The organism is Streptomyces sp. NPDC002513, from assembly GCF_053595355.1.
The window spans coordinates 1-57,671 of record NZ_JBSFXK010000025.1; the positions used below are offsets into that span (position 1 = coordinate 1).

Below are 57,671 nucleotides of genomic sequence, written 5' to 3' on the forward strand. Positions count from 1 at the left end.
CAGTTCTACCGGGGCTCCGCTCCTCATGTCCGGCGAAACCACAGCTCGCGGCTACCTTGACAAACCCCACCCACCCACAAACTGAACGGCCTTGGGTCTAGCCCGTCGGTCGCCGCACGCAGCCCGGCCCGCATCCGTCCCGCCCACCGTTGTGCTCCGGACGGGCCGCTCACGACCCGGGGCGGTGCGTCCCGTACGCGCACCACGGCGGCGATCCCATCGCTTCCGGTCAGCGTGGGTGCCAGCGAGGCGGTGACCCGCACCCACGTGGAGGGCAGCAGAGCCAGCCACGGGGACCGCTCGGCTCCCTCGGCGACATCCGTCGAACCGGGCGAGGCCGCACGGGTGTTCAGGTCGACGACCATCAGCACCGGTGTCCGGGTCTGCACCACGGTTCCGTCCGCCTTCGTCAGCCGCCGGACCTCCCCGTCGAGCAGCACGGCGGTCGGCGTCGGGTGGTCTCCAGTGATCCTGGGCCTGGTGAGCCGTGGATCGGAGGCGACCTCGATGTCCGCGGTCACCTCGGCGTGCCGACGCGCGAGGGCGGGAACCGGTCCCCTCCGCAGATCCGCCGCCTGCAGCCCGGCGGAAGCCCCTGCGGCGGCGACGCAGAGCAGCGCCGCCGCGACGGACACCGCCGACCATGAGCCCCGGGCCCGGCGACCGCCCCCGGCCTCACCCCTGCGCGCCGCCAGCAGTCCTCCGGCCACGGCGAGGGCGACGACCACCACACCGGTGGCCCATCCACCCGGGGCGCCCAGGGCCCAGGCGGCCGCCGCCCAGGCTCCCGCCGCGGGAACCGCCAACCGTAGATCCGCCGGCCCCTCCTGGCGCGGGTGTGCCTCCCCGAGCCCGCTGGGGGCCGCCTCGGACACGGCCGGCGGAGCGGGGCCGCGCGGCTCGCTCAGGGGTGCCGTCGGCCTGTGTGCGCGGTGGTCCTCCGGCGGCCTCATGGCCGGACGAGCTTCCGCAGGTCGGCGAAACGGCGCTGGCCGATGCCGTTGACGTCGCGGAGTTCGTCGACCGAACGGAATCCGCCGTGCTGGGAGCGGTAGTCGATGATGTGCTGGGCCAGCACGGGGCCCACCCCGGGCAGTGTGTCGAGCTGGTCCACGGTCGCCGTGCTGAGCGAGACCGGACCGGCGGGTGCCGTGCCGCCCGTCGAGCGGCCGGTGGCCCCGGCCGCCGAGTCCGGGCCCGGCGCGGGTGCGGGGCCGCCCACCACGATCTGCTCGCCGTCCGCCAGAAGGCGGGCACGGTTGAGGCCGTCGGTGTCCGTGCCGGGGCGCGCTCCGCCCGCCGCGCGCAGGGCGTCCGCGACCCGGGACCCGGCCGGGAGCCTCAGCAGCCCCGGTGTGCGCACCTTGCCGGCGACGTCCACGACGACCGTCGCACCCGCCGGCCCGATGCCGCCCGCGGGCCGGGCGCCGGGCGACGCCGTGGGCTCCGCCGGCCGCCTGGCTCCGGGTGCGTCGGGCGCTCCGTTCGCCGCCGCCCGTACCACCTCCGGGGCCCGTACCTGCTGCGGGCGGCCGGACCAGAAGTGCTGCGCGGCGAAGACCACGGCCACCACGAGCAACACCCCGAGCGCGGCCACGCTCCTGCGCTCCAGGCCGCACCTCGACTGCAGCCACAGCGGCATCCGCTCGCGCAGGGCCGGACCGAACCGCTCCCGCCACACCGTGCCTGTCGCCGGGCGCGCAGGACCGTCGCCCGCGGGGGCGTCCCCGCCCCGGACCATCGGGGCGTCGAGGTCACCGGCCGCCGGGGAGCTGAGACCACCGGCTTCCGGTCGCTCCGCCGGGTGCACCCTCGGTGGCCCGTTCCCCCCTGTCCGCCCGTCCGTCGGTGCCGGGGCGAAGAGCGCCTCCGCGCGCAGGCGCAGTGCGTCGGCCGAAAGGGTCTTGCGGTGCCCCCTCGGACGTCCCCGCGCGGGGTGCGGGCGGTGACGTGTCCGACCGTCGGAGCCGGGGCCGCGGCCCGGACCGCTGGTGGGGACGACCGTGCGTGAACGTGATCGAAGTGCCATACGCCGAGGATCGGGCAGACCGCCGCCCTCGCGTTGATCTTGGTCAATTCCCGGGGATTACTCGCCCGTTGTGGATAACTCCGTCACCCACACGATGGACAGACAGCGCCCCACACACACGATCCACGGACCCACAGGACCGACAGGACCGACAGGACCGACAGGACCGACAGGACCGACAGGACCCACAGGACCGACAGGACGGTCAGGACGGTCAGAACGCGGGCAGTCAGCGCGGCGACACCACGGCCCCGACCAGGCCGGGCCCGGTGTGCGCCCCAATCACCGCGCCGACCTCGCTCACATGCAGATCGACCAGACCGGGCACCCGTGCGGTCAGACGGTCCGCGAGGGCCGACGCCCGTTCGGGGGCGGCGAGATGGTGGACCGCGATGTCGACCTGTCCGCTGCCCGCGCGCTCCGCCACGATCTCCTCCAGGCGGGCGATCGCCTTGGACGCCGTGCGCACCTTCTCCAGCAGTTCGATGCGTCCGCCGGTCAGCTGCAGCAGCGGCTTCACCGCGAGCGCCGAGCCCAGCAGCGCCTGTGCGGCCCCGATCCGGCCGCCCCGCCGCAGATAGTCCAGCGTGTCGACGTAGAAGTAGGCGGAGGTGTCCGCGGCCCGCTTCCGGGCGGCGGTGACCGCCTCGTCGGCCGTCCCCCCCGCCTCCGCGGCCTCCGCGGCGGCCAACGCGCAAAAACCGAGGGCCATCGCGACCATCCCGGTGTCCACCACCCGTACCGGCACCGGGGCGTTGCGCCCGGCCAGCACGGCGGCGTCGTACGTTCCGGAGAACTCGGAGGACAGGTGCAGCGAGACGATGTCGCTCGCGCCTGCCTCGGCGGCCTTGCGGTAGGTCTCGGCGAACAGTTCGGGGCTCGGCCGTGACGTGGTGACGGACTGTCGCTTCTGCAGGGCCTCGGCGAGGGAGCGGGCCGAGATCTCGGTCCCCTCCTCGAGCGCCCGGTCCCCCAGGACCACCGTGAGCGGCACCGCGGTGATGCCGTGGCGCTCCATCGTCCGCGGCGGCAGATAGGCCGTTGAATCGGTGATGACAGCGACATGGCGGGACATGAGCTGGAGGTTACCTGCCGGAACCCGCGGGGGGCAGTCCGGCCCATCCGACCTGGTCGTACCTTGGCGGAATCATGTGGTGCTCTCGGGTCGGGGCTTCCTCTGCCAGGGGTACGCGGGCCGCTGCCCGGGCGGGGTGAGAGAGGGCCGGGAGGGCCTGGCCGACTCGTGCGCCGCACGGGACTCGGGGGTCTCCGGCCAGGTCTGGCCGCCCGAGGCCGCGGCCTCGGGCTCCGGTGCCTCCGGCCAGGGCGTGGCGGACGGTGCCGGCCGCTCCTCGGTCCAGTGGCGCAACGCGCCCGCCTCCACGTCGATCTGCGCGCGCAGCGTGTCGAGGTCGTCGTCGGCGAACCGGCGTGCCCGGTCGTGTGCCGCCCAGCGCAGCGCGTCCGCGGACCGTGTGATCCGCTCGGTGCGCTCGGTCAGGTCGGGCAGCCGGGAGGCGAGCGTGCCCCGGTCCGGTTCGGTCTCCAGGCGTCGCAGCTCGGCGTCCAGTTGGCGTCCGTGCGCGCTGAGGCGCTCGAAGAGGCCCAGCGACTCCTTCAGCGACTCGTCCTCGGCGACCCCCGCGTGCAGCGCGTCCTGCGTGGCCCGCATCGACGTGCGCAGCGTCAGTCGGAGCTGGGCGAGTTCACCGGCCGGACCCGGTTGGGCGAGGGTTCTGGCCCGCAGGGTGGTGTCCTCGACCGTGCGCCGGGCCTGCGCGATCGTACGGTCCACGCCGCGTTTGGCCGCGCCGACCGCTTTCACCGTCGCATACACCCCGAGCACGACGCACAGCACGAACAGGAGCGCGATGACGGTCAAAACGACTTCCACGACGCTCCTCCTCCGGCCGGCCATGACGGTGGCAGCACTGTTCTTCCACGGTAAACGCAGCGGGCAGGTCCAGGGTTCCGTCTGAACCCCGAACCTGCCCTTAGGGAACTACCCCGACATCAGCGACACCGCCGCCGGGACCGGTGTCCGGGCCGTCCCGGTGACCGTCGTGAGCCGCCCGGGACGCCGACCGCCGACCCGCGACCGGGCCGCGACAACCCGCCCGGCCGGCAGCCGTACCAGCCGGCCACGCGACCGACCGGCAGCCACGCCCACCAGCAGCCCCACGCCGACCGCCGACCCGACCGACCGGCAACGCGACGGACCGCCGCCGCTACGCCGTGACGATGTTCACCAGCTTCGGCGCACGCACGATCACCTTGCGGATCCCGGCACCGCCCAGCGCGGCGACCACCTTCTCGTCGGCCAGCGCCGCCTTCTCCAACTCCTCGTCGGAGATCGAGGGGGGAACCTCCAGGCGCGCCTTGACCTTGCCCTTGATCTGGACCACGCAGGTCACGGTCTCGTCCACGACGTACGCCGGGTCGGCGACCGGGAAGTCCCGGTGGACGACCGTGTCTCTGTGGCCCAGCCGGCGCCACAGCTCCTCGGCGATGTGCGGGGCCAGCGGCGCGATCAGCAGCACCAGGGACTCGGCGACCGAACGCGGCACCGCCCCGCCCGCCTTGGTCAGGTGGTTGTTCAGCTCGGTGATCTTGGCGATGGCGGTGTTGAACCGCAGCCCCTCCAGGTCCTGGCGCACGCCGTCGATCGCCTTGTGCAGCGCGCGCAGGATGTCCTCGTCGGGCTCGGCGTCGACGACGGTGGCCTCGCCGGTCGTCTCGTCGACGACGTTGCGCCACAGCCGCTGCAGCAGCCGGAACTGGCCCACCACCGCGCGCGTGTCCCACGGCCGCGACACGTCCAGCGGGCCCATCGCCATCTCGTACAGGCGCAGCGTGTCGGCGCCGTACTCGGCGGCGATCTCGTCCGGGGTGACCGCGTTCTTCAGGGACTTGCCCATCTTGCCCAGCAGGCGGGTGACCTGCTCGCCCTGGTAGTAGTACGCGCCGTCGCGCTCCTCCACCTCGGCGGCCGGCACCGCGATGCCGCGGCTGTCGCGGTAGACGTAGGCCTGGATCATGCCCTGGTTGAACAGCTTGTGGAACGGCTCGGGCGACGAGATGTAGCCCAGGTCGAACAGGACCTTTGACCAGAACCGCGCGTACAGCAGGTGCAGCACGGCGTGCTCGGCGCCGCCGACGTACAGGTCGACACCGCCGTGCGGCATGCCCTCGCGCGGCCCCATCCAGTAGCGCTCGATCTCCGGGTCGACCAGCTTCTCGCTGTTGTGCGGGTCCAGGTAGCGCAGCTCGTACCAGCAGGAACCGGCCCAGTTGGGCATGGTGTTGGTCTCGCGGCGGTACTTCTTCGGTCCGTCGCCCAGGTCCAGGGTGACGTTGACCCACTCCTCGTTGCGCGACAGCGGGGTCTCGGGCTGGGTGTCGGCGTCGTCCGGGTCGAAGGTGCGCGGCGAGTAGTCCTCGACCTCGGGCAGCTCCAGCGGCAGCATCGACTCGGGCAGCGCGTGGGCGACGCCGTCCTCGTCGTAGACGATCGGGAAGGGCTCGCCCCAGTAGCGCTGGCGGCTGAACAGCCAGTCACGCAGACGGAAGTTGACGGTGCCCTGGCCGATGCCCTTGCGCTCCAGCCATTCGGTGATGCGCGCCTTGGCGTCGACGACGTTCAGGCCGTCCAGCGACACCGCCTCGCCGGAGGAGTTCACGATCTTCGCGTCGTACGCGACGAAGGCGTCGTCCCAGGCGGAGGGGTCGGTGCCGCGGCCGTCGGTGGGTTCGACGACACAGCGCATCGGCAGCTCGAAGGCGCGCGCGAAGGCGAAGTCGCGGCTGTCGTGCGCCGGGACGGCCATGATCGCGCCGGTGCCGTAGCCCATCAGCACGTAGTCCGCGATGAAGACGGGGATCTTCTCGCCGCTGACCGGGTTGACGGCGTACGCGCCCGTGAAGATGCCGGTCTTGTCCTTGGCCTCGGCCTGCCGCTCGACGTCGGACTTCGAGGCGGCCTGGGCGCGGTAGGCGGCGACGGCGTCGGCGGGCGTGGCGTGGCCGCCGGTCCACACCTCGTGCGTGCCCTCGGGCCACGCGCCGGGGGTGAACTTCTCGACCAGCGGGTGTTCCGGCGCCAGCACCATGTAGGTGGCGCCGAACAGGGTGTCCTGGCGCGTGGTGAAGATCGTGACGGCTTCGCCGTCGATCGGGAAGTCGACGCGGGCGCCTTCGGAGCGGCCGATCCAGTTGCGCTGCTGCAGTTTGATGGCCTCGGGCCAGTCCAGCTCGTCCAGGTCCTCCAGCAGCCGGTCGGCGTAGGCCGTGATGCGCATGTTCCACTGGCGCAGCTTGGCCTTGAAGACGGGGAAGTTGCCGCGCTCGGAGCGGCCGTCGGCGGTGACCTCCTCGTTGGCCAGGACGGTGCCCAGGCCGGGGGACCAGTTGACGGGGGCGTCGGAGGCGTAGGCCAGGCGGTACTCGCTCAGGACGTCGGCGCGCTCGGCGGCGCTCAGCTCGTTCCACGCGCGCGTGGTGCCCGGGATCGCGCGCTCACCCGACTCGAACTGGGCGATCAGCGCGGAGATCGGGCGGGCCTTGCGGGCCTCCTCGTCGTACCAGGAGTTGAAGATCTGCAGGAAGATCCACTGGGTCCACTTGTAGTAGTCCGGGTCGATCGTGGCGAACGACCGGCGCTTGTCGTGGCCCAGGCCCAGCCGGCGCAGCTGCGCCTTCATGTTCGCGATGTTGGCCTCGGTGGACACGCGCGGGTGCGTGCCGGTCTGCACGGCGTACTGCTCGGCGGGCAGGCCGAAGGCGTCGAAGCCCAGGGTGTGCAGGACGTTGTGGCCGGTCATGCGCTGGAACCGGGCGAAGACATCGGTGGCGATGTAGCCCAGGGGGTGGCCCACGTGCAGGCCCGCACCGGAGGGGTACGGGAACATGTCCATGATGAACTTCTTGGGCCGGGCGACCAGCTCCGGGTCGCCGGCCAGGTCACCCTTGGGGTTCGGCGCCTCATAGGTGCCCTCGGCGTCCCAGAAGTCCTGCCAGCGTGCCTCGATGTCGGCCGCCATGGCGGCCGTGTAGCGGTGCGGCGCGGCCTCGGCCGACGCGGCGGCGGTGGCAGCGGGGTTCGTCTCGCTCATGATCCTTAAAGCTCCATCGATCGTCTCTGCCGGCGGCTGTGACATTGCAGGAAACGAAAAATCCCCTCGCACAGGAGGGGACGCCGCGCCGATGCCGACCATCCGGTGCACCGGTGGTCGGGACTGATCAGCGCGGCCCGCTAAGCAGAAGGCGCACGGCACGCATGGCGCCAGGGTACCCCAGCGTCCGTGCGTGTCGCGACGGACCCGAGGCGGCGCACCCGGGCGCGAAGGCGGCTGAACCCAACGCGGGACAGAACCGTACTCAGTCACCGACGGTCAAGTGGTGAAGGTCCCGAGAAGCTGAACAAAGCTCAACCGTTACGTCGCGTAACAGCAGCTAATCGGACATCACTACCGCCCTGTTGCCCCTGGATGACAACGCAATGACTCAAACCTCGTACCGACCGGTATGGAGCCCCCTAGAGTGCGGCAGCGGGACCGCCTTCCCGAAACTGTTCGGAGTTGCCCCCATGAACCCTCCACGTAGCAACAGCTCGCTCCCCCGGACGGGCCGCTCGGCCTACGGCGTGGCGTCGGCTGTGGTACTCCTCCTCATACCCGTCATCGTGCTGGCCGGCGGAAACGCAGTCCGGGACTTCCTCAATTTCGGAGCGGGCGTCCTCTCGCTCGTCTCCCTGAGCTGCTCGGTGATCTGGGGGCTCGTCGCCCAGGACCGGATCTTCCTCAACATCCGTCAGCGGATCGTGGCGCAGGCCGTGCACCGGACGACCGCGGTGGCCTCGGTCGCGTTCCTCCTGGTGCACATCACGGTCAAGCTGGCACTCGACCACACCGTGCTGATCGCCGCACTGATCCCCTTCAGCCTGGGCGTCAGCGGCTCGGCCGGGCTCATCGGCCTCGGCTCCCTGGCCGGACTGCTCATGATCTTCGTCGGGGTCACCGGCGCCCTGCGCAGCAACTTCGCCTCCCCGGCGCCGGTCGCCGCGCGCTGGCGGGCGATGCACATGCTGGCCTACCCGTCCTGGTGCGCCGCACTGATCCACGGCCTGTACGCGGGACGCGCGGCGAAACCGTTCTTCATGGTGTCGTACGAACTGTGCCTGCTCGGGGTCATGGCGGCACTGGGCCTGCGCGCGGCCCCGCGCCCGTTCAAGCGCAAGGTGGCCGACCGGATCTTCGCGGTCATCGGGACCGCCGACCGGCCGGGACGCGACGAGCTGGACGCCAGCCGCGCCCGCAACGCGGAGGCCGCCGCGGCCCTGGGGGGCTTCGGAGCGCGCCCTGCGGGCCGTGCCGGCACCGGCCTGATCCCTCCGCAGCCCTCCGCGCCCCGCTACGAGGCCCCTCCGGCCCGCGCCATGACCCCGGAGCCGGGCGGCGGCTTCGCGGCCGCCTACCGGGCCGTGTCGGGCACCCCGGCCGCACCGGGCCCGATGACGCCCGCCGCACCCCTGGGCATGGACCTGCCCCTGGGCACGCAGGCCACGGAGTCGATGCCCCGCGTCGGCGGAGCGGGCAGCACCTCCGGGAGCTGGCCGGTCCCCTCGCCGCCGCCCGTCGGCGAGGCGCCGCGCTCCGCGTACGACCCGCTCCAGGACACCGGCTACACCGTCCCGTCCTATGGCAATGCGGGATACGACGGGTACGGCGCGAGTGAAATGTTCAACACGGGTGAGACGAACGCCGCCTATGGCACGTACAACTCGAACAACACGTACAACACCGGTTCCGAGACGGAAACGTTTCCCGGCGCCTATGACGCGCCGGGGGCCGGCGAACCCTGGAACGCGCCTTCCGGAGGTTTTTAAGTGAATGAGGCCCTGCCCGACGTCCCAGAAGTGCGCGTGGTCGGACTTCCGCAGCTCACGTCGGGCTTCGACCTTGTCGAGCGACTCGACCTGGCGATGCACCTCAAGGTGCACGGCCCGCTCGAACCGATGGGCGGCGAGCAGCTCGCACAGCTCGCCGAACAGATCTCCCTGAAAGGGCGCGGTGGCGCAGGCTTCCCCTTCCACAAGAAGCTGCGGTCGGTCGCCGAGTCGGCGATCCGCAGGGGCGTCCGGCCGGTGGTGGTCGTCAACGGAAGCGAGGACGAACCGGCCTGCCGCAAGGACACGGTGCTGATCAACCGTGCCCCGCACCTCATCCTGGACGGCGCGCTGCTGGCCGCCGAGGCCCTCGGCGCCCGGCAGCTCGTGGTCGGCGTGACCCGGGCCTCCACCGAACGCTCGATGGAGCAGGCGCTGGCCGAGCGCGGCCTCAGCGACCGGCGCGGCGCGCCCCTGCGCGCGCGCGTGCAGCGCAATCCGGTGCGCATGGTCACCGGCGCCGCCGCCTCGCTGATCCGCTCCATCGACGGCGGGCCGGCCATCCCGCCCGGACGCAAGACCAGCGCCTCGCAGAGCGGCGTGGGCGGCGCACCCACCCTGCTGTCGAACGCGGAGACGTTCGCCCAGCTCGCGGTCGCCGCGCGGATCGGCGCGGAGCGCTACTGCAACACCGGTCTGTACGACGAGCCCGGCACCGTCATGCTCACCGTCTCCGGTGCGGTCCACCGCCCGATGGTGATCGAGGTCCCCACGGGCGTGCCGCTGCGGTACGTGCTCCAGCTCGCCGGCGCCCCGCCGGTCCCGCAGGGCGTGCTGACCGGCGGCTACCACGGCAAGTGGATCGACGCGGCGACGGTCGACGAGGCGATCGTCTCGCGCAACTCCCTGGACGCCGTCGGCGGCTCGCTCGGCGCCGGCGCGATCCTGCCCCTCGGCCAGGAGACCTGCCCGCTCGGCGAGTCCCTGCAGGTGGCCAAGTGGCTGGCGGAGGAGAGCGCGGGCCAGTGCGGCCCCTGCTACCTCGGGCTGCCCGCCGCGGCGCGCGGCTTGGAGGACATCCTGAGCGGCGGCGGTCCGGCCGCCCTGGAGGCCCTCAAGCAGGTCGCCAAGGCCGTGAAGAGGCGTGGTGCCTGCTCGCACCCGGACGGCTCGGCGATGTTCCTGGAATCGACCATCAAGGCCTTCACGGACGACCTGGCGGCGCACGTCCTCGGCAACGGCTGCGGCCGGCCCGTGGAGGGCGTACTGCCGCTCTTCGAGGGCGGCCGGGCCCCCACGGGGATCTCGGGCGGCGGCCAGGCCGCACCCGAGGCGGGCGCCAGCCGGCAGAAGATCTACGTCGACTGGACGCTGTGCCGAGGTCACGGACTGTGCGCGGACATCCTCCCGGAGGTCTTCGAACTGGGGGCCGACGGCTTTCCGACGGTCGCCCAGGCGCCGGTGCCGCGGTATGCGGAGGCCAAGGCGCTGCGGGCGGTGCGCCGCTGCCCCGCGCTCGCGCTGCGGATCGAGGAGGACACCCGCTCGGCGCCGCCCCGCAGCAACCTGCCGGTGCTGTCGCAGGGCCGCGGACGCCGCGCCCTCGGCCGCTGAGACGCCGGCACCGACCGCGCCGACACCGACGGCGGGCCGCCCACCTCGGGGCAGCCCGCCGTCGGCGTTCCACAGGCCCAGCCGGCCTACCCGTTCTGCCGGCGGCGTTCTCTGGGCCCACACGACGAAAGCGGCCCATCCGACCGGATGGACCGCTTTCAACTCCTGTGGAGCTAAGGAGAATTGAACTCCTGACCTCCTGCATGCCATGCAGGCGCTCTACCAACTGAGCTATAGCCCCTCGTGGCCATGCGGCGGAGCCGCATGTTCCCCGTGTCGCCCGGTTTCCCCGGCGGCGACGCCAACATTACACGGTCCACCGGGTGAAACACCAAATCGTTTCCGTGGTGCACGGGGACGCGGGCCGGCCCCCATTCCGCGGCCGTCCCCGCCCGCCGTGGGTCACGCGCGGCGGGCCCCGGTCAGGCCGTGGCGAACGAGTAGAAGCGTTTGAGTGTGCAGTGCTCGTCGAGGAGGCGGCCGTAGATCGGCTCGCCCTCCAGCTCCCGGTACGTCTCGATCGGGTCGCCTTTTATGATCAGCGCCCGCGCGCATTCCTCGCACCAGTACTGGTAGTCCGGGTTGACCGGCTCCATGTCCCGGACGATCGGCGTGCCGCTGCCGCACCAGTCGCACTTCCGCCTGTGTGCTCCCATGGATCAGCTCCAGATGTGGCCGCAGGCCGTGCACACGTAGGAGATGCCGCCGTTGTCGCCGAGGACCTGGGCGACATGGGACGAGCCGCAGGAAGGGCAGTCGAGGGGGGTGGCATTCCGAGGTGTCACCGTCAGTGCGGGAAGATCGTGGACCTCCCCGCGGATGCTCGCAGGCATCGCTACTCCCTCCCGTCGGGCCGCTCCCCCTGCCGGCCGTTTGATTCTGCCACGGCCGGACCAATACGGTCAGCGACGCCTTCGTACCAGTCCGGACACGGCCCCGGCATGACCGTCGCGGCCGGCGCGTACGTGCCTATGAGGAGCGCGTCCGAAGAGGTATACGCCCCGGGGCCCCAAGTGACTCAAGCCGGTTCGACAACAGTGTGCCGGGGGCCGCGCCCCGATCGGCCGTCCGAGCCGGGTGACCGCCGCGTCCCTCCCTGTCTCATCGGTGAAGTGACGCCGGATCAGGCCGGGCCTGCGGAGTCGCTGCCGGTATGAGCTGTGGCGCAGCCCTTACCGGGAAATCCAGCAACGAAAAATCCCGCCCCTCGTGGGACGGGATCTTCTGTACCGATCTTCGACAACTCAAGAGTGCCGGTCTGTGGAGCTAAGGAGAATTGAACTCCTGACCTCCTGCATGCCATGCAGGCGCTCTACCAACTGAGCTATAGCCCCTCGCGTCCATGCGGCGGAGCCGCATGGTGTTTCGCCCCGCTCGGCGGGGCGAACAAGAAGAACTTTAGCCTGCGACCTGCCGGAAAGTGAAATCCGGGTCCCGCGCCGGGTGAGGCGGTGTCAGACGTCGTCGCCGAGGACCGGTTCCGGCAGGGTGCCCGCGTTGTGCTCCAGGAGACGCCAGCCGCGCGCGCCTTCGCCGAGGCACGACCAGGAGCAGTTGGAGAGACCGCCGAGGCTCTCCCAGTGGCGGGCCTCCAGGCCGAGCAGACGGCCGATGGTGGTGCGGATCGTCCCGCCGTGGCTGACCACCACGAGGGTGCCGTCCTCGGGGAGTTTCTCGGCGTGCCGCAGCACCACGGGGGCGGCGCGGTCGGCGACCTCGGTCTCCAGTTCGCCGCCGCCCCGGCGGACGGGCTCACCGTGCTTCCAGGCCGCGTACTCGTCGCCGAACCGGGCGATGATCTCCTCGTGGGTCAGCCCCTGCCAGACGCCCGCGTACGTCTCGCGCAGGCCCTCGTCGAGGGTGATCTCCAGGCCCGTGAGCGCGGCCAGCTCGGCGGCGGTGCCGACGGCACGCCGCAGGTCGGAGGCGACGATGGCGTCCGGCTTCAGGGAGGCGAGCAGGCGGGCGGAGCGGCGGGCCTGGCCGACGCCGGTCTCGGTCAGCTCGACGTCCGTGGAGCCCTGGAAGCGGCGCTCCACGTTCCACGCCGTCTGGCCGTGGCGCCACAGGATGAGGCGGCGGCCACGGCCCTTTCTGCCGGTCTCGGCGCCCGGGGCGGTCACCGCAGTTCCCCGCCCAGCTCGGCGTTGAGCGCGGCTTCCCCGGCGGCCTGCAGCCGGGTGTGCTCCTCGGCCTTGCCGCGGGTGGCCTGGGCGTCGGCGGGCAGCTCCAGCTCGGGGCAGTCCTTCCACAGCCGCTCCAGGGCGTAGAAGACGCGCTCCTCGCTGTGCTGCACGTGCACGACGATGTCGACGTAGTCCAGCAGGATCCAGCGGGCGTCGCGGTCGCCCTCGCGGCGCACCGGCTTGGCGCCGAGTTCCTTGAGCAGCCGCTCCTCGATCTCGTCGACGATCGACTTGACCTGGCGGTCGTTGGGCGCGGAGGCCAGCAGGAAGGCGTCCGTGATCGACAGCACATCGCTGACGTCGTAGGCGATGACGTCGTGCGCGAGCTTGTCGGCGGCCGCCTGAGCGGCGGTGTTGATGAGCTCCAGAGAGCGGTCCGTGGCGGTCACTACAAGGCTTTCGGTCGGCGGTCAGTGATACCTCAAGGGTCTCACGGACCGCCGACAGCACCCCAGGTGATTACCGCAGCGCACCCCGCGCCCGGGGTGTGGCCCGCGTCACGAGGTCGCCTTGTAGTTCTGGCCGAGGACGACGGAGACGTCGGCGTTCGTGGTGACCTTGCCCTTCTGCACGGCGCTGGTGGGCAGGCCCAGGGTCTTGGCGACCTCGATCGCGTTCTGCTTGTCGCCGTCGTCGGCGTAGGTGATCCGGGACACGGCCTGGGCGGCCTGGGTGCCGCCGTCGACGACGGTGTAGCCGCCGTTGTCGAGGACGACGCGAGCCTGCTCCGCGGTGGCCTTGGTGCCGGTGGCGTTCTGGATGCCGACCCGTACGGCGTCGCCGGTCCGGGGGGTCTTCACGGTGCCGCCGAGCAGGGTCTTGACCACGCTGTCGGTGGCGTTCTGGCTGATGGTGCCGTCGGACTGGACCGGTAGCAGCACGGTCTTGTACGCGCCCTCCTTGGCGCGGTCGGCGAGCTTGGCGAGGAAGCTGCCGAGGTCCTTGTCGGTCAGGGGCGGGTCGAGGATCTGGGCGAGCGTCTGCACAGAGGTCGTGGCGGCCTGCGGGTCCGAGGACAGCTTGCGCAGCACGCCCTGCATCACCTGGCCGAACCGCTCCAACTGGGCGTCCTGGGACTCGCCGGCGGCGCGGTAGGTGGCGTAGGCGACGGCCATCTTCCCGCTGAGGGTCTGATCCTGCCCCTTGTGGACGAGGAGGGAGCCGCTCTTCTTCTTGGTGTCGGGGTCGGGAACGTCGGCGTTGGTGGTGACCTCGATGTTGCCGACGAGTTCGACGAGGTTGTCGAGGTACGGGGTGTCAAGGCGCCAGGAGCCCTCGATGTTGGTGCCCAGGGCGGTGTCGATGGCGTCGCTGGTGCCGGAGGAGCCGTCGTCGGCGACCGACTTGGCGAGGGTGGTCGTGGAGCCGTCGTCGGAGGTCAGCGCAAGGGAGTTGGGCAGCAGGACGGTGACGCCCTGCTTGAGGGTGGTGTTGTCCACGAGCAGCGCGGTGGAGGTGCCGCCGCCCTTGGTGTTGTGCAGGTGGACGACGAGCACGTCGCGGTTCTGGGCGCCGGTGGCCGTGGCCGTGGCGGGCTTGCCGCCGGAGGAGGTGCCGGGCAGCAGGCCCGCGAACCAGAGGTAGCCGACGCCGCCGACGGCGGCCAGGGCGAGGACCACGACGAGGGCGACGATCCGGCTGCGCGCGCGGCGCTTGGCCTCCTCGCGGCGCTCGGTGCGGTTCTCGGTGAACTTCAGCCAGTCGATGACGTCTTCGGAGTCGCCGTCGGGCTCCTCGGCGAAGGCGAACTGACCGGAGCCCGCGTCGCGGTCGCCGTGCGGCTCCTCGGGGGCGGCCCCGGACCGTTGCGCCGTGCCGCCGTCGGTGAAGCCGGCCGGGTCGTCGTGCCTGCGGTCGCTGTCGGCCGGACCCGCCTGCTGGGGGATGTAGGCGGTCGGCTCGGCAACACGCGGCTGGTGTCCGCTGGTTGAGGCCGGGCCGTACGGGTCGTAGCCGCCGGCCGTGGTGGTGCCGTAGGGGGCGTAGGAGTCGTACGAGGCGGTGGGCTGCTGTGTGCCGGTGTCGTGGGGGGACACGGGCTGCTGCTGGCCGTGGGTGTACGGCGGCACGGGCTGCTGGGAGCCGCTCGCGTAGGGGTCGTAGCCGTAGCCCTGGGGCTGCTGGTGGCCCTGGGGCTGCTGGTGCTGCTGGTACTGCTGCGTGCCGTGGGGGTCGTAGCCCTGCGGGGTGCGCTGCGTCGGCACCTGCTGGTACACAGGCTGCCCGAACTCGTCGTAGCCGACGAGTTCGTACTGGTCGCCCACGTACCCGTCGTATCGGTCGTTCACCGGTGCCCCTCTCGGCTCACTCGCCGCGGTACAGCTGCCGTTTGTCGATGTAGCGCACCACGCCGTCCGGCACCAGATACCAGACGGGTTCGCCTTTGGCGACTCTCGCACGGCAGTCTGTGGACGAGATGGCGAGCGCGGGCACCTCGACCAGCGAGACGCCGCCCTCGGGCAGGCCGGGGTCGGCCAGGGTGTGGCCGGGGCGGGTGACGCCGATGAAGTGCGCGAGAGAGAACAACTCGTCCGTGTAGCGCCAGGTGAGGATCTGGCTCAGCGCGTCGGCACCGGTGATGAAGAAGAGGTCGGTGTCGGGGTTCAGCGCCTTCAGATCACGCAGGGTGTCCGTGGTGTAGGTGGGGCCGCCGCGGTCGATGTCGATGCGGCTGACCGAGAACTGGGGGTTCTCTGCGGTCGCGATGACCGTCATCAGATAGCGGTCCTCGGCCGCGGAGACCTTGCGGTCGGTCTTCTGCCACGGCTGGCCGGTGGGCACGAACACCACCTCGTCGAGATGGAACTGCGCGACGACCTCACTGGCCGCGACGAGGTGCCCGTGGTGGATCGGGTCAAACGTTCCGCCCATGACGCCGAGTCGGCGCTTGCCGGGGTTCGACGGGCCGTTGCCGGGTCCGGGTCGCGTGCCCTTCGCCAAACCGGTGGGCATGTGCTGCTCTCCCATGCGTGCAGACCCTACCGGCCCGGCCGGTACCGGCGGACGGCCCCCGGCGGGCGGCCGGGGCCGGGGCCGGTGCCGGACTCAGCGGTCGCGGTTGAAACGGGTGGTGATCCACAGCAGCAACAGCAGGATGACGAGGGCGGCGCCGCCCGTCATGAAGGGGCTGAGGCTCGCGTGGCGCTCGGTCTCGCCCTCGGCGAGGGTGGCCAACTGGGCAGCGGTGCTGTGGAAGCTCATCATCGGCTGAACCTATCCGGTGTGGGCGGGATAAAGACGTCGGTTCATCGTATGCGGGTGCCGTCGCGCCGCTCACGCCGACTCCGCCGTTTCGGGCCGGCTGCGGCGCCGGTACGGGGCCTGCCCCACCGGGGGCCGTCCGCCGGCGGGGCGCGGCACGCGGGTGGCCGTGCGCCCGCCGGCCGTCACTTGCGCTTGTAGCCGCGCAGCAGGAACCACGCGGTCAGGACGCAGCCGAGGATCATGACGATCAGCACGACACGGAGCAGGTTGCCCGGGCCCTGTCGATCGGCGGCCTGAGCGGCCTCGGTGAGCCAGGCGGCGGAGATGTGCTCCATGGGATCGCTCCTTAGGGTGTGCTGCCCTGCCACGGTATCTCCGCCTAGGCTGGACTCCGTCTCGGGGGCACATAGGGTCGCGCGGTGCGTCGTCGGACACAGGGCGGTGCACCATCAGACACATGGGGGAACACATGTCCGACGAAGGTTTTGAGCAGAACGCGTCCGGCCACGAGCACGGCACCGTGCCGAGCAGGCGGCGCAGGCGTTTTCCGGGGATCTCCTCGCGCGCGTACGAACACCCGGCGGACCGTTCGGCCCTGGTGGCCCTGCGCAAGCTCAGCGGCTTCGACACGGTCTTCAAGGTGCTCAGCGGTCTGCTGCCCGAGCGGAGCCTGCGGCTGCTGTTCCTCTCCGACTCGGTACGGGTCTCGGACGCGCAGTTCACCCACCTCAACGACATGCTGCGGGACGCCTGTTACATCCTGGACGTGGACAAGGTCCCGCCGATGTACGTCACGCAGGATCCGCAGCCGAACGCGATGTGCATCGGCCTGGACGAGCCGATCATCGTCGTGACCACCGGGCTCGTGGAGCTTCTGGACGAGGAGGAGATGCGGGCGGTCGTCGGCCACGAGGTCGGGCACGCGCTCTCCGGTCACGCCGTCTACCGGACCGTCCTGCTGTTCCTGACCAGTCTCGCGGTCCGGGTCGCGTGGATCCCGCTGGGCAACCTCGCGATCATGGCGATCGTGACCGCGCTGCGGGAGTGGTTCCGCAAGTCGGAGCTGTCGGCCGACCGGGCCGGGCTCCTGGTCGGGCAGGACCTCAAGGCCTCGATGCGCGGGCTGATGAAGATCGCGGGCGGGAACCATCTGCACGAGATGAACGTGGACGCGTTCCTGGAGCAGGCCGAGGAGTACGAGGCCGGGGGCGATCTGCGCGACTCCGTGCTCAAGATCCTGAACGTCCTGCCGCGTACGCATCCCTTCACCGCGGTCCGCGCGGCCGAGCTGAAGAAGTGGGCCGGCTCCCGTGACCACCAGCGGATCATGGACGGTCACTACGCGCGGCGCAGCGAGGACGGAGACACCTCGGTGTCGGACTCCTTCCGGCAGTCGGCGGCCCACTACGCGAGCGAGGTGAAGCAGTCCAAGGACCCGCTGATGAAGCTGGTCACCGATCTGGCGGGCGGCGCGGGCGACCTCGGGGGCCGCGTACGGCGCGGCTTCTCGGGCTTCGCGAGCGGCGCCGCCAAGGACACGCCGCGCGACCGCGGCGAGAGCCGTGACGGCGACGGCGAGGGCCGTGACCACAGCGGCGAGCCCGGCGGCACCCGCCCGAACGACGACCACCCGGACGACGACGCCGGGAACGGCAAGGGCTGAGCCGAAGGCGCGGGCGCGGCTCCGGCGTCCGCCGGTGCCCTGGCCGCCCGGCCCCCGCGCGGGCTCCCGCCGGGGACCCGGCGCGGCTCCTGGCCGCCCGCGCGGGTCTCCCCCGGCGTCAGACCTTCGGCTCCGCGTCCGAGGACAGGGTGCCGCACAGAGCCGTGGCGCTGTTGGTCTCGTACGGGTTCGTCCCGGCCGGTGCGCCCGCCTTGGCGGTCTGGCCCGCGAGGAGCGGACGGAGGCGGTCCGCGGTGTTCTCCGCGCACGCGAGCGGGCCCGCCTGGACGGAGGAGGTGAGCAGCTCGGCCTGGTGCGTCCGCAGGTCGTCGCGGTCGAAGCGGAAGGTCAGCTCGCGCCGCACGGTGACCAGCGAGGCCTTCGCCTTCGGGGCCGCGCCGGTCGGCTTCACCGCGTAGACGAGGATGTGGTCGGCGGTGACCTCCAGCGCGTCGGAGGTGGGCTCCACCGCCTCCAGCGTGCCCTCGACGCGGATCCGGTGGTCGGCGAGCTGCACGCGCGCAGGGTCGAATCGGACGAGCCAGCCGGTGGGCGAGTGCCGCCCGTCCGCGACCGGGCGGTGGAAGCTCTGGTCGAACTGTTCGAGCTGCTCGGGGGCGACCAGCACGCGTACCGCACGCACGGCGTCGCCGGTGAGGACGTCCGGGTCGAGCGAGGACTCGACGAGGTAGTCCTTCGCGATGGTGACGGCGGCGACGACCTGGCTCTCGGAGAAGTGCGCGGTGCGCCGGACGGCGGGCAGGGTGAAGCCCTCGGCGCCGATACGGAACCGGGCGGCGGGGCTGTGGTCGTACAGGGTCTCGGGGTCCGTGGCGCCGGGCACGGCGGACTGGGGGGCGAGCGGTGTCACCGTCATCCGCAGCGGCTCGACGAGCTGGGCCTTGGGCGCCTGGTAGGGGTGGCGCACTCCCATGTAGAGGGCGGTGCCGAAGGCGAGCGCGATCAGCAGGACGAGGACCAGCGCCTGCCGGGGCAGTCCGCGGCGCAGCGCCGGGCGGCGGCGTACGGCCGGGGCGTGGTCGGCGATCCGCTCCCGTGCGGAGTACTCCTGGAGACGGGCAGCACGGACGAACGACTCGTCGAACACGACGGATCGGTACTCGTCCTCGCCACCACCGGGAGCACCCTCGGGCGTCCCCTCAGGTGGGTCTCCAGGCCCGCCCATACCTTCAGAGTAGGTCTCCCGGAGGCCGGGTAAACGCCCTGGTACAGGACAACTTCTGACAGGTTCTCACCAAGTTTTCAAACGGGTGCCGCATGGATGCCGGACCTCGGTGAGCGGGGCACCGGACGGTTCGCCGGCGGGGTGCGGGGCCGGTCGCCGGCAGGGCGTGCGACGCCTGCGCGGGGCGCCTGCGGGCCCTTCGCCACCGTACGCCGTAGCGCTCGCTCAGGGTGTCCGTGGTGCGGCCGAGAAAGCCGGCGGCGAGGAGTTCGCGGAGGCCGGGGGGCTCGTGCCCGCGCCTGTCTCCTGGCCCTGTTCCAGACCCGTCGTGGCGGGCGGCGGGACCTCCTGGCGGCCTGCGGACCCGCCCCGGTAGACCGCGGTGAAGGCCAGCGCGACCATGCCTATGCCCATCACGAGGGCGAGCATCCAGGCCACCGGACGGTGCCAGCGGGCGCCCTTGCCGTAGGGCCTGCCCCAGCCCCCCCATGGGCCGTAGCGGCCTTCCAGGACCTCCGTGTCGTCGTCCAGGTCCCGGTGGTGACCGAAGGAGGCGCCCTCGGGGCCGAATCCGTCCTCGTAGCGGTCGTCGTCGCCGCGTGCGCCCCGGCCGCGCGCCCGGCGCGCGGCCTCCTGAGCGTCCGCGCGGCCCTGTGCGGCGGCGAGGAGTCTCTCCACGGCCGTCGGCTCGTGGACCACGGCCGCCCGTACGAAGGCCTCGTCGAAGACCACGGAGGCGAACTCTTCGTCCATACCTCCGCGGTCGCGGTCGTCGTCGGGCTCCCGGCCGTCAGCGAACGGCGTGCCCCCCACGTCCTCCGGCACGGATCCAGAGTAGACCTGGGGGGTCAATTTGGGCAGACGGCAAGGACATTCATCCGCCTGGCGAGACGCGACGCACAGATGGTTGCCGGAAACAGCGGACGGCCGTGACTGAGCGCTCGCTCAGCGCCGTACATGCCCGTCGCCGGTGACGATGTACTTGGTGCTGGTCAGCTCCGGCAGCCCCATCGGACCCCTCGCGTGCAGCTTCTGCGTGGAGATGCCGATCTCCGCTCCGAAGCCGAACTGGCCGCCGTCGGTGAAGCGCGTCGAGGCGTTCACGGCGACCGTGGTCGAGTCGACCAGTCGGGTGAACCGGCGGGCGGCCTGCTGCGAGGTGGTGACGATGGCCTCGGTGTGACCGGAGCTCCACAGCCGGATGTGCTGCACGGCCCCGTCCAGGGAGTCCACGACCGCGGCGGCGATGTCGTACGAGAGGTACTCGGTGTCCCAGTCCTCCGGCGTGGCCTCCACCACCGTGGCCCGGGAGTCCTTGGCGTACGCCAGCACCCGGTCGTCGGCGTGGACCGTGACCCCGGCGTCCGCGAGGGCGTCCAGGGCGCGCGGCAGGAACGCGGGGGCGATGTCCTGGTGGACGAGGAGCGTCTCGGCGGCGTTGCAGACGCTCGGCCGCTGCGCCTTGGAGTTGATCAGGATGTCGACCGCCATGTCGATGTCGGCCTCGGCGTCGACGTAGACGTGGCAGTTGCCGGTGCCGGTCTCGATCACCGGGACCGTGGACTCCTCCACCACCGTGCGGATCAGGGAGGCGCCACCGCGCGGGATGAGCACGTCGACCAGGCCGCGGGCGCGCATCAGCTCGCGCACCGACTCACGGCTCTCACCGGGGACGAGCTGGACGGCGTCGGCGGGCAGCCCCGCGCCGCCCACCGCGTCACGCAGGACCCGCACCAGGGCGGCGTTCGACTCGTACGCGGAGGACGAGCCGCGCAGCAGCACCGCGTTCCCGGACTTCAGGCACAGCGCGGCGGCGTCGACCGTCACGTTCGGCCGGGCCTCGTAGATGATGCCGACGACACCGAGCGGAACCCGGACCTGGCGCAGGTCGATGCCGTTGGGGAGGGTGGAGCCGCGGACCACCTCGCCGACCGGGTCGGGCAGCGCGGCGACGTCCCGCACGTCGGAGGCGATGGCGCGGATCCGCTCGGGCGTGAGGGTCAGCCGGTCGACGATCGCCTCGCTGGTGCCCGCCTCGCGGGCCTTGGCGATGTCCCTGGCGTTCGCCTCGACGATCTCACTCGTACGGACCTCCAGCGCGTCCGCGATGGCGAGCAGCGCGTCGTCCTTCTCGGCCCGGGGCAGCGGCGCGAGCTCGGCGGCAGCCCCCTGGGCGCGGTAGGCGGCCTGGCCGACCGGGGACATGGAGTCGTACGGCGAGAGCGTGGTCATGAGGGAAGGGTAGTGCGCCGGGCACGGCCGGCCGGCGTATGTCCCACACCCCGAGACGCGCTCAGAACGGGTGGACTCCCACCGGTGTCACCCGCGCCGGCCCGTGCCCCTCGGCGACCCGCTGGTGGTAGGTGTCGCGGTCGATGACCTCCAGGCCGACGATCTCCCAGGGCGGGAGTCCCGCGGTCCGTCGGTGCTCGCCCCACAGGCGCAGCGCGACCGCGGCGGCGTCGTGCAGGTCACGGGCCTCCTCCCAGTAGCGGATCTCCGCGTGGTCGCCCGCGTAGCGGCTGGTCAGCAGGAAGGGATGGTCGTGGGCGAGCTGTTCGAGGGCGCGCCGCACCTCGGCCGGCGGCGCCTCGTCCCCGGCGAGACTGAGCGTGACATGCCACAGACGGGGGACGTCACCGGGCCCGTCGCGGGTGTCGCCGGCCGTGACGCTGGTCAGTGCGCGCTCCTCGCCCGCCGCACAGGAAGAGCCGTCGCGAACGGTGCCGGAGGTGCCACGGCCGCGGGACGCCGCCGCCCCAGGGCGCACTCGTCTCACGACGGCCTCCTTCGCGGTGCTCGTGTGCCGCGCTCGTGCGGAATGGGTACCCGAGACACAGTTGAGCAGGCCGCACGGGTCCGCGGGGCGGTTTTACGGAACGTCCCCCGCTGGACGGGGCCGCGGGACGGGCCGTTCGAGCCGTTACGGGTGCAGGAGGGCCAGGTCGTCGCGGTGGACGACCTCGCGTTCGTAGGCCGGGCCCAGTTCGCGTGCCAGTTCCCGGGTCGAGCGGCCGATCAGCCGGGGGATCTCCTTGGCGTCGAAGTTCACGAGCCCGCGCGCCACCGCCCGTCCCCGGCTGTCGCGCAGTTCCACGGGGTCACCGGCGGTGAACTCGCCCTCGACCGCCGCGATGCCGGCGGGCAGCAGCGATGTGCGGCGCTCGACGACCGCGCGCACGGCCCCGTCGTCGAGCGTGAGCGCGCCCCGCGGGGTGGAGGCGTGCTGCAGCCACAGCAGCCGGCCGGCGGAGCGTTTGCCGGTCGCGTGGAAGTACGTGCCGGTGTCGTGGCCCGCGAGGGCGTCGGCGGCGTGCACGGCGGAGGTGAGCACCACGGGGATTCCGGCCGCCGCCGCGATCCGGGCCGCCTCGACCTTGGTGACCATGCCTCCGGTGCCGACGCCCGCCTTGCCCGTGCTGCCGATCTCCACGTGCGCGAGGTCCTGAGGTCCTCGTACCTCCGCTATCCGCGAGGTGCCGGGCTTGCTGGGGTCCCCGTCGTAGACGCCGTCCACGTCGGACAGCAGGACCAGCAGGTCGGCGTGGACGAGGTGGGCGACGAGCGCGGCGAGCCGGTCGTTGTCGCCGAAGCGGATCTCGTCCGTGGCCACCGTGTCGTTCTCGTTGACGACCGGGAGCGCGCCCATCGCAAGGAGCTTGTCGAGGGTGCGGGAGGCGTTGCGGTGGTGGGCGCGGCGGCTGGTGTCGTCGGAGGTGAGCAGCACCTGGCCGACGCGGATGCCGTGACGGGCGCAGGAAGCCGCGTAGCGGGCCACCAGCAGGCCCTGGCCGACGCTGGCGGCGGCTTGCTGCCGGGCCAGGTCGCGGGGGCGGCGGCGCAGGCCGAGGGGGGCGAGGCCGGCGGCGATGGCGCCGGAGGAGACGAGGACGATCTCCTTGTCTCCCCCGCCCGCCCGTCTCCCGCCGGCACCTCCGGCCGAGGCCCTTCGGGCCGCCCCCTGCATGCGGTGTCTGGCGAGGACGTCCACGAGGGCGTCGACGCGGTCGGCGTCGAGCCCGCCCGCGGCCGTGGTCAGCGAGGACGAGCCCACCTTGACGACGATCCGGTGGGCCTCGCTCACGGCCCGCCTTGCCCCTGCCACCTTGGTCTCTGTCCCCTCGCGTCGCTGCGGCTGCCCCGCACCGCAATCTACGCGAAGGGGGCCGGGCGCCGCGCATCGGTCCAGTGGGCGGACCACCGGGGAGTGACCGGGGGTTCACGCCGGGTCAGGCCGCGCGGCGCGCCTTCAGCACCTTTCGGGCGGCCTTGCGCAGCCGCGGGAAGCGGACCCGCGTCATCGGCTTGAACGCCTCGATCGTGACCGTCTCGCGGGTCGTCGGTACGAACCAGTCGTCCGGGAGTCCCGCCGCGCGGTCACGGAAGTGCGGGTAGGCGAGATACACCGCGCGGGCGCGCGGGTCCAGGTGGGCGGTGGGGGCCTTCTTCGCCTTGAGGAACCGCACGACGTCGACGAGCAGGTCGGCCCGGCCCCGCGCCACCAGGTGCAGGCGCAGCCGCTCGTTGACCTTCAGCCGCCGGGCGATGCCCTCGTGCCAGTACGCGTCCATCAGCGGCTCGGCCAGCCGAAGCTTGTCGGCGCGGACCTCCTCGCTGTCCGTCAGGAAGACGGGGCCGAACTGCGGCAGCAGGGTGATGAGGTAGGGGCGCAGCATCAGGGAGTCGCGGCGCGGCCCGGCGGGCACCATCTCGGCGATCAGCCGCATGAGGGCGCGGGCGGAGTCGAAGCGCAGGGAGTAGCCGCCGCTCTTGGTGACGTGCTTGCCGTCGTCGCGTCCGACCAGGTAGTAGCAGACGTAGTCGGAGATCACGGAGATGCCGTCCGCGCGGAGGTACGCCTCCATCGTGAACAGGGCGTCCTCGCCGGTCTTGAGCGACTCGTCGAACCGCATGCCGTGCCGGGTGAGGAGCTCGTGGCGGAAGAGTTTCTGCGCGCTCAGCGTGAACTTGATCTGCGACGAGAAGACGTCGGTCCGCGGCAGGGTCTTGCCCCACATCGACTTCGGGGCGGTGCGGTTGACGCCGACGACCTTGCCGAGGACGACGTCCGTGCCGTGCTCGTCGGCCATGGCGACCATGCGCTCCAGCGCCTCGGTGCCGAGCCGGTCGTCCGCGTCGAGGAAGAAGACGTACCGTCCGCGCGCCTTGCCGAGGCCGACGTTGCGGGGGCCGCTGGGGCCGCCCGAGTTCTCCTGGTGGATGACCGTGACCGTCATGGGGGCCCGCTCGGCGAACTCGTCCAGGTAGTCCGCGGTCCCGTCCGTCGAGCCGTCGTCGACCGCGATCACTTCGATGCGTGACGGGTCGAGGGTCTGGTCCTCGACGGACCGCAGGCACTCGACCAGATACGGCATCGCCTCGTACGCCCCGATGATCACGCTCACATCAGGCTGCGCAACGGTCACTTCTCCCCCTCGCCACGGGATCTCCCCGTATCGCGTCGATCGCTTGACCACAAGACGGCCACCGTCGTACGGGGGTTGCCTCTGCCCGAAGGTTTCGTGGCACAGGTCACATGATGAACAGACTGCAAACACCGTATGGGACTTCGGTAAGAAACAGGAAAGGGCCCGGTGACCGAGAAGTCCTCGGTCACCGGGCCCGGCGTCCCGCCGCGGTCAACCCGTGACGGCGTCGTTCGTCTGGTCGTCCGGTGCCGTGCGCTGGCTGGGCAGCGCGTTCGCAACCCCGGTGACGGCCGCCCGCGTGCCGGCCTCCTGACCGCGGTTGCGGGCGTCGGCCTTCTGCGCGAGGTGACGCACCGCGGTGTTGAACTGCTCCATGGACGTGGGCTCGTCGGGCCCGAGCAGATACCGCTTGAGCTCCTGGCGGTCGGCGGCCAGCGGGTCGGCCTCCGGCGCGCGCACGGCGGCCAGCAGCTCGGGCAGCTCGCGCGCCGAGTTCGACAGGATCACAGCCGCGCGCACCGCGGTGTTCTGCAGCTTGAACTCCTCGGCGCCCAGCTCCGCGGAGTCGGTGACGGCGTACGGCTTGCCGCTCGCGATGAAGTCGGAGACCACGCTGGAGATGTCCGAGACCATGGCGTCGGAGACGTTGAAGCAGTCGTACAGGCGCGGCTCGGCACCCGTGATGACGCGGTGCTCTCCGCTGCCGTAGGAGCGCCAGTAGGCGTCGTTCCAGTCGGCGCGCAGCCGGCCGATCTCCTCGTGCTTCGCGACGTCGACCACACCGTCGCGGGTCGCCTCGGCCTCGTCGCCCTTGTCCCCGGTGGATCCGGCCAGTTCGGCGAGGCGGGCCTCGATGCGCAGCAGTTCGGCCTTGGCCTGCGTCTGGGCGGCGGCGTCCGCACGGAAGCGCGGGTCGGCGGCGCGCTCGGCGCCGGCCTTCTCGATCAGGGCGGTGATCCGCTGGTGGGCGGCGGCCGCCTTGGCGCTGCGGCTGCCGGTGAACGGGTGCGGCTTGTACAGGACACGGACCGGCGGGTCGGCCTGGACCAGGGTGCGGACGACGTTCTCGCCGGCCAGCAGGATCGAGGTGTTGCCCGGGTTGTCGTCCCAGCCCTCCCAGGTGGGGGCGTAGAGGATCGTCGGGATGCGGTCCTCGGACACGCCTCGCGCGGGCTGGATGGGCGCGAGCTGCGGGCGGCCGACCTCGACGATGTCGTCGTCGCGGACACCGACGTCGGCGATGGCGTAGCGGTCGCGGCCCGCCCGGCCGGCGGTCCACACCTCGTCGTACACCTTGCTGAACGGGTTGACGCTGGCGAGCTTGTCGCTGTCGCCGTGGCCGATGAAGACGTGCTTCATGGTGGGCACGCGCAGCATGTGGATGTTCTTGCCCACGTTCGCCGCGTACAGCGCGACCCGCACCGTGGACAGGTCCATGTTCATCAGGTGCACCCCTCCGGGCACGCAGATGACGGGAACCGTGGTGGGCGCGAGGTTCTGCAGGATGACGCGCTCGCGGAGGAGGACCAGCGGACGGGTCTCAAGCCGCTCCATCGTCTCCAGCCACATGTTCACCTGGTACGCGGAGTCCTTGGAGCCGGAGAAGTACAGCACCGTCTCCGGGCGGTACTCGCGCAGCCAGCCGTCGACCGCGGCGAGCACCTGCTCTGCCTTGGGCGGGGACTTCTTGCCGCGTGCGTAGGGGGCGAGCGCGGCGACGTAGAGGAAGGCCAGGGCCAGGGTGACCGCGGCGCCCGCGAAGCCGTAGACGGTGTCGCCCGTGGCCGCCGTGACCAGCAGGCCGGCGACCGCCACGAGGTCGAGGTGGAGCATCTTCTCCGCGGCGCGGTTCAGCAGGCCCCGCGGCGGGGCGTCCGGGATGCGGATCCGTGAGCCGAGGTCCACGTTACGGGTGGCGACCGGCATCCGACGGCGGTTGCGGATCAGCGTCACCAGGGCGCCGTGCGGGGCCTGGAAGGCGTAGAAGGCGAGGAAGGACCCGATCCCCACGTAGAAGACCAGGTCCGCGAGGGGGGCCCGGGCCAGGAGCAGGACCAGCAGCAGCTGCCGGATCAGGAACCGGATGGACAGACCGGCCCGCACCTTGCTGAGACGACTGACCAGATGGCTGCCGCGCCGGTGCAGATAGTGGTCCGCCAGGTATGTCACTGCGGCCGCGGCCGCGAAGACACCGACGCTCGGGAGGAGCGCGGCCAGCATGAGCACGGGGTAGCCCAGCATCATGAGGGCCGCCGCGGCCAGCTCGGCCGCACTGCCCACCCGGGCAACGCGTATAGCGGTGGAAATCACGGAGGAACCTGCTCTTGGAGAGGGAGTGCCGGTGGTAAGGAAAGATAAAGCGCTTCGAAAAGCAGTGAAAGAGATGGAAAGAATCCCGGACAAGGGGCCTGGAAAGGGTCTCGGAATGGAAACCGGAAAGGAATGGTTCCGGCATTTCCGGTCCGGAGCTCTACGGCTCAGGCCCCTGTGCCCGCGCATTCGCCGCGCCGTCACAGAGGCCTGAATTCCGTAAAACCGGTGAACCGCTGATTACGCCACGCCGTCCTGACGGTCCAGGACGGCGGCCAGGGCCGCCTCGAAGCCGGACGCCCTGCCCGCGCCGGCCGTCGGGTCCAGCTGGCGCACGTCGATGACATGGCCGGTGAGTTCGGAGACGAGGACGTCGAGCGAGGCCCGCGCCACGGCCTCGGAGGACAGCAGCGTGCCCGCGGGCTCCTGGCCGAAGGCCTTGGTGCGCATCGGGGTGGCGGTGCGCTCCGGGTTGATGCAGTTGACGCGGATGCCGTCGGCGGCCCACTCGTCGGACAGGGCCTGGGTGAGGTTCACCATGGCGGCCTTGGTCGAGGAGTACAGGCTGTACTCGGCGCGGCCGCGGGTGTAGCTGCTGGAGGTGTACAGCAGCAACTGGCCGCCGCTCTCGGCGAGGTACTTGTAGGCGGAGCGGGCGATCTGCACCGGGGCCAGGTAGTTGACCTTCAGCGCTTCCTCGATGGTCGCGTTGTCAGTCTCCGCGAGCTTGCCGATGCGCAGCACTCCGGCGGTGTTGACGACGTAGTCGATGCGCCCGGTCTCGGCGTACGCCGTGGACAGCGCGTCGTCGACCTCCTCCGGGTTCTCGACGTGGGTGCCGGTGGTGGAGCGGCCCAGCGCGTACACCGTGGCGCCGTAGGACCGGGCCAGCTCGGCGATGTCCTGGCCGATGCCGTACGAGCCGCCGAAGACGACGATGGTCCGCCCGGCGAGGAGTTCCCGGTAGGCCTCCTCGCCGTTCTGCTCCGGCGCGGTGGTGGAGGCGAGCTGGAACAGCTTGTCCGCGATGAAGACGTCGACGGGCTGAGTGACCTTCATGTTGTACTCGTCGCCCGCCACGACGTGGATCGGCACGTCCGGCAGGTACTTGAGTACGACGCTGCAGTCGTCGGTGGCCTGGAAGTTGGGGTCGCCGGCGGCGATCTCGTAGGCGCGGCGGATCGTGGACAGCTTGAACGCCTGGGGCGTCTGGCCGCGACGCAGCCGGGAGCGGTCCGGGATCTCGGTGATGAACTCGCCGTCCTCGCCGTGCGTGCGGGTGACGATGATGGTGTCCGCGGAGGGGATGGCGACGTCGACGGCCTGGTAGCGCTCCAGGGCCGCGACACAGTCGTCGATGACCCGCTGCGAGAGCAGGGGGCGTACGGCGTCGTGGAACAGCAGGTTGCGGTCCTCGCCCTCGGCCAGGCCCTCGCCGAGCAGGGTGATGGCACGCTCGGTGGTCTCGTTGCGGGTCGAGCCGCCCTCGATGATGTGCGTCACCTTGGCGAAGCCCGCCTTGGCGACGATCTTCTCGACGTCCGGCACATAGCCCGGCGCCATCAGCACGATGACGTCGTCGATGGAGTCGGCGTTCTCGAAGGTGGTCAGCGTGTGCTCGATCACCGCCTTGCCGGCGATCTTCAGCAGCTGCTTCGGAATCGACAGACCCACGCGCTGACCGGTGCCACCAGCCAGAATCACGGCGGTGGTACGGGGCTTGGCTATGCGCTCAGACACAGGTGACCTACCTCGGGCTTCAGGGAACCTTCGGATGGTCCCACTTTCGGTAAGCGAAGTGCAAGATGAGCGCTGCCTGATGCATATGTACACGCAACCTGTTATTTACCTTGCACTCTCCGCCACCGCCGAGCCGTACGGTCGAATTGTCCGGATCCGCTGTGAGTAACTCCACACGTTTCTCGCGTCTTTCCGCCGCGCTTTCCCCGTGCCGCCTTCCGGTCACCACGGTCGGGAGCAGGGGGTGCTCACCGACGGCACAGCCGTCCGAGCGCTCGGTGACCGAGCCTCGGACGGCTCGCAGAGCACGACGGGAGCCCGGGACACCGACGTGTCCCGGGCTCCCGCCCTCCGGCTTCACGTGCCGCGGCTCACAGCAGCACGTCTCTTGGGGACCTGCCCTGGTTCGCCGCCACTGGAGACGGAGGAACCCGCCGCCCGTCAGAACGGCTCGAAGCCGTCGAACTCCCGCAGGGACTCGTCCCGTTCGGCCTGCCGGTCCCGGCGCCGCTGCGCCGCGGGACGCGCCGCCTCGAACCGGTGGTCCTCGCCCCGCCGGCCGAGCATCTCCGCGCCCGCCGTGACCGACGGCTCCCAGTCGAAGACGACCGCGTTGTCCTCCGGTCCGATGGCGACGCCGTCGCCGGACCGGGCGCCCGCCTTCATCAACTCCTCCTCGACACCGAGGCGGCCCAGCCGGTCGGCGAGGTAGCCGACGGCCTCATCGTTGTTGAAGTCGGTCTGCCGCACCCAGCGCTCGGGCTTCTCGCCGCGCACCCGGAACAGCCCCTCGTCCTCGCGCGACACCGTGAAGCCCGCGTCGTCCACCGCCTTCGGCCGGATGACGATCCGGGTCGCCTCCTCCTTCGGCTTGGCGGCGCGTGCCTTCGCGACCAGGTCGGCCACGGCGAACGACAGCTCCCTGAGCCCGAGATGGGCCACGGCGGACACCTCGAAGACGCGATAGCCACGCGCCTGAAGGTCCGGCCGCACCATCTCGGCCAGGTCCTTGCCGTCCGGTACGTCGATCTTGTTGAGGACGACGATCCGGGGGCGGCCGTCCAGGCCGCCGTACTGCCGCAGCTCCTCCTCGATGACATCGAGGTCGGAGAGCGGATCGCGGTCGGACTCCAGCGCGGCCGTGTCCAGCACGTGCACGAGCACGCTGCACCGCTCGACGTGCCGCAGGAACTCCAGGCCGAGGCCCTTGCCCTGGCTGGCGCCCGGAATGAGCCCCGGCACATCGGCGATCGTGTACACGGTCTCGCCCGCGGTGACCACGCCCAGGTTCGGGACGAGGGTGGTGAACGGATAGTCGGCGATCTTCGGCTTGGCCGCGGACAGCACGGAGATCAGCGAGGACTTGCCCGCGCTCGGGTAGCCGACGAGGGCCACATCCGCGACCGTCTTCAGCTCCAGCACGATGTCCTGCAGGTCGCCGGGCTCACCGAGCAGTGCGAAGCCGGGGGCCTTGCGGCGGGCGGAGGCCAGCGCCGCGTTGCCGAGGCCGCCGCGGCCGCCCTGGGCGGCGACGTACGACGTCCCGTGCCCGACCAGGTCGGCCAGCACATGGCCCGCCTTGTCGAGCACGACCGTGCCGTCCGGGACCGGCAGGACCAGGTCCTGGCCGTCCTTGCCGGCGCGGAAGCCGCCCTCGCCGGGCTTGCCGTTGGTGGCCTTGCGGTGCGGGGAGTGGTGGTAGTCGAGAAGCGTGGTGACGGACTGGTCGACGGTAAGGATCACGTCGCCGCCCCTGCCGCCGTTGCCCCCGTCGGGGCCGCCGAGCGGCTTGAACTTCTCGCGGTGTACGGAGGCACAGCCGTGGCCTCCGTTACCCGCGGCGACATGGAGTTCGACGCGGTCCACGAAGGTGGTCATGGTCCAGTGCCTCCTGAGGGTCCCCCCGGCCGAAGGCCGGGGGCGTACGGGATTGTGCAGTGCATAACAAGCGAAAGGCGGACCCGCCTTCCCGACCGGGAAGTGAGGTCCGCCTCGCCTAGCGCTCTACGGCGCCTGAGCCCGAAAAGGAGTGTCTCAGGCGGCAGGAACGACGTTCACGACCTTGCGGCCACGGTGGGTACCGAACTCCACCGCACCGGCCTGCAGCGCGAACAGCGTGTCGTCGCCACCGCGGCCGACGCCCGCGCCCGGGTGGAAGTGGGTGCCGCGCTGGCGGACCAGGATCTCACCCGCGCTCACGACCTGACCGCCGAAGCGCTTCACGCCGAGCCGCTGGGCGTTGGAGTCGCGACCGTTCCGGGTGGACGATGCGCCCTTCTTGTGTGCCATCTGTTCTCAGTCCCTTACTTCGCAGCCGCGGGGATCTCAGTGACCTTGATCGCCGTGTACTGCTGGCGGTGGCCCTGACGACGGCGGTAGCCGGTCTTGTTCTTGTAGCGCAGAATGTCGATCTTCTGGCCCTTGTGGTGGTCCACCACCTCGGCCTGGACCTTGATGCCGGCCAGCACCCACGGGTCGCTGGTCACGGCGTCGCCGTCGACCACGAGCAGGGTCGAGAGCTCGACCGTGTCGCCAACCTTGGCAGTGGAAATCTTGTCAACCTCAACGATGTCGCCGACAGCAACCTTGTGCTGGCGACCACCGCTGCGCACGATGGCGTACACGCGGATCTCACTCTCATCACTCGGGGAACGGCACCCCCGCAGTCCAGCCGTTCGACACCGCGGACGGCCTCTCCCGAGGCGCCCGGCGCCCGGAAGGAAGAGGTTTACGGGGATGTGGCGCATCAGTCGACACGCCGACGGTCAAGGTTACGGGGGCGGGCCGGACGGGTCAAACCGGGCTCGGTGCGTCCGCGTGCGAAGCGGCCCGGTCGCGGCCACCGCAGGCCGGCGGCACCACCGCATACGGCGGCGGCCCGCCCCGGGAGGTCCGGGGCGGGCCGCCGCCGTGTGGTGCCGTGGCCGTGGAGGGGTCAGTCCTCCGCGGTCACCGAGACCGTCGGCTGAGCCGACTGCTCGGCGGCGGCCGTCTTCTTGGCGACCGTCTTCTTGGCCGCCGCCTTCTTGGCGGTGGTCTTCTTCGCGGCGGTCTTCTTGGCGGCCGTCTTGGCCGTCGTCTTCTTCGTGGCGGCCTTCTTCGCCGTCGTCTTCTTGGCGGTCTTGCGGGCCGCCTTCTTGGCCGGCGCGGACACCTCGGCCTCGCCCTCCGCCGGGGCCTCGGACGCCTGGACCGGCGCCGCGGCGGCCTCCGCCGGCTCCCCGGCCGGGGCCGGTTCCTCGGCGGCCGACGGGACGACCACGACGGCCGCCTCCGCGGAGGAGGTGGGCGCGGTGGCCTTGCGCACGGCGCGACGGCGCGGACGGGCCGGTGCCGCGCTCTCGACGGGCGCCTCGGCCGTCTCGACCGCCTCGGCGGGTGCCTCGGGCGTCTCGGCGGGGGCCTCGGCCTGCGGCGCGGGCTCGCCGGCCGTCACCACGGCCTCCGCGGGCGAACCGGCGGGCGCCGACGCCCGGCGGGTCGCGCGACGGCGCGTACGGCCCTTGGGCGCGGCCTCCTCCTCGACCGGCGCGGGCGCCTCGACGACCGGGTCCTCGACCGCCGCCGGCTCCGCCTCGGCCTCCGGCCGCGACTTCGGAGCGCGCTCGTCCGTGCGGGACTTCGGCGCGCTGCGCGGCGCGCCTGCGGGAGCCGACGCCCGCCGGGTCACCCGGCGCCGCGCACGGCCCCGGCCCGCGGCGGCCTCGGCCTCGGCGACGCTGCTGTACAGCTCCTCGTCCGGGGCGAACGCCGGCTCCGGCAGCGCGGCCGGGGCCGCGACCTCGGCGGCCACCTCGGCCTCGATCTCCGCGGCGGCCGGAGCCGCCTGGGGGGCCTCCTCGACCTCCGCGGCCACTGCCTCGTGCGTCTCGGGCTCGGCCTCGGCACCGCCCCGGCCGCGCTTCTTGCGCTTGCCGCCGGGGGCGGACGGCTGGTCCATGTGCACGATGACGCCACGGCCGTTGCAGTGGACACAGATCTCGGAGAAGGACTCCAGCAGACCCTGGCCGACCCGCTTGCGGGTCATCTGCACAAGGCCCAGCGAGGTCACCTCGGCGACCTGGTGCTTCGTACGGTCCCGGCCCAGGCACTCCAGCAGACGCCGCAGGACCAGATCCCGGTTGGACTCGAGCACCATGTCGATGAAGTCGATGACGATGATGCCACCGAGGTCGCGCAGCCTGAGCTGGCGCACGATCTCCTCGGCCGCCTCCAGGTTGTTCCTGGTGACGGTCTCCTCGAGGTTGCCGCCCTGACCGGTGAACTTGCCGGTGTTGACGTCGATGACGACCATCGCCTCGGTCCGGTCGATCACCAGCGAACCGCCGCTGGGCAGCCAGACCTTGCGGTCCAGCGCCTTGGCGAGCTGCTCGTCGATCCGGTACGTGGCGAAGACGTCGACCTCGCTGGTCCACCGCTGCAGACGGTCGGCCAGGTCGGGCGCGACGTGCGCGACGTATCCGTGGACGGTCTCCCACGCCTCGTCACCGCTGACGATGACCTTGGAGAAGTCCTCGTTGAAGATGTCGCGCACGACGCGGACGGTCATGTCCGGCTCGCCGTACAGCAGCGAAGGCGCGCTTGAGCTGCCGCCGTTCTTCGCCTTCTTCCGGATGTCCGCCCACTGCGCCTGCAGCCGCTCGACGTCCCGGCGCAGCTCGTCCTCGCTCGCGCCCTCGGCGGCGGTGCGCACGATGACGCCCGCGTCCTCGGGAACGATCTTCTTGAGGATGGTCTTCAGCCGGGCCCGCTCGGTGTCGGGCAGCTTGCGGCTGATGCCGGTCATCGAGCCTTCGGGGACGTACACCAGGTAGCGGCCCGGGAGGGAGACCTGGCTGGTCAGACGGGCGCCCTTGTGTCCGATGGGGTCCTTGGTGACCTGCACGAGGACCGACTGCCCGGACTTGAGGGCGCTTTCGATGCGGCGCGGCCCGCTCGCGAGGCCGAGCGCCTCGAAGTTGACCTCACCGGCGTACAGGACGGCGTTCCTGCCCTTGCCGATGTCGATGAAGGCGGCCTCCATCGACGGCAGCACGTTCTGCACCTTGCCGAGATAGACATTGCCGACGTACGAGGTCGACTGCTCCTTGTTGACGTAGTGCTCGACGAGCACGCCGTCCTCCAGGACGCCGATCTGCGTGCGCTCACCGCTCTGGCGCACGACCATCACGCGCTCGACGGCCTCGCGCCGGGCCAGGAACTCGGCCTCGGTGATGATCGGCACACGACGACGGCCCTGCTCGCGCCCCTCGCGGCGGCGCTGCTTCTTGGCCTCCAGGCGGGTCGAGCCCTTGATGGACTGCACCTCGTCGGTGCCGTCACCGGACCGCTCGTCCTTCTTGCGGGGCTCGCGCACCTTGACGACCGTGCGCTCCGGGTCGTCGGACGTCGGCTCGCCGTCGACGCCGGTGTCACCGGCCCGGCGGCGGCGCCGACGGCGGCGACGGCTGCCGCTGGTGCCGACGGACGACGACTCCTCGCCGTGCTCCTCGACCGCCTCCTCGGCGTCCTCCTCCAGCTGCTCGGCGGTGTCCTCGAAGTCCTGCGCGGCCTGCTCGGCGGCGAGTTCCTCGGTCTCCTCGGCCTCTTCGCCCTCGGCGGACTCACCACGACGACGGCGACGGCCACCGCGACGACGGCGCCGGCGCGAACCGGCCTCCTCGGTCTCCTCGGCCTCCTCGCCCTCGGCGGACTCCTCCAGCTCCTCGGCCTCCTCGGCCTCGTCGGTGGTCTCGGGGGTCACGGCGGGCTCCTCGTCACCACCGCGGCGGCGACGGCGGCGGCGCTGGCCGGCCGGCTCCTCCTCGACGGCCTCCTGCTGCTCCGCGGCCTCGGCGGCTGCGGCGGCGGCGGCCCGCTCGGGGGTCTGGAACATCGGCTCGGTGAACACCGGCGCCTGGAAGACGGCCACGGCGGGGCGCGCGGGGCGCGCGGCTTCGGACGACTCCTCGGCGGCGGACCGCGCGGGTTCGGAGAACCCGGTGGCGGCCTTGCGTACGACGCGACGGCGGGCGCGGCGCGGGGCGGCTTCCTCGACGACCGGCTCCGCCTGCGACGGGGCGGCCACCGGTGCCTCGGCGGCCTCGGCGGCCGGGCCGGTCTCTTCGGCGGCGGTCACGGGCGCCTGACCAGGCGCTGCGGCGATCTCGTCCGCGGGCGCCGACGACCGGCGGGTGACCCGACGACGGGCACGCCGGGGGGCCTCCTCGGCGGCGGTTTCCTGGGGGGCGGGGCGCTCGGCGGGCTCGGCCTCGGCCTCACTCACCGGCGTCGCGGCGGCGGGCTGCGCCACGGAGGCCTCGACGGTCTCAGCGGGCGCGGACACCCGACGCGTCGCACGACGACGCGTACGAGGCGCAGCCGCCTCCTCGGCCACCGGCTCAACCCCGGCGGCAGCAGTCTCCACGGCAGGCACCGGCACCTCGGCACTCTCCGCAGCCGCAGGCGCACCAGCGGGCGCGGACACCCGACGCGTCGCACGACGGCGCGTACGAGGCGCAGCCGCCTCCTCGGCCACCGGCTCGGCCTCGGCGGCAGCAGTCTCCACGGCAGGCACAGGCGCCTCGGCGCTCTCCGCACCGGCCGGCACCACCACCTCCACCGCCTCCGCAGCCGCAGGCGCACCAGCGGGCGCGGACACCCGTCGGGTCGCACGACGACGCGTACGAGGCGCAGCCGCCTCCTCGGCCACCGGTTCCGCCGGCTCGGTCGCACCGGCGACGGCGGCCTCGGCCACCGCCTCGGTCTCTACGTTCTCTTCCGCCCCAGCGGCCTCGACGGCCTGAGCTGCCTCGGCGGGCTGTCCGGTCTCCGCGGCCGGTATGGCCGATGCCGCCTTGGTCACGATCTCGGTCGTCGTGGCCTCAGGGGTCGCGGTGTCGGCCGCGGCCGTCGGCGGGCCCGCCGGGCGCGACGCGGCGCGGCGCCTGCGGCGCGGCGGCAGGGTGTCGCTGGGGGTGTTGTTGTCGGAGCCCTCGATGGGCTCGGTCGGTTCGAGCATGCGGGCGTTTCTCCCGTCAGGCCCCCGGGCGCCGCGCCTGGTCCGGCGTCGCCGGTGACGTCCGCGGCTCGCGCGATGCGCGGTGCCGCCGTCCGGGGCGCGAGCGCCACACGGGGGCTCTCTGTGTCCTGTCTCACCGGTTCCGTACGCCATGTACGCACGGCCTGGTGAAAGTCTTCTGGTCGATGCGCTGCCCGACCCAGGTGGCTCCCGAGTACAAGGGCGGCACTACGACGTCCGTCCCTACGCGGAACCTTCCTTACACCGGCGCCGTCGCGGCGGCAGTCACACCGGCCGCGGCTGGCGCGGTCGCTGCTGCCTCGCGGTCGGGCGCGAGCGGGTCGGTCACCGTGCCGGTCTCTTCATCGAACAGCCCCTGCGCCAGCCTGGTCACCGCTGCGGGGACCGGCGGCGCCAGGTCGGCCACGGCGCGGAGACCGGACAGGACGTCGTCGGGTCGTACGGCAGGCGTCACGTGCCGAACAACCAGCCGCAGTATCGCACAGGGCTGGTCGGTCGGCCTATCGGCATGCGAACTGTGTGTGTCCACGCTCTCCAGGCTCGCGACCGCGGCTCGGGCGTCGAAGGTGCGCACGCCGTTCTTGGTCGTGCGCCGGACCTCGACGGTGCCGGCCTCGTTGAAGGCCGCGACCGCACGCTCGGCGTCCGTGGGGTCCACGCCGTCCAGGCGCAGCTCCCACACCGACGCCGTGAGCCGGTCGGCGAGCCCGGAGGTACGGGCCTCGACCGCCTCGGTGACGTCGAGCCCGGCGGGCAGCGACTCGTCGAGGAGCCCACGCAGCCTGTCCGGGTCGCGCACCTCGGTGAGCGCGATTTCCAGGTACTCCGCCTCACTGCCCGTGCCGGTGGGTGCGGCATTGGCGTACGACACCTTCGGATGCGGCGTGAACCCCGCCGAGTACGCCATCGGCACCTCGGCACGGCGCAGCGCACGCTCGAAGGCGCGCTGGAAGTCACGATGGCTGGTGAACCGGAGGCGGCCGCGCTTGGTGTAGCGCAGTCGGATGCGCTGCACCGCGGGTGCGGGCGGCGGGCCTTCGGGCTGTCGCTTGCCCAGTGTCGTTCAGTCCTTCGTGAGAGCGGTCGTCCTGCTACCTACAGTACGTGTCTCGCCGCGCATAAATTCCCGCCGGGAGTTCCTCCGCGGCTCACGGGGTTCACCGAAGAGCGTGCGGCGCAGCTCGGCGCGGGCCTGCCGGGCGGTGTCGCGTGCGACGGCCAGCGTCTGCCGCACGGCCCGGCCCACGCCGCGCGCGGCCTGGGTGGCGGGGCGCAGGACCGCGTCCCGGACGATGTGCCCGACGGGCGTCAGCACCGTCCGGTACACCCATCGCACCGGCTCCACGAAGATCCACCGGAAGAGGGTTCCGAGGAACCGGCCCACCGCGAGGGAGACATGCCCGGCGACACGCCAGGCGTGGCCGACCGCGGCACCGATCTCGCGCCCGACGACCACGAGAACGCGCCCGACCGGGGCCAGCACCCACCGCCACAGGGCCGACGCGGGCACCACGAGCAGCACCCGCAGCAGCCACAGGAGGCCGGCTCCGCAGACGGTGGCCACGACACGGACGAGTCCGGCGAGCGAGCGCGCCAGCCAGGCGATCCCGTGCCCGACCGGCGCCAGGACGTTCCGGTGCAGCCACCGGGCCGGTAGGGCCACCAGGTAGCGCACAAGCCACGCCGCCGCCGCGTACGCCCCGCCGCCGAGGGCGACGAGGACGTACCCGACGCCCTGGAGCAGCAGGGCGAGGACATGCCCCATGGGGGCCAGCACCCGTGCGTACACCCAGCCGAGCCCGGCACCGAGGCCGCGCAGGACCCGGGCCACGCCCCGTCCGAGGGGCGTCAGCACGTTCCGGTACGCCCACCCGGCCGGTACGGCGACAAGGATCCGGCCCAGCCGGGCGAGGGCTGCGCCCAGCGGCACGAGCCCGTACCGCCACAGCGTCACCCACGGCCACACGAACACCGCCCACGCCGCCCACAGCAGCGCCCGGCCCGCCGGCCGCAGCACGGTCTTGCGCAGGAACCGTCCACCGGCGACGAGCGCGTCCCACGCGATGCGCACCGGCACCACCAGGACGAGCACGACGATGCGCACCGGTATGCGGATCGCCACGGTGAGACACCCCTCGGCGGGCCCGGGCGGCGGCGACTTCTCCCTCTCCATGCCAAGGTGGACGCTCCAGCGGCCCGCAAGGATGCGGCGCGGACGCAGGCGGCGTGAACCTCGCCCGCCGCCAACCCCATCGAAGCAGGTGACACCAGCGACCACTGGCAGACCGGCACGCGAACAGGCGAAGAGCGCAGCACGGTCGGCGCACCGCAGGCAGCGGATGTCGGATGTCGGATGTCCGCCCAAGCGGATCAAGCGCGGTGGCGGCAGGGAGAGACCTACGTAGGCTTCATCGCAGAGGCAAACAGGCCTCCTGTTCCAGGGGGCTGCTGTGCGGTGTTTTCACAAGGAGACAGGCCATGTCCGCTTCCCCTGGGAGTTCCCGACGTTCGCAGGCCGATACCGCCGGATTCACGGCCTCGCCGCAATTGACTCGAGCGCTGCAACAGATCCTGGTGGATCTCGTCGAACTGCACCTTCAGGGAAAGCAGGCCCACTGGAACGTGGTCGGCCACAACTTCCGGGATCTGCACCTGCAACTTGATCACATCGTCGACGACGCCCGGGAGTCGGCCGACACCATCGCCGAACGCATGCGCGCTCTCGCGGGCCGGCCGGACGGCCGCTCCGACACGGTGGCAGCGAGCACCACGCTCCCCACGTTCCCGGAAGGAGAGCTGAGTGTGAGCGCCGTTGTCGACCTTGTCACCGCGAGCCTGCGTGCCACGGTCCATACCGTGCGCACCCACCATGACCAGGTCGACAGCGAGGATCCCGCCACGGCCGACCTGCTGCACACGATCATCGACTCCCTGGAAAAGCACGCCTGGATGGTCAGCGCGGAAAACCGGTCCGTCTGACACCGCTCCCCGCGGTGCCCCTGGAGCCGGGCGCGAAAAACACCTCTCAGCTCCGGACCCAGCGCGTCGGTGTCGCGCCATCACGCCACCGCCGCAGTCGGCGGCGACCGTCAGGAAGACCGTATCTCCAGCGCTCATCGCGTCGTGCCTCCGCTGGGTTCGAAGCGGTAGCCCACGCGGGGCTCGGTGATGAGGTAGCGCGGATGGGCCGGGTCGGGCTCGAGTTTGTGGCGCAGGCCCGAGATGTTGATGCGCAGGTAGTTGGAGTGCTCGTCGTGGCCCGGCCCCCAGATGTCGCTGAGCAGTTGATGGCCGGTGACCAGCCGTCCCGGGTGACGCAACAGCGCGGCGAGCAGCTGCCATTCCTTGGGGGTGAGGTGGACGGGATCGCCGTGGCCCGCATCGCCCACCACGGTGCAGGCGGTCAGGTCGATGGCGTAGTCGCCGACAGCGACTGTCCGAGGTCCGCCCCCCAGGTCCGAGCGACGCAGCACGGCACGCAACCGGGCGAGCAGCTCCTCCATGGCGAACGGCTTGGTCACGCAGTCATCGGCGCCCGCGTCCAGCACCTCGACGACTTCGGCGGGTTCGGCGGACTCCGCGAGCGCGATGAGGGGCATGGACGACCAGGCCCGTAGGCCGGTGATGACGTCGGTGCCGTCGACGTCCGGTAGGTCGAGGTCGACGATGACCGCGTCCGGCGGCTTGCGGGAGGCCAGGCGCAGGGCGCTGGTCCCGTCGGGCGCGGTGGCGACAGCGTAGTTCTGCGCGGTGAGGTTGACGTCCAGCGCGCGCAGCAACTGCGGCTCGTTGTCGACGATCAGCACGCGTCGCGTCATGTCTGCCCATCTCCTTCGCCGGACGGCACCACCCGCGAGGCGTCACGCAGCCGGCCGGGCCAGGGAAGCTCACGGGACCGGGCGGCGTGAGGCAGGGTGTGCGGTGCCCTGTTCATCGTTGCCTCAGTGCGGTCAGATCGTGGTTGAGCTGGACGACGTTGACGGTTTCCTGCCCCAGGAAGCCCAGCGGGCGACCGCCGACGTGCCCGGCGACGAGTGTGCGGACCACGGCCGCGTCCAGCCCACGGGATGCCGCCACCCGGTTCACCTGCTCGTAGGCGTACGCGGGTGAGATGTCCGGGTCGAGCCCGGAGCCGGAGGCGGTGACCGCGTCGTCGGGAACGCTGTTCGGTGGGACGCCGTCGAACGCGGCCACCGCGGCACGGCGCTGGGCGATGGTGTTGATCAAGGTGGCGTTGTTGGGGCCGAGGTTGGAGGCGCCAGAGCTGGTCGGGTCGTAGCCGGTGTCCCCCGCCGCGGACGGGCGGGGCTGGAACCACTTGGGGTCGGGTGCCGGTGCGGTCCGGCCTTTGCCCGGCGGGAGGTTGAAGTTCTGGCCGATGAGGGCGGAGGCGACCGGACGTCCGTTGTCCTTGATCATTGACCCGTTGGCCTGGTACGGAAAGACGCTCTGGGCGATGCCGGTGACGATCAGCGGATACGCGATACCGGTGATCACGGTGAACGCCAGCAGCATGCGCAGTGCCGCCAGATGGTGGCGGATCACATGGGCGGGCGAGCCGGGCATGGGGATCGTCCTCCTTGTCGGTCAGTGCAGTCCGGGGACGAATTGGATCAACAGGTCGATGGCCTTGATGCCGAGGAACGGCAGTACCAGGCCGCCGAGACCGTAGATCCGGATGTTGCGGCTGAGGAGCGTGGCCGCCGAGGAGGGCCGGTAGCGGACACCGCGCAGGGCCAGCGGGATCAGCGCGATGATGATGAGCGCGTTGAAGATGATCGCGGAGGAGATCGCCGAGGTCGGGCTGTGCAGACCCATGACGTTGAGATGGTGCAGCCCCGGGTAGACGCCGGCGAACATCGCGGGGATGATCGCGAAGTACTTGGCGATGTCGTTGGCGATGGAGAACGTGGTCAACGCGCCCCGGGTGATGAGGAGCTGCTTGCCGATCTCGACGATCTCGATGAGCTTGGTCGGGTTGGAGTCGAGGTCGACCATGTTGCCGGCCTCCTTGGCGGCCAAGGTGCCGGTGTTCATCGCCACCCCGACGTCAGCCTGGGCCAGTGCGGGGGCGTCGTTGGTGCCGTCGCCGGTCATCGCGACCAGCTTGCCGCCGGCCTGCTCCCGCTTGATCAGCGCCATCTTGTCCTCGGGCGTGGCTTCGGCGAGGAAGTCGTCGATGCCTGCTTCCTCGGTGATCGCGGCGGCGGTCAGCGGGTTGTCACCGGTGATCATGACCGTCTTGATACCCATGCGGCGCAGCTCGTCGAAGCGCTCGCGCATGCCGCGCTTGACCACGTCCTTGAGATGGATGACACCGAGGATCCGGGCGCTCTCCACACCTGTCCGCCGTACCACCTCGCCGACGACCAGGGGTGTGCCGCCGCCGGCGGAAATGCCGTCGACCAGCGGGCCGACCTCTTCGGTGGGGTGACCGCCGTGATCGCGGACCCAGCGCATGACCGCGGTGGCCGAGCCCTTGCGCAGCGAGCGGTTGTCCAGCGCGCCGTTGAGGTCCACCCCGGACATCCGGGTCTGCGCGGTGAACGGAATGAACTCGGCGTGCTCCAGCTCGCCCTCGGTCCGGGCACGCAGTGCGTGGCGTTCCTTGGCGAGGACCACGATCGAGCGGCCCTCGGGCGTCTCGTCGGCGATCGAGGACAACTGGGCAGCGTCTGCGAGCACTTCCAGGTCGACGCCGCGGACGGGCAGGAACTCGGCGGCCTGCCGGTTGCCCAGGGTGATGGTGCCGGTCTTGTCCAGCAGCAGCGTGTCGACGTCGCCCGCGGCCTCCACCGCGCGCCCGGACATCGCCAGCACATTGCGCTGCACCAACCGGTCCATGCCCGCGATGCCGATCGCTGAGAGCAGCGCACCGATCGTGGTCGGGATCAGGGCGACCACCAGCGCCACCAGGACGACGATGGACTGCTCGGCACCGGCGAAGACGGCGAACGGCTGCAGGGTCACCACGGCGACCAGGAAGATGACGGTCAACGAGGCGAGCAGGATGTTCAGCGCGATCTCGTTCGGTGTCTTTTGCCGGTCGGCGCCCTCCACCAGCGCGATCATGCGGTCGATGAAGGTCTCGCCGGGTTTGGAGGTGATCCGCACCACGATGCGGTCGGAGAGCACCTTCGTTCCGCCCGTCACGGCGGAGCGGTCGCCGCCCGATTCGCGGATCACCGGCGCCGACTCACCCGTGATCGCGGACTCGTCGACGCTCGCAATACCCTCGACCACATCGCCGTCGCCGGGGATGATCTCACCGGCCTCGACCACGACGCGATCACCGAGCCGCAGTGCGGTCCCCGGCACCTCCTCGGTGACCTCAGGCGCGCCAGAGTGCCGGCCACGGATGACGCGGCGGGCCATGGTGTCCTTCTTCGTCCGGCGCAGTGTCTCCGCCTGCGCCTTGCCGCGTCCTTCCGCCACCGCTTCCGACAGGTTGGCGAAGAGCGCGGTCAGCCAGAGCCATACGGTGATCACCCAGGCGAACACGCTCGGGTTCTTGATCGCGGACAGGGTGGTCAGCAAGGCGCCGACCTCGACCACGAACATCACGGGGTTCTTGAGCATCAGGCGCGGGTCGAGCTTGCGCAGCGCGTCGGGGAGGAAGACGACGAGCAGCCTGGGGTCCAGCAGTCCCGCGGAGACCTGATGCCCCTCGGGCGCGGGCGGGCCTGTCGGTGCCGCGGCTTCCACGATGGTGGTGGGCATCAGTGCAACCCTTCCGCGAGCGGCCCCAGCGCGAGCGCGGGCAGGTAGGTGAGGCCGACGACGATGAGGATCACGGCGGACAGCAGACCGACGAACTGCGGCCGGTGGGTGAGCAGCGTGCCCGCCGAGGTCGGCACCGGCTGCTGCTGGGCAAGCGATCCGGCCAGTGCCAGTACGAACACCATCGGCAGGAAACGGCCCAGGATCATCGCAAGCCCGAGCGCGGTGTTGTACCAGACGGTGCTGGCGCTCAGCCCGGCGAACGCGGAGCCGTTGTTGTTGGCGGCCGAGGTGAAGGCGTAGAGCACTTCGGAGAAGCCGTGCGGACCGTGGTTGAGCATCGCCGCCCGCTCGCCCGGCAGGGCCATCGCGATCCCGGTGCCGATCAGCACGACCGCCGGGGTCGTGAGGATGTACAGCGAGGCGTACTTCATCTCCGGGCCGCGCAGCTTCTTGCCCAGGTACTCCGGCGTGCGGCCGACCATGAGCCCGGCGACGAAGACCGCCACGACGGCCAGGATCAGGATCCCGTACAGGCCGGAACCGGTACCGCCGGGCGCGATCTCGCCGAGCATCATGTTGAAGATCGTCATGCCGCCGCCGCCCGGTGTGAGCGAGTCATGAGCCGAGTTGACCGCACCGCAGGACGTCAGCGTGGTGGACACGGCGAACAAGGCCGAGGCCCAGATCCCGAACCGCTGCTCCTTGCCCTCCATCATCCCGCCCGCCGCGTGCCCGGCCGAACTGCTGACGCTGTGCAGCTCGTTGGCGGTCACAATGGCCACCGACGCGGCCCAGACCAGCGCCATCACCGCGACGATCGCGTAGCCCTGGCGGTTGTCGCCGACCATCTTCCCGAAGGTCCGCGGCAGGGCGAAGCCGATCACCAGCAACAGGTAGATCTCGAGCCAGTTGGTGAACGGGGTGGGATTCTCGAAGGGGTGAGCGGAGTTGGCGTTGTAGAACCCGCCGCCGTTGGTGCCGAGTTCCTTGATGGCCTCCTGGGAGGCGACCGGGCCGCCGGTGACGGACTGGTGCTGCCCGGCGATGGTGGTGATCGACTGGACGCCGTGGAAGTTCTCGACGGTGCCGGCGGCGACCAGCACGATCGCCGTCACCACCGAGACCGGCAGCAGTATCCGCAGCACGATCCTGGTCAGGTCCTGCCAGAAATTGCCGACCTGGTCGGTCTTCCTGCGGGTGAACCCGCGGATCAGGGCGGCGGCCACGGCGATCCCGACCGCTGCCGAGACGAAGTTCTGCACCGTCAGGCCCGCCATCTGCACCAGATGGCCCATGGTCGACTCACCCGCGTACGACTGCCAGTTGGTGTTGGTGACGAAGGAGGCAGCGGTGTTGAAGGACTGGTCGGGACTGACCGGCTTCCTGCCGAGGGAGAGCAGCAGATGGCTCTGCAGCCGCAGGAAGCCGTAGAGGAACAGCACCGACACCACGGAGAGCGCCAGAACGCTGCGCAGATAGGCGGGCCATGTCTGGTCGGCGTCCACGTGCACGCCACCGACCCGGTAGGTCAGGCGCTCGACCCGCCAGTGACGGGGGGAGGTCAGGACATGGGCCATGTAGTCGCCGAGCGGCCGGAAGGTCAGGGCCAGCGCACCGACGAGGGCGATGATCTGCAGCCAGCCCGCGAGAGTGGCGTTCATGGAGAACCTCGCCAGCTACGGACCGTGAGGGGCGGCTAGAACCTCTCGGGGAAGATCAGACAGAAGACCAGGTAGATCACCAGGCAGACGGCGACGACCAGGCCGACGACGTTCTCCACGCTCACAGCCGGTTCACTCCCTTGGCGACCAGGCCGATGAGGGCGAAGGCGGCGATGACGAGAACGATGAATCCAAGATCCGACATATGCGATACCCCGTAGCGACGACGGGAAGGGACCGCTCGGCCGCGGCGCGCGCGCCGGGGGCGGTGTCGGCGGAAACCGGCTCCTTCCAGGGAACCGCTGTGCTGTCCCGCCGGCGCACCCCTTTAGCGGGGTCCTGACGCCGTCGGGTATCACTTTGACGAGGTCTTGACGCGCCTGAGCGGCCCGCTCACCGCTTCCAGCTCCGGCGTTTGTCCCTGCGGTAGGAGAGAAGCGGTCATCGAAGGCCTCTCTTTCTCGTCCGGGCCACAGTCCGATCGCCGACCCTCGGACGACCGCGGCCATCCGCCCGCTTCTGTACGGCCCCTGTACGGGGGCCGTACAGAGGCCGGGAGCCAAACCCCGCTACAGCCGGTCTCCGCCGCAGCCGCAGGCCCGGTGTCGGCCGCCGTGCACCGCCGCGTACGCCGACGGGCGGGGCGTGGCGGCGGCCCGGTCGAGTCGCGCGGCCGCGGCCCGGCCCGCCGAGGTGCGCGCGTCGTGGACGGCCCGGCCGCCCACCAGGGTCAGCTCGACACGGGTGTCGCTGATGTCCGCCACCGGGCAACGCGTCACATCACGGTCGAGAACGATCAGATCCGCGGCCAGACCGCGCCGGACCGTTCCCGTCAGATGGTCCATGCGCAGCTGCCATGCCGTCCCGTGCGTGTGCATGCGCAGTGCCGACGTACGGCTCAGCCCCTCCAGCTCCCGGTAGAGCGGCCCGTCGCCCTCCGCGCCCGTGCGGTCGATCGCCGTACGGACCTGGTTCCACACCTGGAGCGGGTCCACCGGCCAGTCCGAGCCGCCCGACAGCCGGGCCCCGTGCCGCTCCAGGGAGCGGGCGGGGTACATCCACCGGTGCCGCTCGGGCCCGATGTACGGCAGGAGGGCCTCCATCGTCCATGTGTCCTGTTCCGCCCACTGGAGCTGCATGCAGGCCACCACGTCCAGCGCGGCGAACCGCCCCAGATCCGCCGGGTCCACCAGCTGGAGGTGCGCGACGGTGTTCCGGGCGTCGCGCAGCCGGGTCGTGCGCCGGGCGTACGCGTACCCGTCGAGCGCCGTGCGCACCGCGCGGTCGCCGAGCCCATGGGCGTGCATCTGCCAGCCGGCCCGGTTGAAGGCCGCGGTCAGCCGCCCGTAGTCCTGCCCGGAGACATACAGCTCACCCCGGTTGTCCGTCGGGTGTCCGGAGCCGTCCAGATAGGGCTCCAGGAGCGCGGCGGTCTGCGCCGGGTACTCGATCACCCCGTCGAGGAACACCTTGATCATCCCGAACCGCAGTCCCGGTACGTCCCCGAACGCGCGCCGCAGCCCGCTCGCGTACGCGAGCGCCGCCGCCGGGTCCTTCGCCAGGTCCGAGTCGATCCTGATCGCGGGGACGAGTCGCTGCGGCAACATCCCCGCTCTCGCGAGTGCCTGATATGTCGTCAGCTCACTGCGCCCGACCGCGGCGTCCATCATCGTGGTCACCCCGGAGGCCGCCGCCTGGGCGAGGACCCGGGAACAGGCGGCGACCAGTTCGGCCTCGCTCGGCTCCGGGATGTGGCGGGTCACCAGGACCTGGGCGTCGTCCTTGAGCACCCCGCTCGGCTTCCCGTCCGCCCCCTTCACGATCTTGCCGCCCACCGGATCGGGGGTCGCCGCGGTGATGCCGGCGATCTGCAGGGCGCGGGCGTTGACCCAGGCGTTGTGGCCGTCGGCCCCGAGGAGGGCGATCGGACGGCGGGTGGGGAGGGCGTCGAGCAGGGAGTGGTGGGGCAGGGTGCCCTGCGGCAGCAGCCCGACCGGGTTCCAGTCCGAGACCACCAGCCAGCCGTCGGGCTCCTGACCGGGTGTGTCCTTGAGGAAACCCGTGAGCGTCGCGAGAAGTTGCTCGGCGGTCGTCTCGGCGCCCTCCAGGGAGGGACGCAGCGAACGCTCGCCCGCGGCGAGCGGGTGCACATGGCCGTCGTGGATACCGCTCATCACGGTCGCCCCGCGCGCGTCGACGACCTCGGTGTCCCGTCCGGCGAGACGGCGCAGTGCGCGGCCCGGGCCGGTGGCGAGAATCCGGCCGTCGCGCCCGACGGCCACGGCCTCCACGGGGCGGCCGCCGGACCGCCCGGTGAACACGTTCGCGTTGTGGATGACCACGGCCGCGGAACCGCGGTGCGCGGCACCCCGCTGCGCGGCGGCCGCGGGGCCGGCCGCCGCACCCACCAGTCCGGCCGCACCCGCGGCGAGCACGCTCCGCCGGGGATAAGAAGAAGGCATGACCACTCCAAGGATGGGGCTGCATTACTGTGGCCGGACCCTCATTGATTAACGCCGTAACCAGAACCCACCCCGGACGACGGAATCCGCACCGCGACCCACAGGAAGGCGCCATGTCAGGGCCCACCCTCGCCGATGTCGCCCGCGCCGCCGAGGTCTCCACCGCCACCGTCTCGCACGCCCTCAACGGGACCGGCCGGCTCGCCGACGCCACGCGCCGCCGGGTCCGCGAGGTGGCCACCGCACTCGGCTACGGCGCCCGGCTGACCCCGCGGACCGGGGGGACCCTGGGCGTGGCCGTCACGACCTACGCCGGATCGGCCTGGAACTTCCTCGAAGTCCCATACTTCGCCCGGCTCCTGACCGCCGCCACCGCCACCGCGCACGCCCACGGCTACGCCCTGACCATCCTCCCCGCCGCCCGCGGCGCCGAGACGCCGTGGCACACCCTCGCCGTGGACGGCATGCTGCTCCTCGACAGCCCCGCAGGCGACCCGGTGCTGCGCGCCCTGCGCGCCCGGGACATCCCGCTCGTCTTCGACGGCCGGCCCCTCGATCCAAGACCCGGGGACGTCTGGGTCGACAACGACCACATCGCCACCACCCGCGAGGTCCTCGACCACCTGGCGGCCTCGGGCGCCCGGCGGATCGCCCTGCACGCCGGGCACGGCGACGAGCACTACACCCAGGCCGTGACCCGCACGTACGAGCAGTGGTGCCGCGAGCACGGCCGAACGCCCCTGTGCCTCACCTTCGACCCGTACGACACCCCGGGCCACAGCTTGGACACGGTCTTCGCCGCCCGCACGTGCGACGCGGTCTACGCGGTCTACGACCCCGGCGGCCGCCAGGTCCTGGCCGCCGCGGCCCGCCACGGCCTGCGGATCCCCGACGACCTCCTCCTCGTCTGCACCAGCGAGGACCCGGCCTACGCCGAGAACGATCCCCCGGTGAGCACCGTGACGCTGCGCCCCGCGACGATCGCCGAGACCGCGGTGACGGCCCTGGTCTCCCGCCTGTCTCCCACCGCCCCGCCACCACCCCCCGGCGGCCTGACCGTCCCGGCGGTCCTCCACCCCCGCGGCTCCTCACGCCGCCGCACCCGGCCCAGCCGGGCCTTTGGATCTTGACAGAACAGGCCCTGAGGCTCCGCCCGGATGAGTCCCGCGCTTTTGTGAGGATGCCGTGGTGACCGAATCGCTACCTGTCGCCGGGTCCCCGCTCTCCCTACCCTCCCTTATCCATGACCACAGAACACCAGGGAACGACCCGCAGACGGTTCCTCGCGGGTGCCGGGGGCGCGGCAGGCGCCCTCGCCCTCTGGCCGGGCACGGCCACGGCCGCAGCCTCGACCGGCAAGCACGTCGCCGTCCTCGGCGGCGGCGTCTCCGGCCTCAGCGCCGCCCATGAACTCGCCGAACGCGGCTACACCGTCACCGTCTACGAGTACTACGACATGCTCGGCGGCAAGGCGCGCTCGATGAGCGTCCCCGGAACCGGCACGGATGGTCGCAGACCCCTGCCCGGCGAACACGGCTTCCGCTTCTTCCCGGGCTTCTACCGGAACCTGCCGGACAGCATGCGCCGCATCCCCTTTCCCGGCAACGCGGGCGGCGTCCACGACAACCTCCGCAGTGGCACCGAGGCACTCTTCGCCCGCGAGGCGGGCCGCCCGGACCTTCACTTCCCCCTGCGCCGGGTCACCACCCCGCCCGCGCCCGGCGACATCACTCCGTCGTGGATCCGCGACCAGATCCTCTCCGTCCTCGACCTGGGCAGCCGGCTGCCCGCGAACGAGGCCGCCTACTTCGCCGACCGTGTCCTCGTCCACCTCACCAGCTGCGACGCACGCCGCGAGGACCAGTGGGAGAAGACCTCCTGGTGGGACTTCATCCGCGCCGAGCGGATGAGCGAGGAGTACCGCACGATCCTCGGCATCGGACAGACCCGCAACCTCGTCGCCACCCGCGCCGAGGTGGCCTCCACCCGCACCGTCGGCCGCGTCATCATCGAGGCGCTGCTGCTGTGGGGCCTGCTGGGCCGTGGCATGGACGGCGACGCGGACATCGACCGGGTGCTCAACGCCCCGACGAACGAGGCATGGATCGACCCCTGGTCCGCACACCTGCGCTCGCTGGGCGTCCGGTTCGTTCTCGGCACTCAGGTGCGGGAGGTGCTCTACGAGGGCGGGCGCGTCACCGGCGTGAAGGTCTCGGCCCGGGACGGGAGCGGCGAACGCACCGTCACCGCCGACCACTACGTCAGCGCCATGCCCGTCGAGCACGCCCGGCGCACCTGGGGTGCCGCCCTGCGCGCGGCTGACCCACAGCTCGCCCGGTGCGACGCGTTGCAGACGGACTGGATGACCGGTGTGCAGTTCTATCTGCGCACGCCGACGCCCGTCGTCCACGGGCACATCAACTGCCTCGACTCGCCGTGGTCGGTGACGGCGATCGGGCAGGCACAGTTCTGGGACGTGCGGAACTTCTCGGAGGATTACGGCGACGGACGCGCCCATGACTGCCTGTCCACGATCGTCTCGGAGTGGGACAAGCCGGGAATCCTGTACGGCAAGAAGGCCCGTGACTGCACACGCGAGGAGATCGTCGAGGAGTGCTGGGCGCAGCTCAAGGACGCCCTGAACGACTCCGGCAAGACGACGCTCACGGACACCGACCGGCTCGGCTGGTTCATGGACCCGGCGGTGACCGGGCTCGGCGGCCCCGATCCGCAGAACCGCGAGCCGCTCCTGATCCATCCCGCGGGCACGCTCTACAACCGCCCGTCGGCGAAGACCGCCGTGCCGAACTTCTTCCTCGCCGGCGACTACGTCCGCACCGACGTGGACCTGGCGACGATGGAAGGCGCCAACGAGTCGGCGCGACGGGCCGTCAACGCGCTGCTCGATCAGGACGGCTCAAGCGCCGAGCGGTGCCGGATCTGGGAGCTGTACCGCCCCCAGGAGCTGGAGCCCCTCAAGCGTGTCGACGAGGTGCGCTACCGGCTCGGCCTGCCCAACACCTTCGACCTGGGATGAGGAGGAGGGCCGCCGCCCCGAACGGCTGCGGCCCTCCCTCAGGTTCATCACGTCAGTGCGTGTGACCGCTCGAAGCCGGCGCCGGTGCCGCGTTCTTGACCGTCAGTGGCAGCAACTTCTTGCCGGTCGGGCCGATTTGGATGGCCAGGTCCATCTGCGGGCACACCCCGCAGTCGAAGCATGGCGTCCAGCGGCAGTCCTCGACCTCCGTCTCGTCGAGGGCGTCCTGCCAGTCCTCCCAGAGCCAGTCCTTGTCGAGGCCCGAGTCGAGGTGGTCCCAGGGGAGGACCTCCTCGTAGGTGCGCTCGCGGGTGGTGTACCAGTCGACGTCCACGCCGTAGGGGGCCAGCGCCTTGTCCGCGCAGGCCATCCAGCGGTCGTACGAGAAGTGCTCGCGCCAGCCGTCGAAGCGGCCGCCGTCGTCGTAGACCGCGCGGATCACCGCGCCGATGCGGCGGTCGCCGCGCGAGAGGAGGCCCTCGACGATGCCCGGCTTGCCGTCGTGGTAGCGGAAGCCGATCGAGCGGCCGTACTTCTTGTCGCCGCGGATCTTGTCGCGGAGCTTCTCCAGGCGGGCGTCCGTCTCCTCGGCGGAGAGCTGGGGCGCCCACTGGAAGGGGGTGTGGGGCTTGGGGACGAAGCCGCCGATCGAGACCGTGCAGCGGATGTCGCCCGAGCCGGAGACCTCGCGGCCCTTCTGGATGACGTGCGTCGCCATGTCGGCGATCTGCAGGACGTCCTCGTCGGTCTCCGTCGGCAGGCCGCACATGAAGTAGAGCTTCACCTGGCGCCAGCCGTTGCCGTACGCCGTGGCGACGGTCCTGATCAGGTCCTCTTCCGAGACCATCTTGTTGATGACCTTGCGGATGCGCTCGGAGCCTCCCTCGGGGGCGAAGGTGAGGCCGGAGCGGCGGCCGTTGCGGGTCAGCTCGTTCGCCAGGTCGATGTTGAAGGCGTCCACGCGGGTGGAGGGGAGCGACAGGCCGATCTTGTCGTCCTCGTAGCGGTCCGCGAGGCCCTTGGCGATGTCGCCGATCTCGGAGTGGTCCGCGGAGGACAGGGAGAGGAGGCCGACCTCCTCGAAGCCCGTCGCCTTCAGGCCCTTGTCGACCATCTCGCCGATGCCCGTGATGGAGCGCTCGCGCACGGGACGGGTGATCATGCCCGCCTGGCAGAAGCGGCAGCCCCGCGTGCAGCCGCGGAAGATCTCGACGGACATGCGTTCGTGGACGGTCTCCGCGAGGGGGACGAGGGGCTGCTTCGGGTACGGCCACTCGTCGAGGTCCATGACCGTGTGCTTGGACACGCGCCACGGGACGCCCGACCTGTTGGGGACGACGCGGCCGATGCGGCCGTCGGGGAGGTACTCGACGTCGTAGAAGCCCGGGACATAGACCCCGCCGGTCTTCGCCAGGCGGAAGAGGAGTTCCTCGCGGCCGCCCGGGCGGCCCTCCTCCTTCCAGGCGCGGATGATCTTTGTGACCTCCAGGACGGCCTGCTCGCCGTCGCCGATCACCGCGCAGTCGATGAAGTCGGCGATCGGCTCGGGGTTGAAGGCCGCGTGGCCGCCGGCCATCACGATCGGGTCGTCAACGGTGCGGTCCCGGGCCTGAAGCGGGATGCCCGCCAGGTCCAGGGCCGTCAGCATGTTCGTGTAGCCCAGTTCGGTGGAGAAGGACAGGCCGAAAACGTCGAAGGCCTTCACCGGGCGGTGGCTGTCCACCGTGAACTGCGGGACGCCGTGCTCCCGCATCAGGGCCTCCAGGTCCGGCCACACGCTGTAGGTGCGCTCGGCGAGGACGCCCTCCTGCTCGTTCAGGACCTCGTAGAGGATCATGACGCCCTGGTTGGGCAGGCCGACCTCGTACGCGTCGGGGTACATGAGCGCCCAGCGGACGTCACAGGAGTCCCACGGCTTGACGGTGGAGTTCAGCTCACCGCCGACGTACTGGATCGGCTTCTGCACGTGCGGGAGCAGGGCTTCGAGCTGCGGGAACACCGATACAGCGGCTTCGGCAGACATCTCGCGACTTTCGTGGGCTGGAGGGAACTGACGGGGGTGACCATCAAGCCTAACGCGCTCGGGACCCCTCCCCGGACCGCCGGATCCCCGGGACGGGCCCGCCCCGGGGACCGGGGACCGCCGGCCCGTCCCCGCTGCTCAGATGTCGGTCGCGGCCCGCACCGTCCGCCACATCTGAGGAAGTTCCGCCTCCGCGGCCGCCGCCCGCTGTTCCTCCCGCCCGTACAGAACGCCGTAGGTGAAGGAGGTCTCCCCTGCCGCGCTCGCCCGGGCCGACAGGTCCAGCAGGGCGTCGCGGGCCATCACGCTGTCCTGGTGGTCGCCCAGCAGGGTCTGCAGCGACTTCATCGACTTGACCAGGGTCTCGGCGGGCCTGCCCAGTGCGGGTACGGCCGTCTCGGCCGCGTACCGGGTGCGCTTGGTCTTCTTGCGCGCCTCGTGCATCGCGACGTCCCGGTCGTGGCCCGGGGGCAGATCGAGGGCCTGGCCGACCAGACCGGCGACCCTGCGGAAGTCCTTGCGCACGGCCTTGGCGAGCGCCTTCCCCGGGTCCTGCCCGGCCGCCTTCAGCAGGGGCGGGCCGGCGATCAGGGTGTCGAGCGCGTTCAGCAGGTCCAGGTAGCGCTCGCCGTCAAGGACGGAGATCAGCAGGCGCCGGGAGCCGCCGCGCCGGGCCTGGGACCAGGAGTCCAGGCGGTCGCGGACGGGGCCGGAGACCAGGGGCGCCGGCAGTTCGGACACGGCGGTCGACAGATGCTCGGTGAGGACCTCCAGGTCGCGGTCGACGCCCAGCTCGCCGGCCAGCCACTTCAGCTCGTCGGCGATCGGGTCGGTGACCCCGCGGTCCAGGACCTTGCCGAACGAGCGGAACGTGCTGCGCAGCCGGCGGGTGGCGACGCGCATGGAGTGCACCGAGTCGAAGACGTCCCGGCGCACCGCGGGGTCGAGTTCGACGACGGCGTCGCGCTGGGCGCGGACGTAGGCGAGGACGTGGTCGCCCGCCGTGGCGAGGGGCCCTCGCGGGCCGGCCGGGGCGGGCGGCGGCTGCCGCTCGCCGGTCTCGGCGGGCTCGGGGCGGCCGGCGGTCTCCTCCAGTGCCCGGGCCAGTTTGGAGACGGCCGAGGAGCGGTTCACGCCCGCCTTGCGGAGCTTCTTGTCGACCTTGTCGAGGAAGGCGGGATCGCCGTCGTCCGCGAGTTCGACCTCGATCTCGGTCCAGTCGGCGGTGCCCGTGCCGCCGCTGAGCCGCTCGGCGTGCACCCGGTCGAAGCAGACCTCGGCGAGCAGGGCGCCGTCCGCGTCGACGAGGTGGCGGGTGTCGCGGGAGGAGCGCAGCCGGACCACGGGGATGAGTTCGGCGCCCCGGACGCGGGAGCGGACGAGGTCGCTCAGGGACGGGGGCACGGTGTCGGACAGCGGGGCGCGGACCTCGTCGCGTACACCGTCGGCGACCGGCAGCTTGAGGTGCCAGCCGGCGTCGTCGCCGCCGGTGCGGCGGCGCAGGGTCAGGAGGGCGCCGGCCAGCCTCGCGTCGGCCGTGTCGTAGTAGGTGGCGTCGAGTTCGGCGATGCCCCGGTCGACGACGGCGAAGACGCCGCCGACGGCGGTCAGGTCGGGCAGTTCGTCCCCGATCGCGGCCTCGTATTTGCGCTCGATTTCGCGTTTCGTGTCCGCCATGGACCGAATCTAGTAGCAATCGGGCCGTGAGGGCAGAGTTCATCGGTATTCATCCCGAACGCGCCGTTCCACCCGCCGTGGGCCGCGGCCCGGCCGGTCGGCGGGCGCACCGTCCGCGGCCCCGGCCGGCCACACCGGGGAACCGCCTCCTACGCCGACCCGGCCGGTCAGGCCGACATGGGCCGTTGCACCCGGATCGACTGGAGCAGCCCCACCGCTATCCAGACGGCGAACATGGAGGAGCCGCCGTACGACACGAACGGCAGGGGCAGGCCCGCGACCGGCATGATGCCGAGGGTCATGCCGATGTTCTCGAAGGCCTGGAAGACGAACCAGGCGATGATGCCCGCGGCGACGATCGTGCCGTACAGCTCGGTCGTCTCACGGGCGATCCGGCAGGCCCGCCACAGGACGACCCCGAGCAGGACGAGGATCAGACCGGCACCGACGAAGCCCAGTTCCTCGCCCGCGACCGTGAAGACGAAGTCGGTCTGCTGTTCGGGCACGAACTGGCCGGTGGTCTGCGAGCCGTGGAAGAGGCCCGCACCCGTGAGTCCGCCGGAGCCGATCGCGATGCGCGCCTGGTTGGTGTTGTAGCCGACACCCGCGGGGTCGAGGCTGGGGTTGGCGAAGGCGGCGAAGCGGTTGATCTGGTACTGGCCCAGGATGTGCAGCTGCCATACGGCGACCGCGCCCAGGGCGCCCGCGCCGAGCAGGCCGAACACCCAGCGGTTGGAGGCGCCGGAGGCGAGCAGCACGCCCAGCACGGTGACCACCATGACCATGACGGAGCCGAGGTCAGGCATGAGCATGACGATCATCATCGGGACGGCGGCCAGACCGAGGGCCTGGGCCACGGTCCGGTGGTCGGGATAGGGCCTGTCACCCGCGTCGACCCGGGCCGCGAGCAGCATGGCCATGCCCAGGATGATCGTGATCTTCACGAACTCGGAGGGCTGGAGGGAGAAGCCGCCGCCCAGGACGATCCAGTTGCGGTTGCCGTTGATGGTGGCGCCGAGCGGGGTGAGCACCAGCAGGGTCAGGAGGAGCGAGAAGCCGTACAGGACCGGCACGGCCGTGCGCAGGGTGCGGTGGCCGAGCCAGATCGTGCCGACCATCAGGGCGAACCCGATGCCGGTGTTCATCAGGTGGCGGATCAGGAAGTAGTACGGGTCGCCCTGGTTGATCTCGGTGCGGTTGCGGGTCGCCGAGTAGACGAGCGCGGAGCCGATCAGGGACAGGGCCGTGGCCGACAGCAGTATCGGCCAGTCGAGCCGGCGGGCCAGGCCGTCGCGGGCGAAGATCCGCGTCCAGCCCGCCCGGTCGGGACCGTACCCGGAGACGGAGAAGTTGTTCGCTCCGGTCATGTGAGGATCCTCCGCCTCTTCTTCGAGCGGGCCGAGCGCCGGACGGTGCGGCGGTTGCTCTGAGTGGGCGAGGGCACGGTGGCCGCCGGGGTGTCGGTGGCGTTGTTCCCCTGCTGGTCCTGCTGGCTCGCCTGGTCGGCGCCGGGGTCGTACTTCTCGACCTTCTGGGCCTCGATCGAGCCGTCGGAGCGGATCGTGGGCAGGCTCTGCTGCGGGGTGGGGAGCAGGGCCTTGCCCTTGTCGATCGAGCCGTCCTTCTGGACGCCGTACAGGGCGTTGTAGATGTTGTGCACGGCCTCACCGGAGGCGCCGGAACCCGTACCGGCCTGGGCGATCGTCATGATGACCGCGTAGTCCTTGGAGTAGGTGGCCAGCCACGACGTGGTCTGCTTGCCGTAGACCTCCGCGGTACCGGTCTTGGCGTGCAGCGGGATCTTGTCCTGCGGCCAGCCGCCGAACTTCCAGGCGGCGGTACCGCGGGTGACGACGCCCGCGAGGGCCTGCTCCATGACGTCCCGCGTCTTCTGGTTGATCGGCAGCCTGCCGTGCGACGTGGGCTTGATCTCGGTGACCTTCTTGCCGTCGGGGCTGACGACCGCCTTGCCGATGGTCGGGTTCCACAGGGTGCCGCCGTTGGAGATCGCGGAGTAGATGACCGCTTCCTGGATCGGTGTCAGCAGCGTGTCGCCCTGGCCGATGGAGTAGTTGATCGCGTCACCCTCGCGCAGCTTGTTGCCCTCGAGGCAGTTCTCGTACGCGATCTTCTGGACGTAGTCGCCGTCCTTCTTGCCGGTCCTGCACCAGACGTCCTTGTTGGCCTCCCAGTACTTCTGCTTCCACTGGCGGTCGGGGACGCGGCCGGAGACCTCGCCCGGCAGGTCGATGCCGGTGGTCTTGCCGAGGCCGAACTGGTGGGCGGCCTTGAAGAAGTAGTCCTTGGGCTGCCCCTTCTTGGGGTTGATGCCGCCGTCCTTCTTCCACTCGTTGTCGGCGAGGCCGTAGAAGACGGTGTCGCAGGAGACCTCCAGGGCGCGGCCGAGCGAGATCGGGCCGAAGTTCTCCCCCTCGAAGTTCTTGAAGACCTGGCCGCCGACGGAGTACGAGCTCGTGCACGGGTAGTTGCCGTCGAAGGGGTAGCCGGCCTCGACGGCGGCTGCCGTGGAGACCACCTTGAAGGTCGAGCCGGGTGCCGACTGTCCCTGGATGGCCCGGTTGAGCAGCGGGTAGTCGGAGTCCTTGCCGGTGAGCTGTTGGTAGTCCTTCGCGGAGATGCCGCCGACCCAGACGTTCGGGTCGTAGGTGGGGGCGGACGCCATGGCGACGACCCGGCCGGTCTTGGCCTCCATCACGACGACGGCACCGGAGTCCGCCTTGTAGTTCTCGCCGGTGATCTTGTCGAACTGGCCGCGGGCGATCTTCATCGCGTTGTCCAGCTCGTACTCGGCGACCCGCTGGACCCGGGCGTCGATGCTGGTGACCAGGTTGGAGCCGGGCTCGGCCGCGTCGCTCCTCGCCTTGCCGATGACGCGGCCGAGGTTGTCGACCTCGTAGCGGGTGACGCCCGCCTTGCCGCGCAGCACCTTGTCGTACTGGCGCTCGAGGCCGGAGCGGCCGACCATGTCGGAGCGCAGATAGGGCGAGTCGCTGTCCTTGGCCTGCTGGATCTCGTCGTCGGTGACGGGCGAGAGATAGCCGAGGACCTGGGCGGTGTTGGCGTCACCGGGGCTCGGGTAGCGGCGCACGGCCTCGGGCTCGGCGGTGATGCCGGGGAAGTCCTCGGAGCGCTCGCGGATCTGCAGGGCCTGGCGCGGGGTGGCCTCGTCGGTGATGGGGATCGGCTGGTACGGGGAGCCGTTCCAGCAGGGCTGCGGTGTCTTCGCGTCGCACAGGCGCACCTTGTCCCTGACGTCCTGCGGCTTCATGCCGAGGACGCCGGCCAGCTTGGCGAGGACCGCCTTGCCGCCGTCCTTCATCTTCAGCAGGTCGGTGCGGGAGGCGGAGACCACCAGCCGGGTCTCGTTGTCGGCGATCGGCACGCCCCGCGCGTCCAGGATCTCGCCGCGTACGGCGGGCTGGACGACCTGCTGGACGTGGTTGCCGGAGGCCTCCTTGGCGTACTCGCTGCCGTTGCGGATCTGGAGGTACCACAGGCGGGCACCGAGGGTGCCGAGGAGGGAGAGGACGAGGATCTGGATGACGACCAGCCGGATCTGAACGCGGGGAGTCCGTCCGGTCTCGGGGATGTTAGTCATCGGCGAGGCCCACTGAAGTCGAGGGTGGTTGCGGGGGACGGGCGGGTGTCGGCCACTGCTGCCGCCCCCGCTCCGTGCACGTACGCGTCATAGGAGTACACGGCCAACCTGTGTGTCCGGGCGGCCGACTCCGTGAGGGTCACAGCCGTTTGACCCCCTTGATGCGACCCGCCCTGGCCATCCGGGCCCTGGCCGCCTTGACCCGCAACACCCCGCGCTGGCTGCCGATGCGCAGTCCGGTGCCGGAGGAGAGCCAGCCGGAGGAGACGTCGGCCGCCTTGGCGGAGCCGGTCTCGGCGAGCGGGTCGTTGTCGGCCCGGCGGGCCAGCGCCATGATCCCGGGCACCACGAACGGCGCGAGCAGCAGGTCGTAGATGGCGGCCGTGGCCAGCAGGCTGGTGAGGCCGACATGGCGGGCGGCGGTGTCGCCGACGAGGGCGCCCACGCCCGCGTACAGCAGGGTGGAGCCGATCGCGGCGGCGACCACCACGAACATCGGGCCGCTGGCGGACTTCAGCCGGCCGTTCTCGGGCCGGGCCAGTCCGGCGAGGTAGCCGATGACGCACAGCACGAGGGCATAGCGGCCGGCGGCGTGGTCGGCGGGCGGGGCGAGGTCGGAGAGCAGGCCGGCGCCGAAGCCGATGAGGCTGCCGCCGACGTGGCCGTAGACCAGGGCGAGGGCGACGACGGTCAGGAGCACCAGGTCCGGCACGGCACCGGGCAGATGGAGTCGGGCGAGAACGCTCACCTGGATCACCAGGGCGACGATCACCAGGGCGGTGGAGAGCAGCATCCGGTTGAGGCGCATCTGGTTCGGCTCCTAGGGCGTCTGCTGCTGACCGTCGGCGGACGCCTGACCATCGGCGGACGGCGTGACGGTGACGGTCACGGTCGGGGTGGGCGTCGGCTGGGGCTTCGGGGGCAGGACCGTGTCGCGCGGGTCCTTCTTCGGCGCCTGGACGACGACGCCGACGACGTCGAGGCTGCTGAAGGACGCGAACGGCTTCACGTAGATCGTGCGGGTCAGACCGCCGCCGGACGGGTCGATCCGCGAGACCACACCGACCGGGACCCCGGGCACGAACGGCTTGTCGGCCTGGGAGCCGAAGGTGACGAGGCGGTCGCCCTTCTTCACGTCGGCCTTGCCGTTGAGGAGCTGGACGCGCAGCGGGCGGTCACCCTGCCCGGAGGCGAACCCGAGTTC

45 protein-coding genes and 2 tRNA genes (1 of these 47 running past the window's edge) are annotated in these 57,671 nt (G+C 71.4%); 6 read left to right on the forward strand and 41 right to left on the reverse strand.

All coding sequences use genetic code 11. The features are described 5' to 3' along the window. Positions 1–23 precede the first annotated feature (23 nt). The 5 genes from ACWD5Q_RS18170 to leuS all read right to left on the reverse strand — a co-directional run bounded on the left by ACWD5Q_RS18170 (position 24) and on the right by leuS (position 7,140). Entirely contained in the window at positions 24–806 is a 783-nt protein-coding gene (locus ACWD5Q_RS18170; protein ID WP_451428013.1) for a hypothetical protein, read from the reverse strand. Positions 807–949: 143 nt separating this feature from the next. After that, positions 950–2,029 (reverse strand): helix-hairpin-helix domain-containing protein, encoded by a 1,080-nt coding sequence (locus ACWD5Q_RS18175; RefSeq protein WP_451428014.1) that lies wholly within the window; start codon positions 2,027–2,029, stop codon positions 950–952. 229 nt (positions 2,030–2,258) lie between these two features. Further along, positions 2,259–3,104 carry a DegV family protein gene (locus ACWD5Q_RS18180; RefSeq protein ID WP_451428015.1) on the reverse strand — a complete coding sequence of 282 codons (846 nt, stop codon included), beginning with the start codon at positions 3,102–3,104 and terminating at the stop codon, positions 2,259–2,261. 72 nt (positions 3,105–3,176) lie between these two features. Further along, on the reverse strand, positions 3,177–3,947 hold the full coding sequence (locus tag ACWD5Q_RS18185; RefSeq protein WP_451428016.1) for a hypothetical protein: 771 nt from the start codon (positions 3,945–3,947) through the stop codon (positions 3,177–3,179). Positions 3,948–4,257: 310 nt separating this feature from the next. Then, on the reverse strand, positions 4,258–7,140 hold the full coding sequence (gene leuS, locus ACWD5Q_RS18190; RefSeq protein WP_451428017.1) for a leucine--tRNA ligase: 2,883 nt from the start codon (positions 7,138–7,140) through the stop codon (positions 4,258–4,260). A 473-nt stretch (positions 7,141–7,613) separates the two neighbouring features. Here leuS and ACWD5Q_RS18195 point away from each other — a divergent pair, with 473 nt between their 5' ends. Both ACWD5Q_RS18195 and ACWD5Q_RS18200 read left to right on the forward strand, forming a co-directional pair. After that, positions 7,614–8,912 carry a cytochrome b/b6 domain-containing protein gene (locus tag ACWD5Q_RS18195; protein ID WP_451428018.1) on the forward strand — a complete coding sequence of 433 codons (1,299 nt, stop codon included), beginning with the start codon at positions 7,614–7,616 and terminating at the stop codon, positions 8,910–8,912. Further along, positions 8,913–10,526, forward strand: coding sequence for an NADH-ubiquinone oxidoreductase-F iron-sulfur binding region domain-containing protein (locus ACWD5Q_RS18200; RefSeq protein ID WP_451428019.1), 1,614 nt, complete (start codon positions 8,913–8,915; stop codon positions 10,524–10,526). A 168-nt stretch (positions 10,527–10,694) separates the two neighbouring features. On the opposite strand, the gene ACWD5Q_RS18205 is transcribed toward ACWD5Q_RS18200, so the two are convergent. The 10 genes from ACWD5Q_RS18205 to ACWD5Q_RS18250 form a co-directional block, all read right to left on the reverse strand. Continuing rightward, positions 10,695–10,767: transfer RNA gene (locus tag ACWD5Q_RS18205), tRNA-Ala, on the reverse strand. Between the two features lie 181 nt (positions 10,768–10,948). After that, the gene (locus ACWD5Q_RS18210; protein ID WP_016643127.1) at positions 10,949–11,182 is read right to left on the reverse strand and encodes a hypothetical protein; all 234 of its coding nucleotides are present in this window, start codon (positions 11,180–11,182) and stop codon (positions 10,949–10,951) included. A gap of 3 nt (positions 11,183–11,185) precedes the next feature. After that, complete coding sequence (locus ACWD5Q_RS18215; protein ID WP_451428020.1) at positions 11,186–11,359, reverse strand: hypothetical protein; 174 nt, start codon at positions 11,357–11,359, stop codon at positions 11,186–11,188. 428 nt (positions 11,360–11,787) lie between these two features. Next, a tRNA-Ala gene (locus ACWD5Q_RS18220) sits at positions 11,788–11,860 on the reverse strand. Between the two features lie 120 nt (positions 11,861–11,980). Next, positions 11,981–12,649, reverse strand: coding sequence for a histidine phosphatase family protein (locus tag ACWD5Q_RS18225; RefSeq protein WP_451428021.1), 669 nt, complete (start codon positions 12,647–12,649; stop codon positions 11,981–11,983). Then, positions 12,646–13,101, reverse strand: a complete 456-nt coding sequence (gene rsfS / locus ACWD5Q_RS18230; protein ID WP_451428022.1) for a ribosome silencing factor — start codon at positions 13,099–13,101, stop codon at positions 12,646–12,648. The genes ACWD5Q_RS18225 and rsfS overlap by 4 nt, the downstream gene beginning before the upstream one ends. 108 nt (positions 13,102–13,209) lie before the next feature. Next, positions 13,210–15,000 carry an LCP family protein gene (locus ACWD5Q_RS18235; protein WP_451428023.1) on the reverse strand — a complete coding sequence of 597 codons (1,791 nt, stop codon included), beginning with the start codon at positions 14,998–15,000 and terminating at the stop codon, positions 13,210–13,212. A gap of 16 nt (positions 15,001–15,016) precedes the next feature. Then, positions 15,017–15,679, reverse strand: coding sequence for a nicotinate-nucleotide adenylyltransferase (nadD, locus tag ACWD5Q_RS18240; protein WP_451428024.1), 663 nt, complete (start codon positions 15,677–15,679; stop codon positions 15,017–15,019). A 78-nt stretch (positions 15,680–15,757) separates the two neighbouring features. Then, positions 15,758–15,916, reverse strand: coding sequence for a hypothetical protein (locus tag ACWD5Q_RS18245; protein WP_451428082.1), 159 nt, complete (start codon positions 15,914–15,916; stop codon positions 15,758–15,760). Between the two features lie 182 nt (positions 15,917–16,098). Further along, a complete protein-coding gene (locus tag ACWD5Q_RS18250) occupies positions 16,099–16,251 on the reverse strand; it encodes a hypothetical protein (RefSeq protein ID WP_451428025.1) in 153 nt (50 codons plus the stop codon). A 122-nt stretch (positions 16,252–16,373) separates the two neighbouring features. On the opposite strand from ACWD5Q_RS18250, the gene ACWD5Q_RS18255 reads away from it, so the two are divergent. Further along, entirely contained in the window at positions 16,374–17,579 is a 1,206-nt protein-coding gene (locus ACWD5Q_RS18255; protein WP_451428026.1) for a M48 family metallopeptidase, read from the forward strand. Between the two features lie 118 nt (positions 17,580–17,697). Here the strand turns inward: ACWD5Q_RS18255 and ACWD5Q_RS18260 are convergent, their stop codons facing one another. From ACWD5Q_RS18260 to ACWD5Q_RS18325, 14 genes are all read right to left on the reverse strand, one after another. After that, complete coding sequence (locus tag ACWD5Q_RS18260; RefSeq protein WP_451428027.1) at positions 17,698–18,765, reverse strand: SCO2583 family membrane protein; 1,068 nt, start codon at positions 18,763–18,765, stop codon at positions 17,698–17,700. 225 nt (positions 18,766–18,990) lie between these two features. Then, positions 18,991–19,590 carry an SCO2584 family spore wall biosynthesis protein gene (locus ACWD5Q_RS18265; RefSeq protein ID WP_451428028.1) on the reverse strand — a complete coding sequence of 200 codons (600 nt, stop codon included), beginning with the start codon at positions 19,588–19,590 and terminating at the stop codon, positions 18,991–18,993. Between the two features lie 120 nt (positions 19,591–19,710). Beyond that, the gene (locus tag ACWD5Q_RS18270; protein WP_451428029.1) at positions 19,711–20,997 is read right to left on the reverse strand and encodes a glutamate-5-semialdehyde dehydrogenase; all 1,287 of its coding nucleotides are present in this window, start codon (positions 20,995–20,997) and stop codon (positions 19,711–19,713) included. A 61-nt stretch (positions 20,998–21,058) separates the two neighbouring features. Then, positions 21,059–21,544: a hypothetical protein gene (locus tag ACWD5Q_RS18275; protein ID WP_451428030.1), complete on the reverse strand. Its 486-nt coding sequence runs from the start codon at positions 21,542–21,544 to the stop codon at positions 21,059–21,061. Between the two features lie 144 nt (positions 21,545–21,688). Then, entirely contained in the window at positions 21,689–22,849 is a 1,161-nt protein-coding gene (gene proB, locus ACWD5Q_RS18280; protein WP_451428031.1) for a glutamate 5-kinase, read from the reverse strand. Positions 22,850–22,994: 145 nt separating this feature from the next. Further along, positions 22,995–24,191 carry a glycosyltransferase family 2 protein gene (locus tag ACWD5Q_RS18285; protein WP_451428032.1) on the reverse strand — a complete coding sequence of 399 codons (1,197 nt, stop codon included), beginning with the start codon at positions 24,189–24,191 and terminating at the stop codon, positions 22,995–22,997. A 213-nt stretch (positions 24,192–24,404) separates the two neighbouring features. After that, entirely contained in the window at positions 24,405–26,504 is a 2,100-nt protein-coding gene (locus ACWD5Q_RS18290) for a hypothetical protein (RefSeq protein WP_451428033.1), read from the reverse strand. Between the two features lie 240 nt (positions 26,505–26,744). Then, positions 26,745–28,244, reverse strand: a complete 1,500-nt coding sequence (locus ACWD5Q_RS18295) for an SDR family NAD(P)-dependent oxidoreductase (RefSeq protein ID WP_451428034.1) — start codon at positions 28,242–28,244, stop codon at positions 26,745–26,747. A 441-nt stretch (positions 28,245–28,685) separates the two neighbouring features. Next, the gene (gene obgE, locus ACWD5Q_RS18300; protein ID WP_451428035.1) at positions 28,686–30,122 is read right to left on the reverse strand and encodes a GTPase ObgE; all 1,437 of its coding nucleotides are present in this window, start codon (positions 30,120–30,122) and stop codon (positions 28,686–28,688) included. Between the two features lie 156 nt (positions 30,123–30,278). Further along, the gene (rpmA, locus tag ACWD5Q_RS18305) at positions 30,279–30,533 is read right to left on the reverse strand and encodes a 50S ribosomal protein L27 (RefSeq protein ID WP_451428036.1); all 255 of its coding nucleotides are present in this window, start codon (positions 30,531–30,533) and stop codon (positions 30,279–30,281) included. A 14-nt stretch (positions 30,534–30,547) separates the two neighbouring features. Next, entirely contained in the window at positions 30,548–30,868 is a 321-nt protein-coding gene (gene rplU / locus ACWD5Q_RS18310) for a 50S ribosomal protein L21 (protein WP_004931419.1), read from the reverse strand. 311 nt (positions 30,869–31,179) lie between these two features. After that, a complete protein-coding gene (locus ACWD5Q_RS18315; RefSeq protein ID WP_451428037.1) occupies positions 31,180–35,244 on the reverse strand; it encodes an Rne/Rng family ribonuclease in 4,065 nt (1,354 codons plus the stop codon). A gap of 259 nt (positions 35,245–35,503) precedes the next feature. Further along, complete coding sequence (locus ACWD5Q_RS18320) at positions 35,504–36,280, reverse strand: TIGR03936 family radical SAM-associated protein (RefSeq protein ID WP_451428038.1); 777 nt, start codon at positions 36,278–36,280, stop codon at positions 35,504–35,506. Positions 36,281–36,328: 48 nt separating this feature from the next. Next, a complete protein-coding gene (locus ACWD5Q_RS18325; RefSeq protein ID WP_451428039.1) occupies positions 36,329–37,438 on the reverse strand; it encodes a hypothetical protein in 1,110 nt (369 codons plus the stop codon). A gap of 305 nt (positions 37,439–37,743) precedes the next feature. Between ACWD5Q_RS18325 and ACWD5Q_RS18330 the strand changes: the two genes are divergently transcribed. After that, positions 37,744–38,244: a Dps family protein gene (locus ACWD5Q_RS18330; protein WP_451428040.1), complete on the forward strand. Its 501-nt coding sequence runs from the start codon at positions 37,744–37,746 to the stop codon at positions 38,242–38,244. Between the two features lie 134 nt (positions 38,245–38,378). On the opposite strand, the gene ACWD5Q_RS18335 is transcribed toward ACWD5Q_RS18330, so the two are convergent. The 6 genes from ACWD5Q_RS18335 to ACWD5Q_RS18360 form a co-directional block, all read right to left on the reverse strand. Continuing rightward, positions 38,379–39,083, reverse strand: coding sequence for a response regulator (locus ACWD5Q_RS18335; protein ID WP_451428041.1), 705 nt, complete (start codon positions 39,081–39,083; stop codon positions 38,379–38,381). A 112-nt stretch (positions 39,084–39,195) separates the two neighbouring features. Continuing rightward, on the reverse strand, positions 39,196–39,831 hold the full coding sequence (gene kdpC, locus ACWD5Q_RS18340; protein ID WP_451428042.1) for a potassium-transporting ATPase subunit KdpC: 636 nt from the start codon (positions 39,829–39,831) through the stop codon (positions 39,196–39,198). A 21-nt stretch (positions 39,832–39,852) separates the two neighbouring features. After that, positions 39,853–41,985: a potassium-transporting ATPase subunit KdpB gene (gene kdpB / locus ACWD5Q_RS18345; RefSeq protein ID WP_451428043.1), complete on the reverse strand. Its 2,133-nt coding sequence runs from the start codon at positions 41,983–41,985 to the stop codon at positions 39,853–39,855. Further along, complete coding sequence (gene kdpA, locus ACWD5Q_RS18350; RefSeq protein WP_451428044.1) at positions 41,985–43,649, reverse strand: potassium-transporting ATPase subunit KdpA; 1,665 nt, start codon at positions 43,647–43,649, stop codon at positions 41,985–41,987. Before kdpA ends, kdpB begins: the two co-directional genes overlap by 1 nt. A gap of 35 nt (positions 43,650–43,684) precedes the next feature. Beyond that, positions 43,685–43,774 (reverse strand): K(+)-transporting ATPase subunit F, encoded by a 90-nt coding sequence (gene kdpF, locus ACWD5Q_RS18355; RefSeq protein ID WP_451428045.1) that lies wholly within the window; start codon positions 43,772–43,774, stop codon positions 43,685–43,687. Positions 43,775–44,218: 444 nt separating this feature from the next. Next, the gene (locus tag ACWD5Q_RS18360) at positions 44,219–46,111 is read right to left on the reverse strand and encodes an amidohydrolase (RefSeq protein WP_451428046.1); all 1,893 of its coding nucleotides are present in this window, start codon (positions 46,109–46,111) and stop codon (positions 44,219–44,221) included. Positions 46,112–46,224: 113 nt separating this feature from the next. On the opposite strand from ACWD5Q_RS18360, the gene ACWD5Q_RS18365 reads away from it, so the two are divergent. Together ACWD5Q_RS18365 and ACWD5Q_RS18370 are read left to right on the forward strand one after the other, a co-directional pair. Next, a complete protein-coding gene (locus ACWD5Q_RS18365; protein ID WP_451428047.1) occupies positions 46,225–47,241 on the forward strand; it encodes a LacI family DNA-binding transcriptional regulator in 1,017 nt (338 codons plus the stop codon). Positions 47,242–47,354: 113 nt separating this feature from the next. Further along, a complete protein-coding gene (locus ACWD5Q_RS18370) occupies positions 47,355–49,148 on the forward strand; it encodes a hydroxysqualene dehydroxylase (protein ID WP_451428048.1) in 1,794 nt (597 codons plus the stop codon). A gap of 52 nt (positions 49,149–49,200) precedes the next feature. Here the strand turns inward: ACWD5Q_RS18370 and ACWD5Q_RS18375 are convergent, their stop codons facing one another. The 6 genes from ACWD5Q_RS18375 to mreC form a co-directional block, all read right to left on the reverse strand. Next, complete coding sequence (locus ACWD5Q_RS18375) at positions 49,201–51,171, reverse strand: TIGR03960 family B12-binding radical SAM protein (RefSeq protein ID WP_451428049.1); 1,971 nt, start codon at positions 51,169–51,171, stop codon at positions 49,201–49,203. 138 nt (positions 51,172–51,309) lie between these two features. Beyond that, entirely contained in the window at positions 51,310–52,848 is a 1,539-nt protein-coding gene (locus ACWD5Q_RS18380) for a CYTH and CHAD domain-containing protein (RefSeq protein WP_451428050.1), read from the reverse strand. 167 nt (positions 52,849–53,015) lie between these two features. Then, positions 53,016–54,215 (reverse strand): rod shape-determining protein RodA, encoded by a 1,200-nt coding sequence (rodA, locus tag ACWD5Q_RS18385; protein ID WP_451428051.1) that lies wholly within the window; start codon positions 54,213–54,215, stop codon positions 53,016–53,018. Then, positions 54,212–56,467 (reverse strand): penicillin-binding protein 2, encoded by a 2,256-nt coding sequence (gene mrdA, locus ACWD5Q_RS18390; RefSeq protein WP_451428052.1) that lies wholly within the window; start codon positions 56,465–56,467, stop codon positions 54,212–54,214. Before mrdA ends, rodA begins: the two co-directional genes overlap by 4 nt. 139 nt (positions 56,468–56,606) lie before the next feature. Then, positions 56,607–57,275, reverse strand: a complete 669-nt coding sequence (mreD, locus tag ACWD5Q_RS18395; protein WP_451428053.1) for a rod shape-determining protein MreD — start codon at positions 57,273–57,275, stop codon at positions 56,607–56,609. A gap of 12 nt (positions 57,276–57,287) precedes the next feature. Then, a protein-coding gene (gene mreC / locus ACWD5Q_RS18400; protein ID WP_451428054.1) for a rod shape-determining protein MreC crosses the window boundary here: on the reverse strand, positions 57,288–57,671 show its 3' end. Its footprint extends 567 nt past the window's final position; 384 of the gene's 951 nt are visible here — the last part of the coding sequence; its start codon lies off the right edge, out of view; the stop codon is at positions 57,288–57,290.

Bases quoted from the DNA above. Each gene is read 5' to 3' on its own strand.
- ACWD5Q_RS18270 (WP_451428029.1), bottom strand. From the start codon at position 20,997: ATGACCACGCTCTCGCCGTACGACTCCATGTCCCCGGTCGGCCAGGCC.
- ACWD5Q_RS18175 (WP_451428014.1), bottom strand. From the start codon at position 2,029: ATGGCACTTCGATCACGTTCACGCACGGTCGTCCCCACCAGCGGTCCG.
- kdpC (WP_451428042.1), bottom strand. From the start codon at position 39,831: ATGCCCGGCTCGCCCGCCCATGTGATCCGCCACCATCTGGCGGCACTG.
- ACWD5Q_RS18360 (WP_451428046.1), bottom strand. From the start codon at position 46,111: ATGCCTTCTTCTTATCCCCGGCGGAGCGTGCTCGCCGCGGGTGCGGCC.
- ACWD5Q_RS18365 (WP_451428047.1), top strand. From the start codon at position 46,225: ATGTCAGGGCCCACCCTCGCCGATGTCGCCCGCGCCGCCGAGGTCTCC.
- ACWD5Q_RS18215 (WP_451428020.1), bottom strand. From the start codon at position 11,359: ATGCCTGCGAGCATCCGCGGGGAGGTCCACGATCTTCCCGCACTGACG.
- ACWD5Q_RS18335 (WP_451428041.1), bottom strand. From the start codon at position 39,083: ATGACGCGACGCGTGCTGATCGTCGACAACGAGCCGCAGTTGCTGCGC.
- ACWD5Q_RS18315 (WP_451428037.1), bottom strand. From the start codon at position 35,244: ATGCTCGAACCGACCGAGCCCATCGAGGGCTCCGACAACAACACCCCC.
- ACWD5Q_RS18255 (WP_451428026.1), top strand. From the start codon at position 16,374: ATGGGGGAACACATGTCCGACGAAGGTTTTGAGCAGAACGCGTCCGGC.
- mreD (WP_451428053.1), bottom strand. From the start codon at position 57,275: ATGCGCCTCAACCGGATGCTGCTCTCCACCGCCCTGGTGATCGTCGCC.
- ACWD5Q_RS18375 (WP_451428049.1), bottom strand. From the start codon at position 51,171: ATGTCTGCCGAAGCCGCTGTATCGGTGTTCCCGCAGCTCGAAGCCCTG.
- ACWD5Q_RS18185 (WP_451428016.1), bottom strand. From the start codon at position 3,947: ATGGCCGGCCGGAGGAGGAGCGTCGTGGAAGTCGTTTTGACCGTCATC.
- mrdA (WP_451428052.1), bottom strand. From the start codon at position 56,467: ATGACTAACATCCCCGAGACCGGACGGACTCCCCGCGTTCAGATCCGG.
- ACWD5Q_RS18380 (WP_451428050.1), bottom strand. From the start codon at position 52,848: ATGGCGGACACGAAACGCGAAATCGAGCGCAAATACGAGGCCGCGATC.
- ACWD5Q_RS18330 (WP_451428040.1), top strand. From the start codon at position 37,744: ATGTCCGCTTCCCCTGGGAGTTCCCGACGTTCGCAGGCCGATACCGCC.
- rodA (WP_451428051.1), bottom strand. From the start codon at position 54,215: ATGACCGGAGCGAACAACTTCTCCGTCTCCGGGTACGGTCCCGACCGG.
- ACWD5Q_RS18210 (WP_016643127.1), bottom strand. From the start codon at position 11,182: ATGGGAGCACACAGGCGGAAGTGCGACTGGTGCGGCAGCGGCACGCCG.
- ACWD5Q_RS18325 (WP_451428039.1), bottom strand. From the start codon at position 37,438: ATGGAGAGGGAGAAGTCGCCGCCGCCCGGGCCCGCCGAGGGGTGTCTC.
- nadD (WP_451428024.1), bottom strand. From the start codon at position 15,679: ATGGGAGAGCAGCACATGCCCACCGGTTTGGCGAAGGGCACGCGACCC.
- ACWD5Q_RS18245 (WP_451428082.1), bottom strand. From the start codon at position 15,916: ATGATGAGCTTCCACAGCACCGCTGCCCAGTTGGCCACCCTCGCCGAG.
- rpmA (WP_451428036.1), bottom strand. From the start codon at position 30,533: ATGGCACACAAGAAGGGCGCATCGTCCACCCGGAACGGTCGCGACTCC.
- ACWD5Q_RS18260 (WP_451428027.1), bottom strand. From the start codon at position 18,765: ATGGGCGGGCCTGGAGACCCACCTGAGGGGACGCCCGAGGGTGCTCCC.
- kdpB (WP_451428043.1), bottom strand. From the start codon at position 41,985: ATGCCCACCACCATCGTGGAAGCCGCGGCACCGACAGGCCCGCCCGCG.
- leuS (WP_451428017.1), bottom strand. From the start codon at position 7,140: ATGAGCGAGACGAACCCCGCTGCCACCGCCGCCGCGTCGGCCGAGGCC.
- ACWD5Q_RS18250 (WP_451428025.1), bottom strand. From the start codon at position 16,251: ATGGAGCACATCTCCGCCGCCTGGCTCACCGAGGCCGCTCAGGCCGCC.
- kdpA (WP_451428044.1), bottom strand. From the start codon at position 43,649: ATGAACGCCACTCTCGCGGGCTGGCTGCAGATCATCGCCCTCGTCGGT.
- obgE (WP_451428035.1), bottom strand. From the start codon at position 30,122: ATGACCACCTTCGTGGACCGCGTCGAACTCCATGTCGCCGCGGGTAAC.
- ACWD5Q_RS18180 (WP_451428015.1), bottom strand. From the start codon at position 3,104: ATGTCCCGCCATGTCGCTGTCATCACCGATTCAACGGCCTATCTGCCG.
- ACWD5Q_RS18370 (WP_451428048.1), top strand. From the start codon at position 47,355: ATGACCACAGAACACCAGGGAACGACCCGCAGACGGTTCCTCGCGGGT.
- ACWD5Q_RS18195 (WP_451428018.1), top strand. From the start codon at position 7,614: ATGAACCCTCCACGTAGCAACAGCTCGCTCCCCCGGACGGGCCGCTCG.